Origin of the sequence: Halorubrum sp. AD140, from assembly GCF_034497445.1 — an archaeon.
Taxonomy (GTDB): domain Archaea; phylum Halobacteriota; class Halobacteria; order Halobacteriales; family Haloferacaceae; genus Halorubrum.
Map to the genome: position 1 here is coordinate 1 of NZ_JAXRUU010000011.1, position 55,437 is coordinate 55,437.

Below are 55,437 nucleotides of genomic sequence, written 5' to 3' on the forward strand. Positions count from 1 at the left end.
ACCTCGGCGTACCCCTCGACGGCTGTCATCGCCGCCTGCAGCTCGCGGAACGCGTCCGCGTCGAGCCCGCCGATCGTGAGCTCACCGGCCGTCAGTCCCTCGACGCCGCGCTCGACGCGCGACTCGAGGTACGCCGGGAGCCACGGCGCCGCGCCGAACTCGGCCGCGTGGGTCACCTCGTGAAAGGCGATCCACCGGCGGAACCGCGGGTAGTCGACGTCGAGCGACGCCGCCACGGCGACGATGTTCGGGTGGACGAAGTAGAGGCCGTGCTCGGCGTCCGGCTCGTCGGCGAGCAGCAGGGGGTCGTACTGCCCGAGCACGTTCCGCGCGAGGAAGCCGAGCGCGAACGCCATCGTGCCGGTGTTGGCGATCCGCGAGACGTCCCGGGAGAACGCGGCGACCGGGGCGGTGGGACCGTTCAGGCCGCCGGGACCGGCCCCCGTCTGCCCGGGCGCGGCCGCCTCGATCGGCGCCATCACGTTCCGAAACGTGTCGACGCTCGCGTCGATCCAGTGGTGGCGGTTCTGCACCTCGATCGCGTCGGGCACGTCGAACGCGATCCCCGCGACCTCGCCCAGCCGCGTGCGGGCGTCCCGGACGTCGGCGGCGTACCCCGCTCGCTCGTCGGCCGTGAGAGCGAGCGAGCCGGGGTCCGTGCTCGCCTTCGCGGCCGCCGCTGCCCGGTCCCAGTCGACGACGCCGGCACCGGACGCCTCGGAGACCGTGCGCAGGCTTCGGAGAATGTCCATGTGAGAGCGACGAGCGCCCGCCTCAAATCGCTTGTGTCGGTTTCGGCGGCGAGCGCTCGTGTCGGTTCGGCGGCGAGCGCACGCCTCGCGTCGATTCGGTCCGCGCCGGTCGATCAGCCGTCGCCGTCGACGCCCGACGGGGCCTCGTCGCCGCTCCGGAGCTTCGCGACGCCGACCGCCACCGCGGCGAGCGCGGCGAGCGCGAGCACGACTCCGGCGACCAATCGCGCCGAACGGCCGTCGGCGTCCTCGTCGGTGTCCACTTCTCCTTCCAATTCGGAGACCGTCACCGGCTCGTCGGTCGCACCGAACAGTTCGAACGGGCCGATCTCGATGTCGCCGTCGCCGAGGTGGACCTCCAGTAGGGTGATTGACGAGTCCGTCATATCTCGTCGTTCGCGCGGCAACGATATAGGCGTGGCGGCAGCGATCTCCGTAGGCGTGGCGGCGTGGTCGTCGCGGGAGGGCCTCGCCGCGCAGAACCGGCGGTGGCTCGTCCCGCGGACGGATCGGCGAGTTCTTGCCCGCCGCCGCGTCAGTTCCGGCCATGCACGAGAGCGGCCGGACGTTTCTCGACGATCTGCTCGCGACCGCCAGTCCCTCCGGATTCGAGACCCCGAGCCAGCGCGTCTGGACCGACCACGTCCGCGCGTTCGCGGACGACGTCTCCGTCGACGCGTACGGTAACGCCGTCGCGGTCCACGAGGGAGACCCCGACGCGCCCGCGATCGCGCTCACGGGCCATGCCGACGAGATCGGTTTCATCGTCCGCGACGTGCTCGACGACGGCTTCCTCCGGATCGCGCGGATCGGCGGCGCCGACCGCACGGTCTCGAAGGGGCAGCACGTCACGATCCACGGCGACGAGCCCGTCCAGGGCGTGATCGGCCAGACCGCGATCCACCTGCGAGACCCGTCGGAAGACGAGTACGAGGAGGTCGCGAACCAGTTCGTCGACATCGGTGCAACCGACGCCGACGAGGCCCGCGAGTACGTCGAAGTGGGCGACCCGGTCACGTTCTCGACCGACTGCGAGGAACTGGTCGGCGGCCGGATCGCCGCCCGCGGGATCGACAACCGGACGGGCGCGTGGGCGGCCGCCGAGGGACTCCGCCGCGCGGCGGCCGCCGAGGTCGACGCCACCGTCTACGCCGTCTCCACCGTCCAGGAGGAGGTCGGCCTTCAGGGCGCCCGGATGGTCGGCGTCGACCTCGACGACGTGGACGCGTTCGTCGCCGTCGACGTCACCCACGCCACCGACAGTCCCGACGTCGACACCGAACGCCGCGGCCCGGTCGAGCTCGGAGCGGGACCGGTGATCACCCGCGGGAGCACGAACCACCCCGCCCTCGTGGCACTCGCGCGCGACGCCGCGGATGCGGCCGCAATCGACGTCCAACTGCAGGCGGCCGGTACGCGTACCGGCACCGACGCCGACGCGTTCTACACGTCGCGCGGCGGTGTCCCGTCGCTGAACGTCTCGATCCCGAACCGGTACATGCACACGCCCGTGGAGGTCGTCGACCTGAACGACGTTGCTGCGGTCGCCGATCTGCTCGCCGCTATCGCCGACGGGGCGACAGAGGCGGCTCCGTTCGCCGTCGACGTCTGAGAGACGTCTCGCCCCGCCGTCGAGGAACTCGAGCCACGGTAAACCGGGTCACGGCGCGGTCGAAACGGAACTGTTTTACAATATCCTTTCGTATCCGAAATTGCGTCAAGTGGACGTGCGCTCTGGTAGTGTAGTCCGGCCAATCATATTGCCCTCTCGAGGCAATGACCGGGGTTCAAATCCCCGCCGGAGCATCCTTTTGCTGTCGTCGCCTTGCGATTTCGAGCCCGTGGACCGATCAACAACCCATGTGGCTTCACGAGTAACCGCCGGGGACGGCATCCATCGGTGCGTTCATTGTGACATAAGCGGCGTCGATGAGACGTACACCTACTGTCCGAACTGCGGGGCAATCGCCTGCACCAGCCACACCGAAACGGAGTGGTTGGAAGGCGAGCCGGTCAGTACGGGCTGTGCGGTGACCGAACGATTCGCGCTGAAGACGAAGGACCTCTACGACGACCAGAACCTTGAGGCGTTCCGTGAGGAGTACACCGCCATGCCGATCCACGAGAAGGCGATGGAGAACAAACTGCTAGCGGGAGGCAGTGTGATCGCGCCGCTTCTGGTTGTCATTGGCCTGCTCGCGGTCGTCGGTGTCGTTTAAAAACAACGGCATTCTCACGCCGGTTCTGCGAGTGCGTTGTCCAGCGCCCCTTGGAACTGCCAGCCGGCCTGCTCGAAGGCTTCCTCGGTCGGGCCATCCCACCGTGGGAACTGCGTTGTGACTGTTCGCCGTCGCTGCCGGGGTACACGCTTCTCGAAGAACAGCCTGGACTCGGAGAGACCCAAATTCTATGTAGTCACCCAGATGATTCTCAGGAGAACGAATACATGAGTGCTGTCTTACTCTCCTTCTCTTCGAGCGGTGGATGGCCGCTGCAGCTACTTCCTGTGCAGCTTCCGGTCTCGCTTGACGTGGTCGTCGTACTGGCGATCATCGTCATCGTCTTCGTCCTCTTCGTTACCCAGCCGGTTCCAATCGACGCCACCGCGGTCGGTCTCATGGTCGCACTTGCCCTCCTCGGTGAGTGGACCGGCGTGTCGCCGGAGTAGGCAGTCTCAGGCTTCTCGAACCCGGCGACGCTCACCGTACTGGCGATGTTCGTCCTGAGCGAAGGCGTCCGACGAACCGGGGTTATTCAGATCCTCACGCGGAAACTGATTGTGTTCGCCGGGGACAACGAGTTCCGGCAGCTACTCGCCACGGTCACTCTCTCCGGGCCGCCGGGCGGGGTCGTCAGCAACGTCTCAGTCGTCGCCGTGTTGATACCAGCGATAATGAACCTCGCTCGGCAAACGAAGACTTCTCCCTCGAAGCTCCTGATACCACTGTCGTTCGCCTCGATGCTCGGCGGCATGCTCACCGTCGTCGGGACGATAACGAACCTCCTGGCGAGCGAGGTGTGGGTCCAGGTGGGCGGTCCCGACGCACAGCCGTTCGCGCTGCTCGAGTTCACGCACCTGGGCGCCATCGTCTTGCTCGTGGGAATCGTGTACCTGTTAACTATCGGTCGATACCTCACTCCAGCGCGGATCGAGCCGGCGGGGTCGCCCACCGACGCGTTCGGCATGACCGACTACCTCACCGACGTCGTCGTCATGGAGGACTCGCCGGTCGTCGGCTCCCGGGTCGGGGAACTGGGCGAGGAGGACCTCGACCTCGATGTGTTCCAGATCGTTCGTGGGGACCGGACACTTTCCCACGGACTCGGGTCGGAACGAATCCAGTCCGGCGATGTCCTCTCCGTCAGGGCTGACCAGGAAACCCTCCAGGAGATCATCGAACAGGGACACCTGCAGCTGTTACCGGAGGTCATGGAGGCGGCCACGGAGGACGATGCGCCCCTCCCGCCCGGCTTCTCACCACAGCGTCACGGCTGGGAGTCGCTCGACGCAGAGCAAAGCGGCTCTTCCACCGAGGACGAAGCGTCGAGCGAAGACACGGAGGAGGACGGCGACGAGACGGCCGAGGAGACCTCCGACGAGGAGAGCGAACTCACCGAAGTCGTGCTATTGCCCGGGCCCTGGTCGAGTCGGCGCAGCGGAGTTGCAGACTTCGAGCGCGACCACGACGTGAGAGTGCTGGCGATTCGGCGCGGCAACGAAGTGATCCGCAAGCGCTTCCGAGAGGTGCGATTGCGGGCCGGTGACGTCATCCTGGTGCAGGCGTCCGACCAAGTGCTCGATCGCATCGCGAGGGACACGAACGTGGCCATCTCAGGCGAGGACAGGTGGGAGGAGTTCGACCGGTCGAAGATTCCCATCGCGCTGGGGATCCTCGTCGGCGCCCTGGGACTCGCGGCACTCGACGTCCTCACGCTCATGGTGAGTGCACTGACGGGCGTCGCGGCGATGTTCTTCACGGGCATCCTCACGCCCGAGGACGCATACGAAGCCATCGACTGGGAAGTCATCTTCATGGTGGCGGGCGTCATCCCGCTGGGTATCGCGGTCGAGGCCTCTGGCACAGCAGACGTCATCGCCGACCTCGTCGTCTCCGCAGGCGTCCTCCTACCCGCGATTGCGGTCCTGAGGCTGTTCTACCTGGGGACCGCACTCATCACGGAGATGGTCAGCAACTCCGCCAGCGTCGTGTTGCTCCTGCCGATCGGGGTCGAGGTTGCCGGCCAACTCGGTGCCAACCCCTTCGCGTTCGCAATGGCCGTGACCTTCGCCGCCAACACACCGCTACTGACCCCTGTCGGCTACCAGACGAACCTCATGGTCTACGGCCCCGGCGGGTACAAGTTCACGGATTTCGCACGGGTCGGCGCACCCTTACAACTGATACTAACTGTCGTGACGACTGCTGGCATCACATTTTTCTGGGGGCTGTGACTGCGCCGAACCGGCGCTGTACTTTCGCCCCGCAGCTGCTTTCTTACCCAGGATGGAGTTCGACGAGCCGACTGAGTGGACGGTCACAGGGCGGGGTCACTCCGGATTCCCTCGCTTGGACGTCCCGCCCGACGAGGCTTTCGAGCGAGCAAATTGACGGTTCCACGGGTCTTTGAGCGTCCACTCACTCGATGAGGCCTTTGATGTACCCGATGGCGAACAGTCTACCCATATCCGTATACCCAGCCATCGTCTCCTCCCGGTCCTCTTCCCCGATCATACGAGGAACGTGATCCGGACGAATTGGGCCTTCAAACTCTATGTCTTGATACGCCTCGATAGCAGCTTTCATGTCGGTCGGCCCCTCGTCGTGCCACGTCTCTACGAATTTCTCGCTGTTTCCTTCCACGTCACGGAAATGGACGAAATGAATTCGATCCCCGAACTCTCGAATCGTCTCGGGGATCGCTGCTTGCATTGCAGAGAAATTCCCCTGACAGAAGGTGATTCCGTGGTGAGGGCTGTCGTGCAGTGCGAGAATCCGCCGATACTCCTCGACGGAGGTGACGATACGGGGGACGCCCCGAATCGGAGACGTCGGTGGATCATCGGGATGGAGTGCGAGGTTCACACCAGCCTCCTCCGCGACCGGGACGACCTCATCGAGGAAGTATCGAAGGTTCTCCCACAACTCCTCCTCAGTGACGTCGGCTGCCTCGTGTACAGGGGCGCGCTCCATCCACTCGTGATCGTACCCGATACATTGCGAATCGCCTCGTCCCGGAATCGAGTCGGAAGTTCGGATGACGCCGAGTGGGTTCTCCGTCCACACCCAACAGTAGGTGTCGATACCGAGCCGACCCATATTTCGGAGCAACTCTTTGACGACCTCTATCTCCGCGTCTCGTCCCCGTTTGCCGAGGACCGTCTTCTCCATCGGCGGCCGGTCCTCGACCACGTCGAGCGAGAACCCGTGGTCCGCAAACCGGGTTTTAGTGAGCATGAGACGTTCGTACTCCCACCACTCATCCATGCCCCAGAACCGCACGACCGCGGTATCGATTCCCAGCTGTTTCGCCATCGTCCAACGGCGATCCGGTCTCGGCGGCAGCATTACAGTCGGATTCATCTCCTCTAGCTCACGCGCTCCGCTTACATCGGTATTCCGGAGGTCTGAGACGGCAGATTCTGACGCGCCGTGTACTCGAATCCCCGCCGAAGCACGAGGTGATTTGCGTCGAGTCTACAACGAGTCCCGGTCCGCTCGCACCGTCGAACGTGAGCGATGGCCCATCAGTCGGAAGCGAGCCGAAGCCGGCGTTAGAACGGTGCGTTCGGACTCTCAGAGACAGCCGGGTTATCGTCGTGCGTTTCGGCCCTCCCGATCAGTACCCTGAACTCGCCGGGATCACGCTCGCGGTACTCCCAGTAGAACTCCGGGCTGGCGTCGAACTGGTGGTACAGCGGCTTCGGGTCGTGGTCGTTTACCAGCACGAACCCCTCGCTGGGTCCGAGGCGATCGAACGTCTCGAGCAACACCTCGTGTCGCCGCTGCGGTATCAGGTCACGCACGTCGAACGGCCCAACTTCCCGTTCCCGCTCTCCAACTCCCCGTCACCGAGCGGTCCCTGATTGGACACCCGAACCTCGCAAGACGAGTGATCTCGCAGATCGATTTCGGTACCCATCTCTCGGATCGATCGCGGTCGCGAAGAGGGAAATGTCTCTCAGCCGAACCCGTTCGGAACACGCAGTCTACGAGACGGGAGCTGCGGACGCCGGCACCACTGGTTATGCGAACGGGAGCCGTAGTCGGGCGCATGACCGACCCGAACGAGGACGATGGGGACCCGACGGCGCGTGACCAGCGGGAGATCGGACGGGAGGTGGTCGAACAGCGCGCAGGTCTGGGCTCGGTGATGGCGCACGCCTACCGCGGCGAACTGGACCAGGCGACGACGTGGCGGCAGCGTCTCGATCAAGCGACCGCTTGGCCGGTGACGGTCATCGCCGCGGTTCTGACGGGGACGTTTTTCAGCGAGGACAACCCGCATTCCGTTCTTCTGGTCGGGGTCGTGGTTGGCGTCGTCACCACGTTCGTCGGAGCGACTCTCGGACTCGCATTTTGGCCCCGAGAGCGACACGCCGAGGGGGAGTTCCGTGAAGGCGATCCGGAGGCGTGGACGGAGGACGACACCGACGATGAGTGACGACGGAGAGCCGGCACCTGACGACCGGACCGCTCCCGACGCAACCCGCTCGGACGGGACCGAACGGTGGGTCATCCTCAATCCGACGAGCGGAACGGCAGACCACGTCGACGACGTTCGCCGGTTAGCACGGGAACGGAACTACGCGATCCGGGAAACGACGCACGAAGAACACGCGGTACAGCTCGCGGCGGACGCCGCCGCGAGCGACGTCGACCGACTGGCTGTCGCGGGTGGCGACGGGACGCTCCACGAGGTCGTTCGTGGCCTCGCTGAGTCGTCGGCCCTCGGGACGGTGACCCTCGGCGCAATCCCGACGGGAACGGAGAACATCTTCGCGACCACCATCGGGGTGGCGAGCGTCGAGGACGGGTTCGACCTGCTCGAGAACGGTGAGCGACGGCGAATCGACGTCGGGTTCGCCGGAGAAGAGCCGTTCGTCGTCTCGTGTATCGCCGGCTTACCGGCCGAGGTCAGCGTCGCGGCGTCGAGCGAGCTGAAAGAGCGGTTCGGATCGCTGGCGTTCGTCGTCGCCGGTCTACGGGAGCTCACGGAGTTCGGGGGACTGCACGTCGATATCACTGCCGTCTCCAACGGCGAGGAAACGACCTGGTCGGGAGAGGCGCTGTGCGTGCTCGTCGGGAACGTCCGGCGGTTCGTCAATCGTGGCGGCCCGGCCGACGTCGAAGACGGGCTTTTCGACGCCGTCGTCATCGAGCAGATGCCCGCGAAAGACGTTCTGGCCGAAGCGACCGCCCATCGGGTGTTCGGCCGCGACACCGACCACGTGATCCACGTTCAGACGAGCCAACTGGAGATTCGAGGGACCGACAGCGAGCCGATCACGTTCAGTCTCGACGGCGAGGTGACCGAAGCCGACGAGCTCGTGTTGTACGCGGACCCGCGGTCACTCACTGTCTGCGTGGGGCCGACGTACGAGGACGCGGGCCCGGAGTAGTCCGTCGGAGTCCTCACCGGGAGGCGCGTTCGCACCCGCCGTGTCCGACGCCGAGTCCGTAGCGTCCAGATGGTCCGGCGAACACTTTTGTCTCGCGGTTCCGTCGTTCGAAGGACGATGGGGCTATTCAACGCGCTCGGGCGACGGGTAGAGGAGTTCAAACAGACCGCCGAGAACGCGGCCGAGCGCGCCGAGACGGTCCAGTGTCCCGCGTGTGACGAGCGGTTCGACAGTACACACGAGCGATGTCCGGAGTGCGGGGAGGAGACGGGCGAGTCGACAGAGTCGGGGGAGTAGTCGTCTCGTTGTCTCGACCAATCTGCGACCGGTTCTTCACTGCGTCTGTCCGAAACGGTTTCAACAGAGCCAAGCAACGGGGTTCGCAACTGCCGGTATGACCACGACAGACGGAGGCGTGCGTGATGCCTCTCGCATCGGATCGGTAGCGGCGATCCACGTCACCCCGGAGACCGGCGGGCGTCCCGTGCCGCGCGACTCGGTCGAGGCGGTCGCCGGCCGCGGGCTCAAGGGCGACCGGTACTACGAGGGCGAGGGGATCTACAACGAACAGGAGGACCTCGAACCGAGCGACGTGACGCTCATCGAGGCGGAAGCGCTCGCTGCGGCGCGCGAGGAGTACGGGGTCGATCTCGGGTCGGGGGCGCATCGACGAAACGTCACGACCCGTGGGGTGGCGCTCAACCACCTCGTCGGCGAGCGGTTTCGCATCGGCGACATCGTCGTCGAGGGGCTCGGACTCTGTGAGCCGTGTGGGTACATGCAGTCGCTTGCCGACCAGCCCGACGCTGCAGAGGCGCTGACACACCGCGGCGGGCTCGACGCTCGCATCGTCGAATCGGGGACGATACGCGTCGAAGACGACGTCATCTGGTGAACCGTCTCGGGACCCGCTTCGAGCCGCTCGACCCGCTTCGGTCGTGGGCCGAACGGAACGCGCAGAGGGCTGACAGTCCAGCCGGATAACGGGCGATCGGCATCGCCGTAGGGGGCCTATTCGTGCCGAAGCGTCCCGAATCGCACCCCCGGACACCTTGCCGATTCGCGTTTTCCATCGGCCGTGACGCCGTTTTCCGAACTGCTTGGATCGGGACCACAACGCCTAATAACTAGGTGATATTAGTGGGTAATATGTCGTTCGACGGATTCAGCGACGCGACGGACGCACAGGTCACGAACGCGATCGCGCAGTCGTGGGGCGAGGAGTTCCTCGACTACACCGACACCGACGTCATCGTCGTCGGCGGCGGCCCCTCCGGCCTCGTCGCGGCGAGGGAGCTCGCCCAGCGCGACGTGGACGTGATGGTCGTCGAGAAGAACAACTACCTCGGCGGCGGGTTCTGGCTCGGCGGCTTCCTGATGAACAAGCTCACGGTCCGCGAGCCCGCCGACGCCGTCCTCGACGAACTCGGCGTCCCTCACGAGGAATCGGAGACCGAGGGTCTCCACCTCGCCGACGGCCCGCACGCCTGCTCCGCGCTCATCAAGGCGGCCTGCGACGCCGGCGCGAAGATACAGAACATGACCGAGTTCACGGACGTCGTCGTCCGCGAGGACCACCGCGTCGCGGGGATCGTGATGAACTGGTCCCCGGTCCACGCGCTCCCGCGAGAGCTCACCTGCGTCGACCCCATCGCCGTCGAGTCCGATCTCGTCGTCGACGCGACGGGTCACGACGCCGTCGTCGTCTCCAAGCTCCAGGAGCGCGGCGCCGTCGACGCCCCGGGGATCGAACACGTCGAGTCTCACGCCACCGGGATGGACGCAACTGACGACGGCGAGTACGGCGCGCCCGGACACGACTCGCCGGGACACGACTCGATGTGGGTCGCCGACAGCGAGGACAAGGTCGTCGAGTACACGGGGAAGGTTCACGACGGCCTCCTCACCGCGGGTCTTTCGACCGCGACCACGCACGGCCTCACGCGGATGGGTCCCACGTTCGGCGCGATGCTCCTCTCCGGAAAGCGCGCCGCGCAGGTCGCCCTCGACGAGCTGGACGTGAGCGCGCCGGCGGTCGAACTCCCCGGAAACGCGCCCGCGCCCGCCGACGACTGATCGCCGTGACGACGACCGAACACGGCGCGAGGTTCAGCGATCGCCTGCTCGACGCCGGGGCGGACGTCTGGGAGGCACAGAAGCGTCACCCCTTCGTCCGCGAACTCGCCGCCGGAACCCTCGACGAGGCGGCCTTCAGGACCTGGGTCGCGCAGGACTACCGCTACCTCCTCGACTACGCTCGCGTCTTCTCCATCGCGGGGGCGAAAGCGACCGACGAGACGGTGATGATGCATCTCCTGGACGTCGCCCACTCGATCGTCGACCACGAGATGGACCTCCACCGACGGTTCGCCGCCACGTACGGGCTCGCGCTCGACGACCTGCGATCGGTGGAGAAGTCGCCGACGTGCGTCGGGTACACGAACTTCCTCGTTCGGACCGCCTACGAGCGGTCGCTCGCGGAAACCGCTGCCGCGGTCTATCCCTGCGGACAGGGGTACCTCGACGTCGCGGAACACATGGCCGACCTCGCCGCGGAAGAACACCGATACACGCCCTTCATCGAGAAGTACACGAGCGACGAGTTCGTCGAGTCCGTCGATCGGATGCGGGAGCTGGTCGACCGGTTCGCCGAGGCCAACCCGGGGAAACGAGACGCGATGCGGTCGGCGTTCCTGACCAGCGCTCGGCTGGAGTACCGCTTCTGGGAGATGGCCTACACCCGGGAAGGGTGGGAGATCCCGGAGGTGACTCCCTGATGCGTCGTCCGGCGCCGGTCTCGCTCCCGGTCGCCCTCACGATCGCGGGGAGCGACTCGGGCGGCGGCGCCGGGATCCAGGCCGACCTGCGGACGATGAGCGCGCACGAGACCTTCCCGACGAGCGTCGTCACGAGCGTCACGGCCCAGCACACCCGTGGCGTCGAGCGGTCCACCGTCCTCGACGCGGCGGACGTCCGCGCCCAGTACGAGGCGGTCGCCGACGACTTCGACGTCCGCGCCGCGAAGACGGGGATGCTCGGGACGCCCGAGGTGGTCCGGACCGTCAGTGACTGCGTGTCGACGTCGGGCTTCCCCCTCGTCGTCGACCCCGTCATGGTCGCCACGTCCGGCGACCGGCTCCTCGACGCCGCGGGCGAGCGCGCCTACGAGGGGCTCGTCTCGGAGGCGACGCTCGTCACGCCGAACCGCGACGAAGCGGCCGTCCTCACCGGGATCGACCCGGCGGAGGATGCGACCGCGCGGAAGGCGGGGGACCGGCTGATCGAGATGGGCGCCGACGCCGCGCTCGTGACGGGCGGCCACGGCGACGACGACTCCGTTCGGGACGTTCTCGTGACGCCCGAGGGGGTCAGCGCGTTCGTCCACCCCCGGATCGACGCCGCGGCGACCCACGGGTCGGGGTGTTCGCTCTCGGCGGCGATCGCCGCCAACCTGGGCGCGGGAGCCGACCTCGAACGCGCGGTCGAGGACGCCATCGCGTTCGCGGCGCGGGCCGTCCGGTACCCGCTCGACGTCGGCCGGGGACCGGGCGCGGTCCACCACCTCGTCGACCTGCGGAACGAGGCCGCACGGGAGCGCACTGTCCGGGACGTCCGCGGCCTCGTCGAGCGGTTCGTCGCCGACGACGTGAGCGCCCTCGTTCCCGAGGTCGGGATGAACGTCGTCGGCGCGACGCCGTACGCCGAGTCGGTCTCCGAGACGGCGGCGGTCGAGGGGCGCATCACTCGCACGATGGACGGCGTCGAACCCAACCGCGGCGTCCGGTTCGGCGCGTCGAGTCACCTGGCCCGGTTCCTCCTCGCCGCCCGCGAGCACGCGCCGGCCCTTCGCTTCGCGACGAACTGCGGCCTCTCCGAGTCGAGTCGAGCCGCCCTGGAGACGCTCGAGGCCCCCGTGGCGTGGTTCGATCGGGCGGACGAACCGGCCGCGTCCTCGACGATGGACTGGGCGGCCGAACGCGCGTTCGAGGCGGCGGACGAGCCGCCGACCGCGATCGCGGACGAGGGGGCCGTCGGCAAAGAACCGATGATTCGCGTCGTCGGGGAGACGCCCGAGGAGGTCGCCGCCGTCGTCGATCATCTGCGTCCACCGGTCAACGATTCACGATGACCGCTCGGACCGGTCGCCGGCGTCGACGGCGCCTACCGGAATCTCTGCGGATACCGACACGCGCTCTCCACGGAAACTGGAGACCTCAGGTCGCCCGATTCGGACGCCGCAGGCTCCTCTGACGTGGTAGCTGAGCCAGCGGCTGACTCGAACCAGTACACGGTCCCGACGGAGACGAACTACCCACTAATGTGTAAATTTATAATGTAGTATGTCGGAGTACCGATCACACCTATGGATGATAAATTGACAGAATCGGACGGGCCTGCGAGGATCAGCCGCCGGACCGTCCTCGCATCCGGTAGCGTGATCGCGTCGACGACTGTCTTTGCCGGCTGTCTCAGCGGTGACGACGGCGGTGACGGCGAGGACGGCGGGGACGGGGGATCGACGACCCGAGTGGCGATCATCTCGAGTCCCGCCGGCTTCGACGACAACGCGTTCAACGACAACGCGGTTCAGGGGCTGGAGGAGGCGTCCGACGAGTTCGACCTCGAGTACTCGACCGTCGAGGAGACGGAGGAGTCCCAGTACGAGTCGGTCCAGGCCGACGTGGCCGAGAGCGACTACGACCTCATCATCTGTGTCGGCGACAACCACACCGACCCGCTGGAGACGAACGCGAGCGAGTATCCCGACCAGAACTGGATGCTCATCAACAACATCGTCGAGGGGGCCGACAACGTCTCCGGCTGGATCGAGATGAACAACGAGATGTCGTTCCTCGCTGGCGTCGCCGCGGGAGTGATGACCCAGGAGGACTTCGAGTACGAGGGGAGTTCCACCGACCCCGACGGCATGACGGTGGGGTTCGTCGGCGGCGAGGACATCCCGCTCATCAACGCCTTCGAGCAGTCGTACATCGAGGGCGTAGAGTGGGTCAACGAGGACGTCGAGGTCCTCACCGGCTACGGCGGGAGTTTCTCGGACACCGGCGCGACCAACGACGTGGCCGAGTCGCAGATCGACGACGGCGCAGACATCGTCTGGCACGCGGCGTCCGCGGCCGGCGGCGGCGTCTTCTCGGCGGCGCAGGACAACGACCGCTTCGCGCTCGGGGTCGACGTCGACCAGTCGGTGACCGAAGACCAGTACCAGGACGTGATTCTCGGGTCGGCGGTCAAGGCGCTCAACGAGGCCACCTACACGGTCTCCGAGGCGGTCGTCAACGGGAACTTCGACGAGTACGTCGGCGAGCAGAACCTCAGCGTCGAGCAGGGGAGCATCGACTTCATCGTCGGGCAGGCGTTCGAGGACGAACTCCCCGACGCGCTCACCCAGAACATCGAGGACGCCAAGACCGGCTTCGAGAACGACGAGATCGACCTGAGCTGCGGTCCGACCAGCTGCTGAGGGGAGTCCCGCTCCCGTCCGAATTTATCACACCACCATGAGAACACTATGACGCGTAACGAACCGGCGGTCCGTCTCGAAGGGATAACGAAGCGGTTCGGCGACGTCGTCGCGAACGACGAGGTCGACTTCACGCTCGAGAGCGGATCCATCCACGCCCTCCTCGGCGAGAACGGCTCGGGGAAGACCACGCTGATGAGCGTTCTATACGGGCTGTACGACCAGAACAGCGGGTCCATCTACGTGAACGGAGACGAGCGGACGTTCGAGTCGCCGCGGGACGCGATGGACGCGGGGATCGGGATGATCCACCAGCACTTCCAGCTCGTGAAGCCGATGACGGTGCTTCAGAACGTCGTTCTCGGCCACGAGCCGACGGAAAACGGGATCGTCGACGACGCGAGCGCCAGAGCCGAGATCGAAGCGATCTGTTCGCGGTACGGCTTCGACATCGACCGGTTCCTCGACACGCCCGTGGAGGACCTCGACCTCGGCGCCCAACAGCGCGTGGAGATCGTCAAGAGCCTCTACCGGGGCGCGGACGTGCTCGTGCTCGACGAGCCGACCGCGGTGCTCACCCCACAGGAGGTAGACGGGCTGATGGACGTAATGAACGATCTCCGGGCGGACGGTCGCTCGCTGATCTTCATCTCCCACAAACTGGACGAGGCGCTGGAGATCGCAGACGACATCACCGTCCTCCGAGATGGAAAGGCGGTCGGAACGGTTCCAGCGGCCGAGGCGACCCACCAGGACCTGGCACGGATGATGGTCGGTCGCGAGGTGCTGTTCGACCGACTCGAACGCGCGACGGCCACGGGAGACCCGGTCCTCGGCGTCGAGGGGCTTCACGTGCAAGGCGATCGCGGCCGAGAACAGGTCACGGACGTCGACTTCACGCTTCGAGAGGGAGAGATCCTCGGTATCGCAGGCGTGCAGGGCAACGGACAGAGCGAACTCATCGAGGGTATCACGGGGCTTCGGCGACCGTCCTCGGGCACCGTCCGGCTCCGCGGAACCGACATCACGGATCTGCGTCGCCGCGACCGGATCGAAGACGGGATCGCGTACATCCCCGAGGATCGACAGACGGCGGGGCTCGTCCAGGAGTACTCCCTCTATCGAAACGCCCTTCTCGGCAACCAGACGATCGACCCGTACGCGAAGAACGGGCTCATCGACTGGGAGGCGGTGCACGCCCACGCCGAGGACATCATCGAGGAGTACGACGTGCAGCCGCCGAATCCGGAGACGGACGCCGAGTCGCTGTCCGGGGGGAACCAACAGAAGTTCATCGTCGGACGCGAGATCGGTCACGACCCGGACGTCCTGGTGGCCTCACACCCGACCCGTGGCGTCGACATCGGGTCGATCGAGTTCATCCACAAGCGACTGATCGAACTCCGGAATCAGGGCGTCGGAGTCCTGGTCGTCTCCTCGAAGCTCGAAGAGATCCAGCAGCTCGCCGACCGGATCGCGGTGATGTACGAGGGCTCGTTCGTCGACGTCGTCGATCCCGAGGCCGTCACCGAGTCCGACCTCGGCCTCCTGATGGCGGGAGGGACGCTCGACGACGAGGTGACGTCCGACGAGGACGCCGACCCGGTCGACGCCGACGGAGGTGTCACGTCGTGAGTGGATCGGGGACGAGTCGGACCCGGAGCGCGCTCGACGCCGCCGCCGACCGGCTGCTCGACGCGACGGTCCTCGAACGCGTCGGGATCGCGACCGCGTCGACGGCGTTGGCGCTCGGTATCGGGCTCGCCATCGCGGCGATCGCGGGCTACGACTCGGTCCAGTTCGCTCGGCAACTCTTGGTCGGCGCGTTGGGGAGCGAACGCGCGATCGCCCGCACGCTGCGGGGCACGACGCTGTTCGTGTTGACTGGCGTCGCGGTCGCTGTCGCGTTCCGCGCCGGAGTGTTCAACATCGGCGTTCAGGGACAGTTCGTCATCGGGGGGTTCACGACCGTCGTTTCGATCCTCTGGCTGGCGTCCTTCGTGCCGGCCGGCACGGTCGGCGGAATCGTCCTGATGCTGTTCGGTACCGTCGCCGGCGTCGTCGCCGGCGGGCTCTACGGGGCGCTCCCCGGTGTGATGAAGGCGTACGGGGACGCGAACGAGATCATCACGACGATCATGTTGAACTTCATCGCCATCGGTCTCGTCGGGTGGCTCGTCTCGGGGCCGCTCGGAGACCCCGAGGCGACGGCGACGCGCACCAGGCGGCTCCCGGAGAACGTGGAGCTGCCGCAGTTCGTCTTCGGCGACCCCAACCTGTCCGTCGTCGGCGTTCTCGTCGTGCTCGGCGTCGTCGGAGTCACCGCCGCGGTAATGGCTCGAACGCAGTTCGGGTACGACATGGTGACGAGCGGACACCAGGACACCGCGGCGACGTACTCCGGGGTCGACGCGAAACGGATGGTCATCTCGACGATGGCGCTCTCCGGGATGATCGCGGGGCTGACGGGGGCGCTCTTCGTGATCATGATCCAGGGGTACTACACCGATCCGTCCGGCATCGGCAACTACGGGTTCGACGCGATCGCCGTGAGTCTGCTCGCCGCCAACAACCCGCTCGGGGTCGTCCCGGCGGGACTGCTGTTCGGCGGGCTCGAGTCCGCGGGGTCGCACGTGCAGATAAACAGCGACATTCCCGTCCAGCTGATCGACGGGATCGTGGGGCTCGTCGTCCTCTTCGTCGCCGTCCCGGAGCTGTTCCGGATGGTGGCTCACCGGACCGGACTCGGAGGTGACGGCGAATGACCACCAACCCCCTCGGTTCGAGACGGTTCCGGATCGGCGGCATCTCGATCGGGGTCGTGGCGGTGCTTGCAGCCGTTCTCGTGGCCGGGTTCGACGTGGACCTCTCCCGGCTCATCACGCGCGGGTTCGCGACCCGGTCGCTGGAGATGGCGACCCCGATCGCGCTCGCGGCGATCGGCGGGCTGTACGCCGAGAAAAGCGGCGTGTTCAACATCGGGCTCGAGGGGTTCATGATCATCGGCGCGTTCACCACGGCCGGAACGATGTTCGTCCTCGGCGGAACGTCGCCGACGCAGGTGGACGTCTGGACCGCCATCCTCGTCTCGATCGTCGTCTCGACGGTTCTCACCGCCCTCTTCGCCGTCTTGTTGATTCGATACAAGGCCGATCAGATCGTCGCCGGACTGGCCGTCTGGTTCGTCGGACTCGGCTTCGCCCCGTTCACGGCTGCGCTGCTCTGGGGAAGTCGGTCGAGTCCCGGGCTCGCCAGCATCGATCGGCTGGCGTTCGGTCAGTCGCCGTTGCTGTTTTTCACCGTCCTGTTCGTCGGGGCCGCCTGGGTGTTCCTCTACCGCACCCGGTACGGCTACTGGGTGCAGGCCGCCGGCGAAAATCCGGAGGCGCTCGACACCGCCGGCGTCAACGTCAATCGCGTCCGATACGCGACGGTGATCTTCTCCGGGGCGATGGCGGGGTTCGCCGGCGCCGTGCTGCTCGCTCACGCCGGGAACTTCGTCGGTACCGGTTCGACGATGGTCGACGGCCGCGGCTGGATCGCCATCGTCGCCTACCTGTTCGGCAACTACAATCCGGTCGGAGCCGCGGCCGCGGCGCTCCTCTTCGGCGCACTCGACATGCTGAACGTCCAGTTTCAGACGGTCGGCATCGACGTCCCGGCGCGGCTCATCAACCTGCTCCCGTACGCCGCGGTGCTCGTGGTGCTCACGGTGTGGGGGAAGACGCGGGTCCCGTCCGTCGTCGGCGACCCCTACGAGACCGAGGAGTAGCGGTCTCGGCACCGCGGGCTACGGGACCGTCGCGTCGGTGCGTGCGCGAGCGGACCGGTGGCGAACGCGCTCGGCACAACCGTGACAATTATCCACGTGTGGCTCGGCATCCGGATCATCCCCGATGTGTCCGGAGTGTCGCGCATGGAGCTGAGGAGAATCGGTGTCGACGTCGGCGGCACGTTCACCGACGTGGCGCTATCGCTCGACGGCGAGCTCGTGACCGCGAAGGTCCCGAGCACGGACGACCAGAGCGAGGGCGTGATAGCCGGGATCGAGAGTGCCTGCGAGGAGGCCGGGATCGGTCCCGAGAGCGTGACCGAGTTCGCGCACGCGATGACCGTCTCGGTCAACGCGCTCCTCGAAGAGGACGGCGCGAAGACCGCGCTCGTCACGACCGAGGGGTTCCGAGACGTCCTGGAGATCGGCCGCCAGGACCGGCCCTCGCTGTACGATCTCGACGCCGAGAAGCCGACGCCGCTGGTCCCGCGACGCCGTCGCTTCGAACTCTCCGAGCGGGCGACGACCGACGGGATCGAGCGGCCCGTCGACGAAGAGGCGGTGCGAGCGGTCGCCGAGCGGATCCGCGATGCGGACGTCGAGTCCGTCGCGGTCTCGCTCCTGCACGCCTACGCCCATCCCGAGAACGAGACCCGAGTCGCGGAGGTGCTGCGAGCGGAACTCGACGTGCCGGTGTCGGCCTCACACGAGGTCATCGCCGAGTTCCGCGAGTACGAACGGACGTCGACGACGGCCGTCGACGCGTACGTGCGGCCGGCGATCGATCGCTACGTCGGTCGCCTCACCGAGCGCGCGCGCGACCTCGGGATTCCACAGCCGCAGATCATGCAGGCCAACGGCGGCGTCACCGACACCGACACCGTCAGACGGAACGCCGTGACGACCGTCCTCTCGGGACCCGCCGCGGGCGTCGTCGGGGCGAGTGCGATGGCGGCCAACGGCGACGACGACACCGACGATGAACGAGACGGGCTGGTGACCTTCGACATGGGCGGGACCTCCAGCGACGTGAGCCTCGTCCGCGACGGTGAGGCAGCGCGGACGACGGAGGGCGTGATCAACGACCGCCCGATCAAGACGCCGATGGTCGACGTCGAGACCGTCGGCGCGGGAGGCGGGTCGATCGCGTGGGTCGACGCCGGCGGGGCACTTCGGGTCGGGCCGCGCTCGGCGGGGGCCGATCCCGGCCCCGCATGCTACGGGACGGGCGGCACGGAGCCCACGGTCACGGACGCGAGCCTCGTCTTGGGGTACATCGGCGCGAGCACCAGCCTCGGCGGCGAACTGTCGCTCGACGAGGGCGCCGCCCGCGACGCCCTCGCGGACCTCGCCGACGAGGCGGGGATGGCCGGCGCACGGGCGGCCGCCCGCGGCGTCTACCGCGTCGCGAACGCGAACATGACCCGCGCAATTCGGTCCGTGACCGTCGAGCGGGGACACGACCCGCGGAAGTTCGGTCTCGTCGCGTTCGGCGGCGCGGGACCGATGCACGCGGTTTCGATCGCTGACGGCCTCGACATCGATCGCGTGGTGATCCCGCGCGCCTCCGGCGTCCTGTCGGCGTACGGCCTGCTCGCGGCCGACGAGAAGCGCGACGCGGTCCGGACGTACCGGCGCTCGCTCGGCGAGGTCGACCCAGGCGACGTCGACGCCGTGTACGAGGAACTGTCCGAGGAGCTGTTGGCAGCGGTCAGCGACCGCAACGCGGCGACCGTGCGACCGTCCGCGGACCTCAGGTACGCCGGCCAGAGCTTCGAGCTCACCGTGAACCTCGATCGACCCTTCGACGCCGACGAGGCCGGTGAGCGGTTCGCGGCGGCACACGAGTCGGCGTACGGGTACCGGGCGGACGAGCCGGTCGAGCTGGTGAACTGCCGCGTGACGACGACCGTTCCCCGGAGCGCGCCGTCGATCGAGTACGATGGCGGCGACGGCTCACGGAAAGGGTCCCGCGAGGCGGCGTTCGTGCACGGCGTTCGCGAGACGCCCGTCTACGAGCGCCGGCGGTTGCCGGCGGGCGGCTCGATTTCGGGACCCGCGATCGTCGAGGGCGACGAGAGCACGATCGTCGTCCCGCCGGCGTGGGCCGTGCGGGTGCGCGACGACGGCGCGCTACTCGCCGAGGTGAGCGACGCGTGAGTGGCGAACGCGATCCGACGAACGGCAGCGGCTCGGAGCTCGATCCGGTGACCCTGGAGGTCCTCCGGAACCAACTGGAGAGCGTCGCCGCCGAGATGGGACACGTGCTCATCCGGGGGGCGTACTCCCCGAACATCAAGGAGCGACGCGACTGTTCGACGGCGATCTTCGACGCGTCGGGCCGCATGATCGCACAGGCCGAACACATCCCGGTCCACCTCGGCGCGATGCCCGACGCGGTCGACACCGTCCTTCGAAAGGACCCGCGACCGGGGGACGTGTTCGTCGTCAACGACCCGTTCGCGGGCGGAACCCACCTGCCGGACATCACGCTGGTCTCGACGATCGCCCCCGACGACGAGGTCATCGGGTACGCGGTGTCGCGGGCTCACCACGCCGACGTCGGCGGCAGTGCGCCGGGGAGCATGCCGCCGGGAGCGCGGGAGATCTACGAGGAGGGCCTCCGACTGCCGGCGGTCCGACTCGTCGACGGCGGCGATCCGAACGACGCGGTCCACGAGCTGATCCGAGCCAACGTCCGGACGCCGGACGAGCGGGAGGCGGACCTCCGGGCGCAGCGCGCCGCGAACGCGCGCGCCGAGGAGCGGGTCGGCGAGCTGCTCGCGGAACACGGGTCGACGCTGCTCGACGCGTTCGACGCCGTCGTCGAGTACTCCCGGGAGCGCGTCGAGGCCGAGCTCACGGCCCTTCCCGACGGCACGTATCGGGCGGGGGACGTGCTCGAAGGCGACGGGGTGACCGACGACGACATTCCGGTCGAGGTGGCCGTCACCCTCGACGGCGCGACGGTCGACGTCGACTTCGCCGGGACCGCGGACCAGGTCGAGGGCAACCTGAACGCGCCGCTCTCGGTCGCGAAGAGCGCGGTCTACTTCGTCGTCCGCGCGGTCACCGACCCGGAGATCCCGCCGAACCACGGCTGTTACGAGCCGGTGTCCGTGTCCGCCCCCGAGGGATCGCTGCTCAATCCGCGCCCTCCGGCCGCTGTCGTCGGCGGCAACGTCGAGACGAGCCAGCGCGTCACGGACGTCACGCTGGCTGCACTCGCCGAGGCGGTCCCGGACGTGGTCCCCGCCGGTGGGCAGGGGACGATGAATAACCTGATCATCGGCGACCGAACGGGGGCGTTCGCCTACTACGAGACCATCGGCGGCGGGTTCGGGGCCCGCCCCGGAAAAGACGGGATGGACGGCGTACAGGTCGGAATGACCAACACCCTCAACACGCCCGTCGAAGCGATGGAGACCGAGTACCCCCTCAGGGTCGACCGGTACGCGTTGCGCCCGTCGAGCGGTGGTGACGGTCGGTACCGCGGGGGACTGGGTCTCGAACGAACGGTCACCGTCGAGACCGACGCCACCGTGTCGCTGCTCACGGAGCGCCGCCGGACGGCTCCCGCCGGAATCGACGGCGGCGAGGACGGCGCGACCGGACGGAACCTCGTCGACGGCGAAGACGTCCCCGCGAAGGTCTCCGTCGACGTGGAGTCCGGGACGACCGTCTCGATCCGCACGCCCGGCGGCGGCGGACACGGCGACCCCGGAGCGCGCGACGCCGCGGCCAGAGAGCGCGACCGACGCGACGGGAAGGCGGACGACCGGTGAGCCGTCTCGGCGTCGCCCCTCAGGAGTCCTCGTCGGACGGGAGACGGTTCGACAACCGATCGAACCGGTCTTGGGCCTTCTCCGCACGCGCCGTCGTCCGTTCGGGGTCGTAGGCGGCCGAGTCGACGGCGCCGTCGCGGAGCACCACCGCGAGAACCGCGTCGGCGTGGCGGGCGTCCGCGGGCAGCCGCGCCGGATCGAGGAGGGCGTCTCCCACCTCCTCGCCGTCGCGTTCGAAGAACACCCTCGCCAGCCCGTCTTCGATCGCGTCAACGACCGCGGTGTACTCGCCGTCTTCGAGGTCGATGTCGGTCATCGGTAGGACTCCTCCAAGACTCGCTCGCCGTCGCTGGTAGTTACGATCACCGTATCGCCGTCGTTGTTCCAGATCGGCGCTTCCGACCCCCAGTACAGTTCGGCGTCGGTGTCGGTCCCGCTCCCGGTGTACAGCGTCACCGTCGCGTCCGGCGCGAGCGCGACGCCGTCGGGGAACGTGTACCGGTGACTCGCCTCGTCTTCGACGGTCCACCCCGACAGGTCGAGCGTCTCGTCGCCGGTGTTCTCGAAGACGACGTACTCGTCGGTGAGGTTCTCGCGGTCGTCGCCCGCGGCGTCCTCGTGGACCTCTGCGAGCGAGATCGTGCCGTCGGAGTCGCCGTCCGCGGGCGTCTCGTCCGCGTCGTCGCCGTCGTCGATCGCCCCCGTCCCGTTCCCGTCCAACCGGTCGCGCTCGGTCACCTCTCCGCCGGTTCCCGGCTCGACGGCGTCGCCGTCGCGGAGACTGAGCGGATCCGTCGGCGCCTCCCGTTGCGTCTGGACGGACACGGCTTTCCCGTCGCTCGCCAGCACCACGTTCCCGTGCGTGCCGGTCCAATACGTCGGGACAGATCGGTCTGCGAGCCGCTGGAGCGTCTCCGTATGCGGGTGACCGTACTGGGAGTCGTACGCGCTCGAGACGACGACGGCCCGCGGCCGGACCGTATCGAGGAACCGCTCGCCGGAGGAGCTCGCCGACCCGTGGTGCCCGGCCTGGAGGACCGTCGACCGCAGCTCGCTCCCGTACGTCTCGACGAGGTACGCCTCCTGGTCGTCTTCGGCGTCTCCGGACAGGAGGAACTGCGTCTCGCCGTGGGTGAGCTTCAGCACGATGCTGTTCTCGTTGCGGTCCTCGCTTTCGAGGTACGGCTCGGGCGGTCCGAGCACGTCGACGTCGACGTCGCCGAACCGCAATGCGTCCCCCTCGCGGGTTTCGTACAGCGACACGTCGTGGGCCTCGACGGCGTCCAGATACTCGCCGTACGTCTGCGTGCTCGCCGCGATCCCCGGGTCGTACACGGCGCCGATTCCGTCGGCTTCGGTCTCGTAGTACTCGATGACCGCGGCGTGTCCCCCGATGTGGTCGGCGTCGTTGTGCGAGGTCACCAGGTGATCGATCCGGCTGACGTCGTGGCGGCGGAGGTACGACAGGACGTGCTCGCCGTCGTCGTCGTAGTGACCGGTGTCGACGAGCATCGTCTCCCCGGCCGGACTGACGACGAGCGTGCTCACCGACTGCCCCACGTTGATGTAGTGGACTTCGACGGTGCCGAGTTCGGACGCGTCCGAGTCGTTCGCCGCGTCGGAGGCTCCCGACGTGGGGTCGCCGGGAATCGCCCCGACGCAGCCGGCGAGCACCACCACCGCCACGACGACGAGGAGTCGTCCTCGGCCCGCGACTGTTCTCATACCGTGTGACAGTATCCCAAGCGGTAAAGCTCCACCAGGTTCCGGCCGACCGTCGGAGCCGTTCCTATCGCGTCACGGTCCGACGGGTTCGGCTGAACGCTCTCGGGGGAGCCCAGCGGCGACCTCGAAGCGTGCTGAGGCGGTGCCGTGAACGCGGAGCGGCTATGCGGCGACCAGCTCGACGCCGGTGACCTCGAAGCGCGCGCCGTCGGCCCCCTCCGTGACGCGGATCCCCCAGTCGTGCGCGTCGACGACCTGCGTGACGATGCCCAGTCCGAAGCCGGTCCCGGATTCCGACGTCGAATATCCGACGTCGAACACCGCGTCCCGTTCGTCCGGCGGGATGCCCGGTCCGTCGTCCGCCACGTAGAATCCGTCCTCGACGTCGCCGACGGTCACCGTGACCCCGTCGCCGCCGTGTTCGACCGCGTTCCGGATGAGGTTCTCCAGCAGCTGTTTGAGCTGGCCCCTGTCGGCCCGGACGGTCCGCTGGGTGTTCGTCTCGAGCGTCGCCTCGGCGGTTTCGACGTTCTCCCAGCAGTTCGCGAGGAGCGTCGAGAGCTCGATCGGTTCCAGCTCCCGGACGCGGTCGCCCTCGCGGGCGAGCGCCAGGAGGTCCTCGATCAGGGTGTCCATCCGGTTGAGCGCCCGCTCGACCGCGTCCAGCTGCTCGCTCTCGCACTCATCTCGCGCGAGTTCGAGCCGCCCTCCCGCCACCTGTAGCGGGTTCCGCAGGTCGTGTGAGACGACGCTCGCGAACTCCTCCAAGCGGTCGTTCTGGCGGGTCAGTTCTCCCTCGCGTTCCCGCAGTCGCTCCCGCTGGTCGACCTGCTCGAGTGCTGCGGCGACGTTGCTCGCCAGGATCTCACCGAGCACGACGTCGTGTTGGTCGAACGCCTCGGACTCGTCCGAACAGGCGATCAGGACGCCGTACTCCCCGAGCGGGAGGTGGAACTCGCTTTGAACCGTCGAGTCAGGATTGTAGATGTCCGGGTCCTCGTGGACGTCGTCGAGGGCGAGCGTCTCGCCGCTCTCGTAGACGCGCCACGCGATGCCGTCTCCGCGCGCGAACGCCGGCGGGTCGCCGACGAGGTCACGGCCGGTCGCGGTCACCGCTACCGGCACGAGTGCCGACCGCTCGTCGTCGTAGAGGTGGATCGCGTTCGCGTCCAGCCCCAGGATGTCTCGGGCGGCTTCGACACCGATATCGGCAACCTCGTCGCGCGTCTCGGCGGTCATCAGCTCCCGCGTCGTCTCGTTGAGCGCCTCGAGGCGGTCTTCGCGCGTCTTCTGGCCGGTGACGTCGCGGTACACCCACAGGTGTCCGTCCGCGGCGGGGAGCTCGATCGGATGGTAACTCCGGGAGAACGTTCGACCGTCACGCAGCGCAAACTCGTCGTTCCGGACCGGATCCCCCTCGGCCACCAGTCGGTTCGTCCGCTCGACGAACTCGTCCGGGTCGGTGAACAGGTCGCTGACGCCTTGCGCCAGCCGGACACAGTCGGTGCCGCGAACGTCCGCCGGCGCGTCCGGGAGATCGAACAGTTCGATCAGCTGGTCGTTGACCGCCACGACGCTCCGCGCTTCGTCTTCGGCGAGGACGCCGACCGGAAGCGCCTCGAACAGCGTGGACAAGAGCGCGTTCGTCCGCTCGAGCTCCCGCTCGTACGCCTGCTGTTCGGTCACCTCGCGGTCGGAGATGATGAGCGAGACGACCTCCCCCTCGTCGTCGGTCACCGGCCGGATCACGCCCTGGATCGAGTACGGCTCACCCGACGGACGAACGAGGTCCGCGTCGAACTCGACGTACTCGCCGTCCGCGGCTCGATCGACCCACGTCTTGACCTCCTCTTGGAGGGCGTCGGAGTGGTCGAACCACGCCGTCGCCCAGAACGGCTCTCCCACCACCTCCTCACGCGTGATGTCGACGTAGTCTATCGCTGTCTCGTTGATGTCGAGAACGGTACCGTCCGTGTCGATCAGGCCCACGAGGATGTTCGGGTCGTCGAAGATCGCCTGGTACTGTCGCTCTTTGCGCTGCAGATCCAGCTCGCGTTCCTTGCGTTCGGTGACGTCGCGAGCGATGCCGAGGACCTGTCGATCGCCGCTCTCGCTCCCGCTCTCGATGAAGGCCGTGTCTCGGATCCAGCTGACGGCTCCCATCTCGGGATCCGTTCGGTATTCGAGTTCGCCGCGGTCGCGCTCGCCGCTCGTGAGGCGCCGATAGAAGCGGGTGAACTCGTCGCGGTCGTCCGGGTGGACGGCTTTCGCGAGGTGCTCCGTCCACGTCGGTGTGTCGTTCGGTTCGAGATCGAAGAAATCGCGGTACGCGCCGTACCGAACGACCTCGTCGGTGGAACAGTCGATCTCGAAGATGACCGAATCGGTCTGTTCGAGCGCGAGCTGCATGCGTTCGCGCGTCCGTTCGAGCTCGCACTCGCGCCGCCTGCGGTCGGTGACGTCGACGGCGACCCCGAGGACGGACCGCGTATCGACGTTCTCGAGGTCGTACGGGAGCAACCGCGCCTCGAACACGTGTCGCTCGCCGTCGGCGTCGCGGATTTCGAGCGCGGAGATGCGTTTCGCCGTGCCGGTTTCCACCACGGCCGCGATGGCCTCTCGAAGCCGCTCGGCCGACAGCTCGTCGAGCACGTCGGTGACGTGCGTGCCTTCGAGCGCGTCGACGGACCGGTCGTGGAACGCCGCCTGCGTCTCGTTGGCGAGCAGAAGCGTCCCCGTCTCGTCGACGACGTACAGGGGGTGAGGAAGCGAATCGACGATCTCTCGGAGGTGGGCTTCGCTCCGTTCGACCATCCGACGCGACTGATAGTGCTCGACGGCGTTGGTGACCCGGTTGGCCAGCACCGCGTACTGGTCGACGCCGGCCTCCTTCTGAAGGTAGTCGGTCACGCCCGCGGATATCGCCTCGCTGGCCACCTCCTCCGAGCCCTTGCCGGTGAACAGGATGAACGGGAGGTCCGGGTCGGCGTCGCGTACGGTCTCGAGAAACTCGACGCCGTTTCGGCCGGACATGTCGTAATCGGAGATGACACAGTCGAACGACCCGTCAGCGAGCCGGGCGAGCCCGTCGCTGGCGTTCGTCGACGTGACGACGCTGAACCGGTCGTCCTCCCGCCGAAGGAACGTCGCGGTCAACTCCGCGAGGTCGGAGTCGTCCTCGACGTGGAGCACGCGGATCGTCTCGTCTTCCCCGTCCGCTCGCGATCGGATCACTCGCGAGTCGCCTCGTCACCCCCCTCGTCGCTCTTCGAGACGAGGAGGTGGTCGCCATCGATCGTGACGGTGACCGGCTGGTCGGCGTCGAAGGGGAACTGCGAATCGGACACGACGTCGGCGGGAATCGTGACGTACAGCGTGGTCGCGTCTCCGCTACGGAATATGCGGCTGGAATGTGTGTCTGCCATGGTGATCGGTGATCGGAGAACAGGCGTCGTCCGACGGGTCTGATCTCCACTCCTCCGGGTGCGAGAGGGGCGAGACGATCGAACGCGGCACTGCTCCGGATACTCGTGTGTCTACACAGTACCGTGGCGGGTAAGTGTCTTCTGAGAGAACCGATACCACGACAGAGCCCGACCCACCATAGACGTATGTTCCCGCAGATCGTCACCGACGGGTATGGACACGCACGTACCGACCGCTCGCGCGCTCCGCGTCGGTGTCGCGGCCCTCGCGTGTCTCGCGCTCCTCGCCGGTTGCGTCGGTCCCTCGGAGCCCGCCGATCCGTCCGACGGCCCGACGACCGGGACGCCCGTGACCGACTACGAGACGTTCGTCTTCGATCTCGCGCCGTCCGCTGACCCCGTGATCGAGGGGGGGATCGCGACCGACGACGAGTCGGGCGAGCAGCACTACGTCACGGTGCTCACGGACGGGACCGAGACGGACCGGTTTGACGCCTCGCTGCTCCCGGCCGACGCCGCCGAGTTCGTCGACGCCGTCTCGTTCGAGCGCGAACTGCTGGTCGTGATCCAGGCGTTCCCGGCGTCCTCGGTGCCGGACTACCGCGTCGAGTCGATCGCCCGCGACGGTCCGACGCTGCACCTCTCGATCGACGACTCCAGCGACGGTGGGACCGACGACGTCACCGTCGAAACCGTGCTGGTTCGCCTTCCCGGCGACGCTCCCGACAACGTCGTCGTCACCACCGAAGAGGGGGAGAGGTTCGAACTCGGCGAGAGCGGGTAAACGGTAGCCCGTCGACCCCCAATGGTTTTGACTACGAACCCCGAAGGCTCTCTGGAATGGCCGAACGCGAGTACGTTCTCCGGGCCGATCTCTCGTCGGAAACCGTCGGCCGCGAGCGCGTCCCCGGGCCGTGGCGACGCCGGTTTCTCGGCGGGAAGGGCCTCGGCGCGCGCTACCTCTACGAGGAGCTCGACGCGGACACCGATCCGCTCGGCCCCGACAACCTGCTCGCCCTCTGTATCGGTCCCCTCTCCGGGTACCTTCCCGGCGAGACTCGCTACGCCGCAGTGACGAAATCGCCCCTGACGGGCGGGTTTCTGGACTCGTACGCCGGCGGTTCCTTCGCCGATCGCCTCGTCGGCTCGCTCGACGACTGTCTCGCCCTGCTCGTGACGGGCGAGGCCGACGAGCCGGTTCGCGTCGTCGTCGAGAACGGGGAGGGCCGCGTCGAACGCGCATACTCGTGGGGCGAGGACACCGTGGCGACCGCCGAGGCCCACCCCGACTCGGGTGTCGCCTGCATCGGTCCCGCCGGCGAGCGCGGTGTCGCCTACGCGACCGTCGCCTCCGACGCCGGCGACCACCACGCCGGCCGCGGCGGCGCGGGCGCGGTCATGGGCGCCAAGCGGCTCAAGGCCGTCGTCGCCCGGAACGACGCCCCCGAGACGCCTCCGGAACTCGCCGCCCTCCGGGAGCGCGACGAGCGCGAGTACGCCGAGGGCGAGACGGGTCGGTGGCAGGCCGCCGGCGAGACGCTCGAAAGCGTCGACTTCGCCAACGAGGTGGGCGCTCTCGCCACCGAGGGCTGGCAACGCGACCAGTTCGAGGCCGCCGAGGACATCGGCGTCGAGGCCGCCGCCGAGGCCGCCGACGGCCGGGAACACCCCGACAGGGCGGTGCCCGGCGGTTTCGAGGTCGAGACCGCCGAGGGGCGGTCGGTCCCCCGCGGCGCGACGCCGATGACCCTCGGCGCCGGCCTCGGCGTCGGGGAGTTCGACGCCGTCGCGGAGTTGGGCGGCCTGTGCGACCGCCTCGGAATCGACGTGATATCGGCGGGAAACGCCGTCGCGTGGGCGATCCGGGCCGCCGAGGCCGGCCGGATCGACTGCGACCTCTCGTTCGGCGACGCCGACGGCGCCCGACGGCTCATCGAGGCGATCGCGACCGGCGCTTCGGGGCCCTGTGAGTCCGGCGTCGCCGAGACGCTGGCCGACGGCGTCGTCGCGGCGACGGAGGCGTACGACACCGACGACGTCATCCCGACGGTCAAGTCCATGGAGCTGCCGGCGTACGACCCGCGGGCGGCGGTCGGGATGGCGCTGGCGTACGCGACGAGCGACCGAGGGGGCTGCCACCGGCGGGCGCGCCCGATCGAGTGGGAGGTCTTCGCCGAGGACGCCGGCGAGAGCGCGCGGATCGCGGCCGTGGTCACCGCGCAGAACACCCGCTCGGCGCTGTGGAGCTTCGTCGCCGACGACTTCGCGGGCGAGCCCCTGTGGGGGGACTTCGGCGCCGAGTGGTTCGACGCCCTCGGCTACGGCTACGAGACCGCCGACCTCCGCCTGGTCGGAGAGCGGGTCTGGAACCTCGTGCGCCTGTTCAACGCCCGCGAGGGCTTCGACCGGGACGCCGACGAACTCCCCGAGGCGTTCACCGAGCCGATTTCGGACGGCCCCGCCGCGGGCGGCCGAATCGACCCCGCGCAGTTCGACGCCCTGCTGGACGCCTACTACGACGCCCGCGGCTGGAGCCGCGAGGGGCTCCCGACCCGCGAGACGCTGGCCCGCCTCGACCTCGCCGCGGACGCCGAGACTCCCGTGGGCGAGGCGCCCGACCGCACCCCGAAACCCAACCCAGACGACAATGACTGACAGAATCGACCTCGACGACATCGACACCGACGATGACGAGGGATCGGAGGCCAACTACGGCGACTGGCTGTGGCGCGGTGAGGGCAGTCCCGACGAGGAGCCGGATCCGCCGACTTGGGCGACGGCCGAAGCCGACGCGGACGGTCCCGTCCCGCGGGTGCCGCGGGAAGACGAGGACAAGCCGGCCGGCGTGCCCGTCGACCGCGGCGGCTCCGGCGCGGGTGCGACGGTCGGCGACGCGCCCGACGACGCGAGGCCGATGGCCTCCGGTCCGCACGGCGGGGGTATCGACGACATGACCATGGCGCTGACGTACGGCGCGGTTTCGGCGTTGGCCGACCCGCAGCTCGTCGTCGTCTCGGCCCGCGAGTGGGTGGACTGGGTCGGCGTCGTCGGCGACGTCAGCGCGCCGGCCATCACGAAGCTCCAGCGCGAAAACGGCATCGACGCGGACTTCTTCAACGGCACCGGGACCGGCCCCGCCGAGCGGCTGACCGACATCGGCGAGACGTCGATGTTCTACGCCGAGCGGCTGGTCGTCGTCGGCATCGCGGAAGACGAGTGGATCGCCGAGGAGGCCGGCTGGGAGTTCGTTCCGCTGGAGACGGCCGCGGAGAAGGCGGGCTGGGACCTCGAGTAACCGCGCGGTCCCACGTCGGCCGGGGGATCGACGTCGGTCGACGCTCGGGGAAGTTTTTAGTCCGTGCCGCAGAATGACACGGCCATGGGGATTCGAACTGGAGCCCAGCAGAACACGCTGCTTCTCGCGGCGCTACTGCTGTTCGGTGGCTGGACCGCGCTCACGCTTCTCGACGTCGTCACCAGTGCCGGCCCGCTGACGCTCGGAAACTGGGTCGGTCAGCACGGCATCGGTGGTCTCGTCGGCGCTATAGCGCTGTTGTTCATCCTGGCGTTCACCGTCGGCGTGTTCGGCGAGCTGGGCGAGGCCGACCCGACCCCCGACGAGTGGCCCCCGCAGTAGATGGACGACGAGTGTTCCCGCCGCGGGCGCGACCGCTCGGTGCGCGAGGCATCGACCGGACGGACGTCGGGTTTCGACGGGGTGACGAGACCGTGAGCGGCCCCGTCGAGATCCCGCTCTCGGAGCGCTTCCGTCGGGGCGCAGACAGATGGGCCGAAGAGCGCGTCATGGCCGAGGACGCCGCGCTCGAAGCGAAGGCCGAGCAGGCCTTACTCGAGATCGAGCACCTCGCGACGGGCGCCGAGACGGTCGAGTTCGACGTCGACGAGGGGGCGATTCGCTACGAACCCAGCCCGGAGCTGTCGGCGTTTTTGGACGCCCAAGCCGACGAGACCGGCGTCGACCGCGAGACCGTGTTGCTCCTCTACGTCGACCTCTTCGCCGGGGCCTTCCTCTCGGAAGACAGCGTGGTCCCCGAGTGAGGGGAAACTATTTGTCCGGTCCCACGGATCGCCGGTGTATGCACAAGGACAGCAAGTGGCGTCCGGACACGGGGTGCCAGCAGTGTAACGAACACGAGACGTGGACGCACACTGCGCCACACGAGATCAACGACGGCCAGAAGGACCCCGAAGAGATGGACCTGGGGCTCACGGACGAAGCCGACGACGAATAGTCAGCTCATCTGACCGGCGATCTCTCCTTCGAAGGCGACGTAGCCCGACAGGAGGTGCGCCGCCGCCTCGTAGAACGGTTCGTCCGTGTTCGCTAAGACGTCGCGGACGCAGTCGTCGACCCACTCGGAGAGGTGCGTTTCGTGGAGGACCCGCTGGAAGCCGAAGGCCTCCTCGGCGCCCCGCCGTTGCCGCTGGATCAGGTGCCGGAGGAAGGCGAGTTCGACGGCGGCGTGGTCGGCTTCCTCGGGGTACTCCTCCGGCGGCGACCACCCGGCCGCCGAGTAGCTGGCCTCGACTTCGGCCAGGCCCTTCCCGCGGAAGTCGGTGTCGTCTCGGTAGTAGGTCTCGTGGGGGAGGACGGGGGGTCGCGGGCCGACGAAGAGGCGGGTGTACTCGCGCTCGAGATCGTCTCGGACCGCGGCGACGTCTCGGCCCTCGTTCTCCGCGGCGAACGCCCGCAGCTTCTCGAAGCCGGCGTCCAGTTCCTCGGAGACGCCCGCCTCGGGGAGCGTGACCGCCCCGTCAAGCAGGCGATCGAGGAGCTTCTCGGGCGGGTAATCCGCGAAGGCGTCCACGAGGAAACCCGCCAGTTCGAGGCGCGTCTCGTAGAGCGCCTCCTGGTCGAGACTCATCAGTCGCCCTCCATTTCGCCGCTCTTGTGCAGGAGCATGACCCGGCAGTCAGAACAGTAGTCGAAGACGTTCTCGTCGCCCGGAGTGAGGTCGGCGACGAGGCCGCCGACCTCCTCCTGAATCTTGCTGGCGGTGCCCTCGCTGGTAAAGGGCTTGCCGCAGTTGGCGCACTCGCGCATCTCGCCTTCGAAGGCCGTCCGCCACGCCTCGCCGTCGTTGTTCTCGGGCAGAGAAGACAGGTGCAGGCCCGCCTCGAGTTCGATGGCGTTCTCCATACAGCCCTCCTCGCAGGTCCCGCAGTTGACGCACTTCTCGTGGCTGAACTGGAGTTCGGGGCCCTCTCGGCGGAGCGCGTCGGTCGGACAGAGGTTCGAACACGTCGGCGTCAGCGTGCAGGCGTCCGAAACCTCGACGTTCGCGAAGTCCTTGAGCCCGCGAATCACGTCCCGTTCTGGCTCGACGTGCTCGAGGATGGCGCGGACGCTTTCGAGCGTCCAGTCGTGGCTGTTGAAGTCGGGGCTGGACTGCTGGCCCCCGCTCGGCTGCGTCATGGTTCCGCCGTCAGTCAATGCGGCACCGGTCGAAGCGCCTCCAGAACTCGCGGCTAGACGACCAGACGCCTCGTGTTCGCCGGCCGGAACCGGCGTCTCGTCCAGCCCCTCGATGAACGCGTCGACGGCTTCGACGAAGGCCTCGTGGTCGGCGAGGTCCGGAGCGAAGAACGCGACGCGTTTGCCGAGGCCGAGGTCTGTCGTGGCGCGGTTGAGGCGCTCGACCAGTTCGGCCTTCGGGTCCGGTCCGGAGTGGAGACACGAATCGCCACACCCGACGATGGCGACGCCGTCGGCGCCGGCCGCCAGCGCGTGGGCGACGTGGGCCTCGCCGACGGTGTCGGTGCACTCGACCCGGACGGGAAGAATGGGCGGGTACTCGATGTCGGCGCCGATCTGCGAGCGCCGGCCGTACTCGGCGATGGCCTCGGCGGCCCGCTCCGAGCAGACGAACGCGAGCACGGGCGTGGCGATGCCGTCAGATCCGCGGTCGAAGAGCCAGCCGCCCGAATCGTCGGTCGTCGGCCGAAGCAGGCTCTCGACCTGCCGGGCGATACGCTCGTTCGACGGCTTCCGGAGGGTGACGGCGCCGGTCGGACAGGAACTCGTACAGGCGCCGCAGTTCCGACAGGCCTCCTTGAGGAACTCGACGTCGTCGACGCGGGGCCGTTCGACGGCGCCGTGGGGACAGGCGTCGACGCAGGCGGTACAGCCCTGCTGACCGGACTCGCCGGACGCGCAGACGTCCATCTCCAGATCGAGGTGATCGGGGCCTTCGTAGCCGCCGAGCATGGAGTCGACCGCGGCGACGGTCGCGGCGTCGACGTGGGTGTAGAAGCCGATGCGACCGCCGCGGGTGTCGGCGTCGGCACCGGGGTAGACGACCTGATCGAACTCGAGTTCACGGGTGGTTCCGTCCATCTCGATGGCGTCGACGGGACAGCAGTCGGCCCACTCGCCGTCGGGGGCCTCGGGGTCGATGTCGACCGGCTTGCTCGTCACCATGCCGTCAGGACCCCGCCGAACGCACTCCATACAGGCGATGCAGTCCTCGGTGACGCGAGCGTCGAGCGTCAGCGTGAACTCGCCGAACCGGCCGGAGACGTCGGCCACGCGGCCGCGTTCGACGGCCACCTCATCGAGGTCGGCGGCACCGGCCAGCTCCGCGCCGTCGGCGATGAGCGTCACGTCGGCGCCGTCGGAGAGCGCAACGGCGGTCTCTGAGTCGCCCACGACGGCGACGCTGTCGCCGGCCTCGCGGGTGTGCGTCCGGGTCACCGACTCGTACTCGAGGCCGGCGTAGGCGGCGTTGAGCAGGCGAGCGGTCTTGTCGGTCGCCGCCGACTCGTCGTGGACCCAGCCGGCGCCTTCGCGCTGGTCGACGAACTCCACGGCGTCGGGGTGAAGGCCGTGGTCGGTCGCCATCTCTCGGAGGTCAGCCTGAACGCCGGAGTCGGGACAGGTGACGACGAGCTGGTCGAGATCGTGCTCGTCGATGACCGCCTCCATGGCGTCACGGCCCTCGCCGCAGAGCAGCCGAGAACTCGCCGCAACGTCGACGTCGGTGACGCCCTCGCGAGCGTCCTCGAGGTCGATATCACAGGTATCCGCACAGGAGCAGACGAAGGTCCCCGTGTTCATCGCGTCCGGCTAACGGGCGAAGTGATAAAGAACTTGTTGCGGGACCGGAGACATGGGGGCGTCTGCTCGACGTGAGGACCGCGAGACGGGGGATCGACCGCAGAATTTATGCGCGAACATATGTCATTGATATATTAATTTGCGACATACTTACTGTCGCGTTAGTAGCGGCATTATTCTCCCGTTTCACCCGGAAGTTTCTTTTATTTTCATGAGGATCCGATTGTCGTATGGTATCTGTGGACGCGCCGTACGTGAGGGGGGAACACCAGGACGCTACGTATGAGTGAGCCCGTAACACTTGACCTCGACAGGCGTTCGTTCATGAAGGCCTCCGCGCTGGCGGGCGCGGTGGCCTTCGGTGGCGGCGTGACTGGGCAGGTCGTCGGCCAAGAGGATGAACCGGACGGCGTCGGCGACGACGCGGAGACGGCCAAGGTAATCTGCAATTACTGCTCGATCGGATGCGGGTTCAAGGCGGTCAAGGACGGGAACGCGTTCGTCGGCCAAGAGCCGTGGCACGAGAACCCGCTGAACAACGGATCGCTGTGTTCGAAAGGGGCTGGCATTCTCGAGACCGAACACTCCGAACGCCGACTCAAACACCCGATGCGGAAGGAGAACGGCGAGTGGCGGAAGATCTCGTGGGACGAGGCCTACCAGCAGATAAGCGACACTTATGACGACGTCGTCGAGCGATACAGCCCCGAGAGCGTGATGCTTCTGGGCTCGGCTCACCACTCCAACGAGTCCGCCTACGCCTCCCGGAAGTTCTCCGCGTTCCTCGGGACCAACAACATCGATCACCAGGCGCGCATCTGCCACTCGACGACGGTCACCGGCCTCGCGAACACCTGGGGATACGGGGCGATGACCAACACGATCAACGACTACCGGAACTTCGATCTGCTCATCATCATCGGGCAGAACCCCGCGGAGGCCCACCCAGTCGTGATGCAGCATATCTTGGAGGGCCAAAAGCGCGGCGGCACCATCGTCTCCATCGACCCCCGATACACGAAGACCTCGGCTCACGCGGACCACTTCTACCGGATGCGTCCCGGGACGGACGTGGCTATCATGATGGGTCTCATCAAGTACGTCCGCGACCAGGACGAACTCGACGAGACGATGCTCGACGAGCGAACGATAGGCTGGCCCGATGTCGAGGCCGAGCTCGACGAGTACGACCTCGAGACTGCCGCCGACATCAGCTGGATCAGCGAGGAGAGCCTCCAGGAGATCGGCGACCTCATCATCGAGAACAAGCCGAACATCCAAATCGAGTGGGCGATGGGCGGTACCCAGCACAACAACGGGACTCAGAACATCCGCTCGTACGCACTGGCGTCGCTGGCGACGGGATCGGCGGCCCGCTCCGGCGGTGGGCTCCAGGTCATGCGCGGCCACGCCAACGTCCAGGGGGCGACCGACCTCGGCGTCGAATCGTCCATTCTGCCCGGCTACTACGGCGTCGGCGGGGCGGGGTCGTGGGACCACTGGACCAACGTCTGGTCACAGAGCCCGTGGACCTCGGGCAGCATCTCCGCACAGGAGCTCCACGACGACTACTTCGTCACGATGGACGACGAGACCTTCGAGAAGGTCAACGGCGATCCGCCGGACCCGGACCGCGACACGAGCTGGCCCGACACCGATGGCAACATGATGTTCCACGAGGGGCTGACCGTCGCTCGGTGGTACGAGGCTGCGCTCGACCAGGAAGACCGACTCAACGAGTCGGACCTCTATCAGCCGGATCCGGTGAAGATGGCGTTCTACTGGGGCCACTCGGCGAACTCGATCTCCGAGATGGACAAACAGCGGAAGGCGATGGAGGCGCTCGACCTCCTGGTGGTCGTCGACGTCTTCCCCTCGGTCGCCGGCACGCTTCCGAAGGAGGACAACGTCCTCCTGCTGCCGGCCTCCAGCCAGTACGAGCACGTCCGCACCCTGACGAACACGAACCGCTCGGTCCAGTGGTCCGAGCGCGTCTCGCCGCCGGCGCACAACTCCAAGCCCGACCTCCAGATCTTCATGGAGCTGGCGCACGAACTCGGCTTCGGCGAGCACTTCGATTGGGGCTCCGGCGACGAGATCTACAACGGCCGGTCGACCCACGAGGACGTCGTCCGCGAGATCAACCTGGGGACCCGGTCCATCGGCTACCAACAGCCTCCCGAGAAGCTCCAGCAACACGTCGAGTACGACTACCTGTTCGACACCGACACGCTGCGTGCGGACGCGCCGGGCACCCCCGTCGACGGCGACTACTGGTCGCTGCCGTGGCCCTACTGGGGCGGCGACCACCCGGGAACGCCCATCATCTGGACCTCGGAGCTCGATCCGCGGGACGGTGGACACGACTTCCGGCCGAACTGGGGGACGCAGGCGCCCACGCCCGACGAGTGGGAATCGATGGACGTCGACAAGCCCTACCCGCTGGCGGAGACCGTCTCGCAGGAGGGGGAAGCGGAGGGCCTCGACATGCTACGCGACGAATTCGAGCCCGACTGGTGGGACGACACCATCGAGGGCGTCCCGCAGTACCCGGCCTTCACGACGACGCTGCCGGACGACGTGACCAGTCCGTCCGACCAGTCCCTGCCACAGGAGTACGCGCTCAGAGAGGACAGGTCGGCCTTCGACGCCGCGCGCGAGCTCAATGAGAACTACGGCCAGAACCACGACCTGGAGTTCTGGCGGCAGTTCGACAACGAGCAGCCGGACCCGCCCACGGGGCGCGGGAAGGCGCGTGCGGTCGTGTGGAACTTCCTCGACACCGTTCCGGTCCACCGCGAACCGATCGAGAGCCCGCGGGCGGATCTCGTCGAGCAGTGGCCGGCCAACGGTCAGCAGACCAACTTCTGGCGGCTCGACCAGAACAACGCGACGACACAGGAAGAGGCGATGCAGTCGGTCGGGTCCGCGATGGAGGAGATGCCCGACGGTGCCCGGCAGCTGATCCTCACGTCCGGCCGCCAGGTCGAACACCAGGGCGGCGGCGCCGAGACTCGGAACAACCCGCTGACGGCGGACCTGCAACCGCACATGTACGCGGAGATTCATCCGGACGTCGCCGCGGAGATGGACCTTCGCGGCGGCGAGGACCACGTCATCATCCACCCGGCCGCCGAGAGCAAGAGCTCGATCTTGGTGAAAGCGAAGGTGACCGAGCGGCCGAACACCGAGGAGATCTTCCTCCCCTACCACTGGGGCGGCGTCTTCAGCGGTCAGAGTCAGGTCGACTCCTATCCCGAGGGAACGAAACCCCTCGCAATCGGCGATTCGGCCAACATCGTGACGTCCTCCGGCTTCGACGCGGAAACCCAGATGCAGGAGACGAAAGCCGGGATAGTCGTCATGGAGAAGGCGACGCAGGCGCGGGTGGACGAACTCGACATGGAGTTCATCGACTACCCGCAGGAGGAGGCCGGTATCGGCCGACAGAAGAGTTACGACACGCGGGATTGGGACATGACCGAGGGACTCGAGCAGAGCGTCGGTGACGACTAGCAATGTCTACACACAACGACAATCGAATGGGCGAGGGCGTGATGTCCACGGGCGACGGGATGCGGATCTTCCCCGACGTAGAGGCCTGTATCGACTGTGGCGCCTGCGTCGTCTCGTGTAAACGCACCTGGGACGTATCGAACAACGAACAGCGCATCCAGATTACGACCATGTTGGAGGGGCGTGAGGGTGCCGAAGGGTACAACAGCCGGCAGACGGCGGCCCTCGAAGAGGGGAAAAACCCCGGTGAGACGAGCCTGCCGATGCAGTGTTATCACTGCGAGAACGCTCCCTGCGTGTCGGTCTGCCCGACGAACGCCCTCCAGAAGGAAGACGACGGCTTCGTGACGGTCTCCGACGACCTCTGCGTGGGCTGTCAGTACTGCCTGTCCGGCTGCCCGTTCGGCGCCCCGCAGTTCCCGGACTCCGAGGGGACCATAAGCTCCGATGTCTTCGGGACCGGCGGCGTCATGGACAAGTGTACCGGCTGTCGGGAGCGACAGGAGGCCAAGAAGGGCCCGGCGTGTGCCGAGGAGTGTTCGACCGACGCCATCCTCGTCGGCTCGGCGGGCGACATCGCGGACGAGCTCGAAAAGCGCGGGAGCGGGTCGTTCTTCAACGACACCGCTCTTGAGATCATCTTCGGCGACGACGCCGACATGGTGAAGAACGCATGAGCAACCCCGACACGACCGACGGCAACGACGAGGCGGCGGCCGCTGCCGAGGTGCCAGTTGAATCGACCGACGGCGTCATCGCCGATCGAGTTATCTTCTGGGGCTGTGCGATCTTCGGGCTCGCGCTGGCGACCGGATCGGTGTGGTTCTTTAGCTCTCGGGGCGTCTGGCACGAGAGCCTACTGCGCGTCCACCCCACCCTCAGCGGCGGCGGCGTCGGTGCCGACTGGGAGGCCGGCGTCACGAACGCCGTGTTGACGCTCATGATCGATGTCGTCCACTTCGCGGACATCGTGATGGGTATCTTCATCCTCCTGTTGATGTTCGTCCACTGGACGGCGTTCCACCGGCTGGCAGACCGTATGCAGCCGCCGGAAGGCACCGACACCGAATCGGAACCGACCATCGCCGACGGCGGCGAGCCCCAGGGAGGTGACCGCGAGTGACGAACCTCGACCACGGGAAGTTCTCGCGGGTGACGACCGTCTTCCACTCGCTTCTGGCGCTAACGGTGTTCACGCTCTTCTTCACGGGGTATTCCATCGCCTTCAACGCCGAGCTGTGGTGGCTCATCGAGTTGATGGGTGGCAACACCGGCGTGCTCGCGGTCCATCGGGCCGCGGGCTTCGCGCTCATAGCACTGACCGGCTTCTGGGTGCCGTACATGCTCCTCAGCCGGACCAACGGCGGCGGCATCGGCACGCTCTTGCCGACGAAAGACGACGTTGAGGCGTTCGTCCAGGACGTTCAGTTTGCGTTTGGGCGCGCCGACGAGCGACACCCCAACGCACGGCAGTTCGCCGGCTACAAGGCCGACGAGGTGCCGCTTTTATCCTACATCGGCAAGGGCGTCGCGGCCATCTTCACCGTCGAGCTGGTCTTCCTGATGATTACGGGCCTGCTCATCTGGCAGAAGGCGTGGCTCATCAGCGTCTACAACACCCAGTCGGCCGCGATGGCCTTCGTCGCCTTCCACGGCCTGCTCGGGATCATCATGCTGATGGGGGTCATGTTCCACACCTTCGAGCACGGCTTCCATCCCGCCTTCTACCCCGTCGAGATGAAGGCGTTTCTGCCGAAGGACCAAACGCCGAACTTCCACGGCGACCCCGACGACCACGAGTCGACCGGCATTGAGCGACTTCGCCGCAAGAAATCCTGGCGGTGGGTCACCAACATCGTCGGTGTCGCGACGGTGGTCGGTATCGTCAGCGTGATGCTCGCCTCCGTCACCTACGGCGGCTACCCGGTGTCCAGCGAACTCGCCTTCAACGAGGGGAGTCTCCTCCGGACCATCGGCATCAACACCGGCTTCCTCGTGTTGTTCCTCGGCCTCACGCTCTCGATGTACGGGAACGTCCTCCGGTCTCGGTATCTGAAAGAAAAGCAGCAAGAAGAGCCTCGAGCGACCGCGGCAGACGGCGGCGAACCGAGCGACGACTGACGGACGCTTTTTTCAACCGTCTACGTCGTCGGGACGGGCCAACTTTCAAGCACCGAGCGGACTATGGCCGGATATGGCACTACTCACCGACGCACTGGCGGTCGTGATGGTCCTCTTCGCGGTCGTCGGTATGCTCGGGGTGGCGTACCAGGGCCGCAAGTACGAGATGGTCGAATGGACGGAGGGGGTCGTCGTCGCCCTCGGTGCGGCACTCGTCGTCGGCATGACCGTCACCACGTTCTTCTAAGGGAGAACGGTCGGATAGTTCCGACAGTCCCCTACAGCAGTTCCGCGGATTCAGCGGAGAGTTCGACGGTCACGTCGTTTCGGGTCTGTTCGGAGATCTGGTCGACGTTCCGGGTCAGCACCGTGAGGATGTCCTCGGGTTCGGGGTAGACGAGCATGTTGCCGTCGGCGTCCTCCATGACGAGCTGCGTGTCGGCGAGGTTGATCTGCTTCCCGTCGATCGAGGCGACGATGGCGGGGAGCGCCTCCGCACCACCGGTGTCGCCCTCCTCGACGTGGGTGATGTAGAGCGAATCGATGCCGATGAGGTCCTTGTACTCCCGGATGCGTTCGGCGCACGCGACCATGTCACGCGTGACAGCGGTCTTGTGCTCGTTACCGTGTTCGCCGTTGTAGCAGTGCTTGCACACCCGGAGTTCCATCCGCATACCCACCGGAAAGGCAAGGACGAAAATATACCTTGGCACAGCGGGCCGTTGATCCGAGAATCGGGTTTCCCGTCGAACGGTCCTTCACCTGCAACACACGCTCCACGGCGTTTCTGTCGCAATACAAGTGACAGTCAGTTCTTGAGGTGAATCTCGTCGTCGGTTATCCTGTCGATCCGTCGCGACTCGAGCTCGTAATTGTCGTCATCCGCGTCCCCCCACCCGAGCCGGGAACGGATGGAGTCCGCGATTCCCGGATCCGGGTCGACGTACGCCGTTCCGTTCTTCACTTCCGTGACCATCCCGATTTTCTTTCCCCTGGAGTTGACCACTCGCTTTCCCTCGTCATCGTCGGAGATCTTCGTTCGTACCATCGCAGAATCGAGAACGGAACTCGGGTGGATTGTTATGAGCGCTGTATGCGCGTGTCGAGTCGGTAACGCTCCGTTACCGCGGCTTCGGGACGCGACGACCGGCAGTTCGAACCGCGGAACCGACCGGTCGGTGTCGTTCGCCTCCGACGCCGTTCCGCATCCGTGTCCGCCGAGCCGCCACCCATCGCGGTGTCTCGCGCCGCGCGGGCAGGCCGCTTCCGCGGCGGCCCGGCGCTATTCGTCTCGCGAGTCTGGCGTGCGCCGCGTTCGCGGTCTCGAAGACGTGGCGACCGTGCCCCTCCGGAACGACCGTGGTCCCGTCAATCGCGCTACCGGACGACGCTCGTGTCCGTTCGCGTCAGGTGGACTCGGCGGCCTCCAGCCAATCGGTGACGGTCCCTTCGAGTGCCCCGGTCGTGCTCCCGAGGTTCAGCATCTGGTAGCCGTTCGCCGCTTTTTCGGTGACGTCGTCCATCCCGAACCCGAGCCCCGCGACGGGGACGCCCGCGTCGAGGGCCTTCGACCGAACCGTCTCGACGGCTTCCTGCACCGCCGGATGCTCGACTTCACCGGGGTGGCCGAGCGACACCGAGAGGTCGAACGGACCGATGAAGACGAATCCCAGTTCCGGGACGGCGAGGACGTCGTCCAGGTTCTCGATGCACGCCTCCGTCTCGATGGTCACGCCGACGAGGGTCTCTCCGTCTTCGGTGGCGACGTACTCGTCATCGAGGCCCCAGCGAGACGCCCGTGGCGAGGCCAGTCCCCGGTCACCGGGACCGCCGTCGTAGCGGAACCGAGCGGATCGGACCGCATCGCGGACTTCGTCGGCTGTTTTCACGCGTGGGAGGAACACGTTCCTCACGCCGAGGTCCAGCGCTTTCCGGACGAGCGTCGGGTCCGTATCGGGGACCCGGACGAGTAGCTCCACGTCCGTCCGTTCGGCCGCCCGGAGCAGGTCCTCCACCTGCGGTGCATCCCACGGGTCCGGTCCACCGTGTTCGAGGTCCAACCAGACGAAATCGACGCCGAGTTCGCCGTATAGCTCCACGAGCGTCGGACTGTACGCGTTATCGAGCACTCCGAGTGCGACGTCTCCGTCGTCCAGGGTCGCGACGAGGTCGTTGGCGGGTCGGGCAGGGCTCATGGCTGCTGGGTGCGTCGTCGTTCGTCGATGCGGTTTCGGTCCGTGTCGATCCGTGCTTCCGCGTGGTCGATCGCGGTCGCAACGCGCGTGACCCGCTCGGTGTTTCGGTTGTTCATCGCACGTAGAAGCATCAGGATACGCACACAAAAGACGCCGTGTTTTCACGGCGCTCGTATTTTGTGAGTAATCGAGAGACAGGCGGTAGCGGTGTCAGGAGGAGGGATCGCGTCCGGTCACCAGCCCCTGTGCCATGAGCCGGCGGGCGATCACGACGAGCCCGTTCCCGAAGCCTTCGCCGAAGATCGCCTGTTCCTCTTTCGTGTCCGGCATGATGGAACTCACGAGGATCGTCGAGCGGTCGATCAGCAGCAGGCGACCGATCGCGGTATCGTCTTCCGCGGCGTCCTCGCCGTGTAACCACTCTAACCCCGAGATGAACGTCGTGGCATCGGGGACGGCCGCTTGAATCTGTTCTTGGAGCGGTTCGGTCAGCGCGCCGACGAGCAGGTCGACGTCGCCCCCGATCTGCTTCAGCGTGGCGACGAGGTCCCGCGTCAACAGCGATTCGTCGCCGACGACGAGCACGACCTCCTCGGTCGCCGTCTCGATGAGTTCTTCCGTCCGGTTTTCGATCCCGTCGCGTCCGAACATCGCCCACACTTGCTGGACGGACTCCTCGTCGGCGTCTTCGACGATTTTGACCGTCTCGAGGGCGGCCTGCAGGCGATCGATGCGATCCTGGTACTGGTTGCGGAGGGTCTCGATCGCTTCGTCGAGGGAAACCGCGCGGAACCGCTGTGGGCTCGAATGCTGGATCTGTACTAATCCGTGCGCTTCCAGCACCCGGATCGCGTCGTACACTCGCGTTCGGGGAACGTCGGTCATCTCGCTGAGTTTCTTCGCCGTACCCGTCTCTACCCGCAATAGGCCGACGAAGCACCGTGCCTCGTACTCCTTCAATCCCAGTTGCTGGAGGAGCTCGATCGCCTCTTCCGCGTTTTCAGATGCGTTCACGGGCTACCAACTACCCGGTCTCAGCGGGGCGAGACTAATAGTTAGTATGGGGGTGCCACTCGCGGCATGGCGATATCGCCGGGACGTCGAAAAGTAGAGGCGTATTATCCGAGCCTCGGTGGAACCGATCGTCGGGAATCGGTCTCGGCAACCGAGGCTCGCGACGGTCCACCGACACGCAACCGTCGAAACGGGACGTTCGGTCAGTCACCCATCACCATCTCGGCGTCGACGATGCTGACACGCGGTTCCATCTCGTTGGCCTTGCTCAGCAGGGTCCAGACGGGCGAGCGGCGAGCCCCCGTCTCGAGAAGTTCGCGCTGTTCCTCGCTGATGTCACCGGAGACCTCGATCTCGACGTCGATGTTGTCGAACATCCGTTCCGCCTGGTCGAGGTCCGCAGCGTAGAGGACGACGCGCGGATCGAAATCGAGCCGAACCTTGGTCTCGAGGCCCTCGAGTTCGATGCCCTCGTGGAGGGCGGTGATTCCCACGGCGACGTTGAGACAGCCGGTGAGCGCGGCCAACGTGACCTCGACCGGTTCGGGACGGTCGGTCGGGGAGACGAATCCCGCGGCCTCCTCGACTTCCTTCCACGCGCCGAGCGGGAACGTGTACTCGCGCGTCTCGCGGTCGATCGTCTCGCCGCCGAGGCCGTACTCTTGAACCTTTGCGAGCGAACAGAGCGCCCGGTCTTCGGCCAGCCCTCGCGCCGACAGCTGCAACTGGACCTCGTCGGGGTTCTGGCTGGCGAACGTGACAAACTCTCCGAATTCTTCTAGGTCTACCCCGTGCTTGACGGACATGGCGAATTAATCGTACGTGTGATAACCTAATGAAGTTCATTTCTTAATAGTCGATACATTCCCGGAAAATCGTACCGGCCCTCCAAACGGGAATAATCGCAGCGGAGAGCTATCCGGTCCTCGACGGGCGTGAAACGGGGATCTGGGCTATCCGTCGCACGCAGCTGCGTGAAAAACCGCCGCTGTTGAAATGACGTGAATCTGGTAGAAACCCTCTGCTGAACGGACAGTATACTCACCGGACAGCGTGTCATCGCTCTTCGCGAACTCGCTCACCGCCTCCCCGCTCAGTCGCTCGTGACCGCGAACCGCGAGGCGTCGCCCTCGGCGGTCGGCGCGGTGAGGCGCGAGACGCCGACGGTGAGGACCGCGGACAGCGCCATGAGTCCGAGAGCCACGTCCCAGCCGCCGGCGACGGTGCGGGGGAGCGCCGGGACGAAATCGACGACCGCGGACAGCACCACCGCGAGGTACGCGAGCTGGGGGACGAGCACGCCGACGACCATTCCGGTTCGGGTCGTCTGGTCCCAGTACAGCGCGCAGATCACGGGGAGCGCGAGTAACGCGAACCCCGAGAACGCGGTGTTTCCGACCTCGATCAGGGTACCCGGACGGAACAGGCTCGCCACGAACGCGGAGAACGCGAAGGCGACCACGCCGAGGCGGGCGATCCACGCCTCGCGGCGCTCGGAGGCGTCGGCGTTGATCACGGGCCGGTAGAGGTCGCGGGTGAAGTACGACGACCCGGACAGCAGCATCGAGTCCGAGGAGGACATCATCGCGGCCATCGCCCCGGCGATCACCAGCGCCGCGAACCACGCGGGCGTGTACTCGTTCAACACGACCGGGAGCACGTTCGCCCCCTCCGGGACGTCGACCGGCATCCCGGCCGCCCACGCGCCGAGCATGAACGCGGGGAGGAAGAGGAGGAGGACTAACACGGGCCACAGCGCGAACGACCGCTTCAGCGTCTCGCCCGACTTCGCGACGAAGAAGCGCTGGTTGATCTGGGGGAACATCGTCACGCCGAACGCGATGGTGACCGCGGAGGAGACGATGAACCCCGGCGTGTACGTTCCGCCGCCGAAGCGGCCGAACTCGGGGCGGGCCTCGATCATCGCGCCGGTCGCCGCGCCGACGCCGCCGACGGCCGACACCACCCAGACGGCCGCGAGCCAGACGACGGAGAGCATGAACAGCCCCTGTATCGTGTCCGTCCAGGCGACGCCGCGCATCCCCGCGAGCACGACGTAGACGATCATGAACGCCGTGATCAGCGCCGCCCCGCCCCAGTAGGGAACGGCGCCGTCGGTGAGCCCCACGAGCGCCTCGCCCGCCCCCATCTGCTGGAGCATGACGTACGGGAACAGCCAGAGGAGACTCACGCCCGCGACGAGCGCCCGGAGGCCGAGCGAGCCGAAGCGGTCGCCGAGCATCTCCCCGAGCGTCACGTACCCGCGGCGGGTCCCGATCAGCCACTGCTTGTAGCCGACGACGTACCACAGCACCGCGAACAGTACGCCGTCGAGCGTCCCCATCACCACCAGCCACTCGGGGCCCGCGGCGTACGCGAGGTTCGGGCCGCCGAAGAAGGTGAACGCCGACAAAAGCGTCGCGAACGTGGTGAAAAGCAGGACGAGCGTCCCCAGCGACCGGTTCGCGAGGTAGTAGTCCTCCGCGGTCGTCTCCGAGACGCGGTAGGCGACGAGCCCGATCCCGAGCGCGAAGAGGAGGTACCCGACGATCACCCCGAGAGAGAGCGCGAGCGTCACGGCCGCTCACTCCCGACGACGCGATCTCTCTCGCCCCCGGTCGAGCGGTCGTCGCTCGACTCCGGACGCAGTCCCATTCCGCGCTCCCACGCGCCGCTCCGGACGAACTCGGCGAACAGAACCGCACACAGTCCGAGCCACGCCACGTGCCACCAGATCCACACCGGGAGACCGGCGACGACACGGTCGACGCCCCACAGCGGCCACGGCACCGCGAGGGCGACGAGCAGGGCGAACGTCGGTATCCACACGAGATCTCTCCGAGACCGAGCCATGTCGAGTTATATTGTATCTCTCCGCTTAAATCTTGTTCAAGTGATTCGATATCTATTTTTGCAGAAGATATCTCTTCATAACGCGACGTCGGAGGCGGGTGCGATAAGTATTTTCCGCGACGGACACAACAGTAGTCGGGCGGCGACCGCCGCTTGACCATCACAATTCATCCATCATGAAAGACACAGAAAAATACCTGATTCACGCCACCATCGCGGCGGACGGCGTCGTCGAGCGGAGCGACGTCGTCGGCGCGGTGTTCGGCCAGACCGAGGGGCTCCTCGGTGACGAGCTGGACCTCCGGGACCTCCAGGAGTCCTCCCGGGTCGGCCGGATCGACGTCGGGGTGCAGTCGGAGAACGGGCAGTCGTTCGGCGAGGTCACCGTGGCGTCGAGCCTCGACAAGGTCGAGACCGCGATCCTCGCGGCCGCGCTGGAGACGATCGACCGCATCGGCCCCTGCCAGGCCTCCGTGGAGGTGACGAGCATCGAGGACGTGCGGGCGGCGAAGCGCCGCGAGGTCGTCGAGCGCGCAAAGGAGCTGATCGCCGGCGGTTTCGAGGAGACGAGCCTCGCGAGCGACGACATCCTGGAGGAGGTTCGCGAAGCCGCTCGCGTCGAGGGCATCGTCGAGTACGAGGGACTGCCCGCCGGCCCGCGCGTCGGCGACTCCGACGCGGTCATCGTGGTCGAGGGGCGCGCCGACGTGCTCACGCTGCTCGAGTGCGGCATCAAGAACGCGGTCGCCGTCGAGGGGACGAACGTCCCGGACGCGGTCGCCGACCTCACCGCCGACCGGACCGTCACCGCCTTCCTCGACGGGGACCGCGGCGGCGAGCTGATACTCCGCGAGCTCGCGCAGGTCGGCGACGTCGACTACGTCGCGTTCGCCCCGCCCGGCGAGTCCGTCGAGGACCTCGATCGCAACGCCGTCTTCGAGGCGCTCCGCGGGAAGGTACCGTACAGCAGCCTCGCCGACGAGCCCAACCTCCGCGAGGCGGCCGCGGGCGACGAAGGCGACGGGGGACTCGGGAGCGCCGAGGGAAACGGGCGTCTCGACGGACGGGACGGCGGGGTCGGCGTCGATAGTAGTTCAGACGATTCGGCGTCCGAAACGCCCGACTCCGGAGCGACCGACTCCGACACGCCTGACGCCGACGAGTCGGGAAGCGGCGGGGTCGCTTCCGGGGGGACTGGCGGGGCGACCGAGGGCGGACTCGTGGAGGCTGTCGAGACGGGGTCGGCCCCCGCGACGGCAGAGGCCGAGTCGGCCTCGTCGACGACCGGGACCGAGTCGGGAGCAGAGACCGACGAGGCGGCGACCGAACCGTCCGACGACGCCTCACCCGACGACGTCCCCGTCGACGACGAGCCGCGGTCCATCGAGGAGCACGTGCAGGAGGTCGTTGACTCCGGGAGCGATCGCGCGCGCCTGCTCGGTGACGACCGGAGCGTTCTCGCGGAGGTCGACGCCGGAGACGCGTTCGAGGCAGTCGAGTCGGCCGAGTCAGCCCCTCACACCGTCGTCGTCGACGGGCCGATCGACCAGCGGCTGCTCGACGTGGCGGCCCAGCGCGGGGTCCGCGAGCTGCTGGGTCGCGAGGTGGGCGAGTTCGTGAAGCGGCCCGTGGGAACGCGCGTGCTCACGGTCGGCGACCTCCGCGCCGAGAGCTGAGGGCGGGCGACGGCCTCTCGGGCCCTCGCGACTCAGACCAGCCCGGCGACGCCGAGCAGCGCGAACAGCGCGTCGCCGTACGTCAGCGAGACGACCAGCCCGACCGCCATCGGGACGACGAACGGCATCCCCGGCGACACCAGCACGCGGTCCTTCCGAGCGACGACCGTCAGCCCGCCGCGGAGCGTCTCGGCGTCGGTGCCGTACGCCCCGTGATCGATCTCCGCGAGGAAGCGCTCCGCGGCCCACGGGTCCGCGGCGGCCGTCGCTCCGGCGTCGCGCGAGGGGGCGTCTCCGCCCTCGCGCTCCGGCTCGATAGCCGCCCCGCCGTCGGTTCGCGGGCCGACGCGAGTCCCGCCGTCGGTCGGGTCGAACGTCTCGCCGACGCTGTCCGGATCGCGGAGGCGGTCGGGGTCGGCGCGCACGTCGGCGAGCGTCAGCCCGCGCCACCGCAGGTACATCCGCAGCGCGTCCAGGTCCAGCCCGCTCCGGGTCTCGCCCCGGTCGTCCTCGAACAGGCGCCCGTGGCGGTCCGGCAGCGACTCGGTCGCCACCGGACGGGCGAGGAACGCGTTCGCCGAGAACTCGCCGCGACGGAGGTTGAGCCCGGCGAGTCCGAGGGGATACGCGAGCCCGAGCAGGACCGTGTTCGTGAGGACCGTGAGCGAGAACACGCCGATCTGGGTCTCCACGAGCGGGAGCGTGACGCCCGCAATCTCGTACGTCGGAAAGGTGGGAAACAGGACCGCGAGCGCGATCAGCGCCTTCGCGTCCGCCCCGCCGAACGCGCCGAGGTACCAGAACGCGTAGCCGAGGGGGGCGACGAACAGCAGGCTGACCGCGGCCTGCACCAGGAACAGCCGACCCTCGAACCCCGCGAGCGGCCACAGCGTCGCCGCCTCCCAGATCAGTAGCAGCGCGCCGAACGCGTACAGCGGCGGCCAGAGCCGATTCGGGAGGCGGCGGGTCCGGACGTCCCGCAGCGCCGCCCACGCGAAGACGGGGACGACGAGCAGTCGGAGGGCGTCCGGCAGCGTCGCGAACATGTCCCCACCGGCGCCCCGAGCGTAATTAGGCGTTCGGGTCCCGGTATCGCGAGCGATACTGGACCGCCGATCGCGAGCGATCGTCGCGTCCCGTGCGGTCGAGCCGGTCAGTCGGAGGGCTCGGCCGCCCGGTCGAAGACGGCGAGTACCGGATCGACATCGGTCAGCCGAGGCAGTCGTCGCTCGTCGTCTTCGAGTTCGATCACGACGCTCGCGGTTCCGAGCCGCTCGTCGAGCGGGTCGCGCTCGACGCGGAGCACCGTCTCGTCCCACGGCTCGACGCGCCACAGCGCGGCGTCGAAACGGCGGTCGTAGGCGACGAGGGCGTCCTCGCCGACGCGGTACTCGACGGCGCCGTACCGGAGCCAGTCGTCCAGCGCGAGGAGGAGTACAGACGTCGCGACGCCCCCGACGACGAGGAGTCCGACGGTCGCCCACGCGCCTCCGACGGCGAACAGGCCCGCGACGAACAGACACACGACGCCGGGGGCGACGGCGCCCGGATGCCGCGGGAGAGCGGCGATCCACCCGACGAGCCGCCCGCGACGGGCCGGCCGAACTCGCCGCGACGCGTCGGGGAGCGGGTCGTCGATCGGGTCGATCGCCGGCGGGTCGTGCGCCCATCCGATCTCCAGCGACGACGACTCGTCGACGGCGACGAGCCGGTCGCGGTACAGACCCGCGAGGTCGAACGCGAACTTCACGAGGACGACGGCGACGAGCAGCGGGAGCCCCACGGCGTCGGGAGCGACCGCCGACAGTTCGGCGTCGGGCCCCACGGTCGCCGCGCCGATCAGCGTGACGGCGACGACCCCCCCGACGAAGACGGTGCCGGCCCTGAAGAAGACGCCCCGGATCGCCGTCTGTGCGCTGTGTTCGCGGTACTCGCCCTCGTAGAAGTACTCCACCACGGTCGTCGCCGCCTCAGTCACGAAGATGCCCAGCGCGGCGAGCGCCACGGTCGAGGCCGCCGCGGACGCGAGGCCGCCGTCGGCGACGACGCCCGCGGTGACCGCGCCGGCGACGAGCCACACGAGCGCGAGGACCGGGACCGCGACGAGGAGGACGAGGAGCGTCGACAGGTGGACCCGGAGGTCAGTCCGGGGGAGCGGGAACGCGACGCGCTTGGCCGCCAGCGGACCGGTGATCAGGGTCTCAGGCTCGATGGCGGAGGGGCGCCCGGCGAACAGCGCGCGGACGACCGCCCAGAGGGTGGCGATACCGAGCTCCAGCCAGTAGAGCGTCACGAGCGCGGCGGCGCTCCAGCCGAGGACCACGACGCCGACCAGCGGGAGGAGGTTCGAGACGAGGAGACCGACCGCTCGCGGCCGCCGGCCGCGAGCGATCGATCGGAGGGGGATCGATCGGTCGGAAGCGGGCATGCGATCGCCACGTACCGACGGTCAGTACTTAAGCGACCGGGCGACGGGTCGGGCCGCTCACCGCTCCGTTCCCGCGTCGCGGTGGAGGTACAGGTACGCGAGCACCGGGAGGATCGTGAACGCGAGCGTCGCGACGGCCCAGAGGACTGCGAAGCGGTTCCCGCGCGCCTTCGCGTCGCGGTAGATCCACGCCGCGGCGGCGACGACGATCCCGTACACGACGAGCGTGAGCGGGAGCGACCACGGCAGAGAGACCCCGGAGAGGAGCGCCATGCCAGTCGGTTCGGCCGGCGATCGTTATAAGTCGCCGGGTAGGGCCCCGTCGCCCGTGAGGTCCGCGGACAGCACGAAGTCGGGTTCGGCCGCCACAGGGATCCGATTCGCGCCCGTGTCGCTCACGTGCTCGACCGTCTCGGGGATCAGCACTCGCGTGGCATCGGCGTCGACCGCGGCGGCGTCAGCGGCGATCGCGTTGTACAGCGCGCCGGCCGCGGCGACGTCGCGCCACGCGGCGACGCCGTACTCCGCCGTCCGATCGGGGCCGTCGTCACCCGCGCGCTCCGTCACGCGAGTCCGGACCGCGAACCCGGCGAGCGCGTCCGCGTCCGCCACCGCGAGGAGCCTCCCCTCGTCGGCCGCGGTCCGCAGCCGCTCGCGGGTGAGCACGGAGCACGCCCACGACTCGCCCTCGTCGAGCGCGAGTCCGCGGAGGTGGTCGCGAGCGCCGCTGTCGAGCCAGAACGCCCACGCGGCGTTCGGATCGGGATCCCCCACGGCGCGCACTCCGTCGGCGGCGGCGTCCGCGGCGTCCGCGGCCGGCTCCGGCTCCGCGAACCTGAACTCCGTCGCGGGCTCGAAGCCGACCGCGCGCGACTGGCCGAGCCCGGCGACGTTCCACGAGAACACCATGTTCCGACACACGGTCGCGCCGCGGTCGCGCGCCCAGCCGAGCGCGGCGGTCGCGAGGGCGGTCCCGACGCCGAACCCGCGGGCGGCGGGGTCGACGCGGATCCCCTGTCCCCACGCCTCCCACTCGCTGAGCAGGACGCCCTGGATGCAGCCGACCACGGCCTCGGGCTCCCCCGGGGCGGCCGCGCCCGATCCGTCGCCCTCGATCAGGGTGTCGCCCTCGGCGCGGTCGTCGCTCTCCGCTACCGCGTCGCGCCCGGCGACCGCCTCCGGCGGCAGCGTCGCGACGAGGGTGCAGCGGTCCGGGTCGTCCGAGTCGACCCACCCGGGGAACACGCGCGGGATGTAGTCCGCTTGGCGCTCGCCCCACGTGTCCCGGGTGAACGCCGCGACCGCGTCGACGTCGGCGGGGCGGGCCTCCCGGACGACGGGAGCGGGGTCGCCGGGACCGGGCTCCCGATCGGTCATCGCCAGGGCCGCGACTCCTCGGTGAGCTCGCCGGCGAGGTCGCGCCCCATCGCCTCGGCCGGGTCGCCGACGTTCGCCAGCGCCCACATCAGCTTCACCTTCGCGGTGCCGGGGAGGGTGTCGCCCGCCTCGACGACGCCGGCGTCGAGGAGGTCGCGGCCAGTGTCGTACACGCGGTCGCAGACGCGGCCGGCGAGACACTGGCTCGTCATCGCGACGACGGTTCCGTTCTCGACCAGCTCCTCGATCCGCGGGATGAGGTCGGTGTGGACGTGGCCGAGGCCGGTCCCCTCGATGACGACGCCGTCCTTGTCGTCGAGGTAGTCCCACGCGGCCGGGTCCATGCCGGGCGTGAACTTGGCCAGCTCCACGTCGGCGTCGAGGTCGGACGCCGGGTCGACGTCGGCGCCCTCCTCCCCCCGCGGGAGCGGCTCGCGGTTCCACTCGATCGCCGCGCCGGCCGCGTCGCCCGCTGCGCCCGCCTCCGCGGCGGCCTCGTAGTCGACGACCCCGAGCGGCCGGGCGCCGACCGTCTCGAAGGCGTCTCTGCGGGAGGTGTGGTTCTTCCGGACGCGGGTGCCGCGGTGGAGCGCGCAGGCGTCGTCGGACTGGGTCGCGTGCATGCAGACGAGCGTCTCGGCGTGGTCGGCCTTCGCGGCCTCGACCGCGCACACCGCGTTCATCACGTTGTCGGAGGAGGGCCGGTCGGCGGAGCGCTGGCTCCCGGTGAACACGATCGGGACCGGCACGTCGAGCATGAACGAGAGCGCGGACGCGGAGTACTGCATCGTGTCGGTGCCGTGCATCACGACCACGCCGTCGGCGCCGGCGTCGATCTCCTCGGCGACGGCCTCGGCGAGCTCCCGCCAGATGGCCGGCTCCATGTTCTCCGAGAGGATGTTGGCGACGACGCGCCCACGGTAGTTCGCGCGGCCGGCCAGGTCGGGGACCGCCCGGAGCACGTCCTCGGCGTCGAACTGGGCGGTGACCGCGCCGGTCCGGTAGTCGACGGTGGAGGCGATCGTCCCGCCGGTGGAGATGAGCGAGACCGTCGGCAGGTCCTCGTCGAAGGTGATCTCGGAGGCCTCGCCGCCGCCCGCGTCGGCCCCCTCGTCGACGTCGCGGGCGCCGGATTCGAGCACCTCCACGTCGGCGGCGTCGCGGTCGATACCGACGTTGTACCCCCCGTCGAGCTTGACGACGAGGTGGTCGCGAGTCGTCGAGGGGAGCAGTACGCCCTCGTTCGTGACGTCCCCGCGCTCGACGCGGACGCGATCTCCCGGTTGCATACGACCGGGTTCCCCTGCGGCGGACTTGAATCCAACCGTTCGGCCGCGGCGATCGCGCTCGGCCGCGACGACCGAAACAATAGTACTGTGAACGATAAGCAAGGTTCGAAACATTCATATAGAATCGCTACCCTATTACTAACTGCATCCGAGGTGGTCAGCAATGGCTCTCCCGCGACCAGCCAGCTCGTGGACGCAGGGGCTCGACTTCCCGAGCCGACTGTTCGAATCGAGTAGCAACGACTACGAACTGTACGAGGAGGACGACGAGTTCGTCCTCACGGTGGAGCTCCCCGGGTTCGATCCCGAGGAGCTCACCGCCTCGTGGGACGACGGCGTCCTCAACGTCGCCGGCGAACACGAGGACGAGGCCCGCGGCACGCGCCGGACCTACCACCGCCGGTTCCGGTTCCCGAAGACGATCGACGACGACGAGATCGAGGCGTCCTACCAGAACGGCATCCTGACCGTGCGTCTCCCCGTCGTCGACGCCGTGGCGACCGGCACCGAGATCGAGATCGAGGGCTGACCCCCCGCCCCGTCTCCGCGACGCCGAACGTCCGCCCGGCCGGACCCAGTACGTCTTTTACCCGTGCCCGCGACCGTTAGCGCATGGACCGCGACGAGTTCGCCGCCAGCATCGACCACACCGTGCTCGGCCCGGAGACGACGTGGGCCGACGTCGAGACCGTCCTCGGCGAGGCCGCCGCCCACGGGATGAACGCCTGCATCCCGCCCTGTTACGTCGCGGAGGCGGCCGACTACGAGGACGCGCCGGAGACGATCGCGACCGTCGTCGGGTTCCCCCACGGGCAGCACGCACCGGAGGCGAAGCGCGACGAGGCGGTCGCCGCGTGGAACGACGGCGCGGACGAGATCGACCTCGTGATCAACGTCGGTCGGCTGAAGGCCGGCGAAGACGACGTCGTCGCCGCCGAGGTCTCGAACGTCGTCGCGGCGGTGCCGGTCCCGGTGAAGGTCATCATCGAAACCGCGCTCCTGACGGACGCCGAGAAGCGCCGGGCCTGCGAGGCCGCCGTCGCCGCAGACGCCGACATGGTGAAGACCTCCACCGGCTTCGCCGACGGCGGCGCCACCGTCCCCGACGTGGCGCTGATGAGCGAGTACCTCCCTGTGAAGGCGTCCGGCGGCGTCGGCTCCTACGAGGAGGCGACCGCGATGCTCGACGCCGGCGCGGTGCGGATCGGCGCCTCCTCCGGCGTCGCCATCGTCGAGGGCTACCCGGCGTAGTCGGATCCCTCCGGCGTCGGTTAGGAGCGCGGTCGCGTTCTCACCAGGCTGGAATTCAGTGCCGTTCATTTGTCGCCGAAGCTCCTAGGTGACCCCATGAGTCACTCAAGCGGATCACCGCGAATTGACCTCGACGCGGCGTTCAAGGCGTTCGGCGCCGTCGGCATCCTCATCGCAGTCGTGTTGACCGTCGGCGTGCTGGCGGTGACCGACCCGTTCGGCGAGTACGTCTCCACGTCGCCGGCGGTGTACGGGAGCCTGCTCTCGGCGGTGCTGCTCCTCGCGGTGGGTTACGCTGCGTACGCGCTGCGCCGACGGTGACCGGCTAGAACGAGGACTCGTCGTCGGCGGCCGTCATCCGGACGCCCGCGCGGAGTCCGTCTGCTCGTACTTCTCTTCGAACTCCTGGATGAGCTGACCCATCTTCGCGTACCAGTCGTTGAGCATCCGCTGCATCTCGTCGGTGATCTTCTCCGGGTCGGTCGACGAGTACACGTGGTAGTACCCCCCCTGGTCGTAGTTGATCTGCTCTTTGGTGATGAAGCCGGTCTAGAGCAGCCGCTGGACGGCGCGGTACGCCGTCGAGCGCTCGCGGTCGACGGCCTCGGCGATCGCGTCGATCGTCAGCGGCTCGTCGCTCTCGACGAGCACGCCGAAACACTCCCGGTCGAGCGGCTTGAGCCCGTGGAAACACTCCAACAGCCCCTCACACTCCATGTCTCGTTGGAGCTGTTCTGACAGAGAATCTGGCATATTAGCCGCCGATACGGCGCGTACCGAAAAAAGACTTGTGTGCAGATAATACAATCTTGCGAGATGCTGTTACCTCGTCGGGAGGTATTTCCGGCCAGGCGCCGACCGGGCCTCCATGAGCGACGAGCCGATCGAGGACGCCGTCGAGCGGTTCCTCGACGAGACGGAGACCGCGCTGACCGACTACGACCGGGGGTACGCCGACGCCGACGCAACGCTGTCCGTGGTGCGGACCCGGATCGACGAGCTGGCCGCGGCGGTCGACGACGGAGAGCGAGGGTAGCCGCGAACGGTGGAGACGCCGGAAGCCGACCCCGGAACGTCGACGGCCCCCGCCACGCTCGCAGCGACGACCCGCCGTCGTTTATGAGGCCGCCGTCCATTGTCCGCGCATGGTCTCGGAGATCTTCGACCCCGACGCGTGGGAGCCGGTCACCGACGAGTTCGACGACGTCACGTATCACCGCGGCGTCGACTTCCCCGTCGTCCGGATCGCCTTCGACCGCCCCGAGGTCCGCAACGCGTTCCGTCCCGGCACCGTCGACGAGCTGTACGCCGCGCTCGATCACGCCCGCAAGCAGGCGGACGTCGGCTGCGTGCTCCTCACGGGCAACGGGCCCTCGGCGGAGGACGGCGGCTGGGCGTTCTGTTCCGGCGGCGACCAGTCGGTGCGGGGCGGCTCCGGCTACGAGTACCGCGACGACGACGAGGCCGGCGACGAGGACGACGATCTGGTCCGGGAGGCCCGGGCGGGTCGGCTCCACGTCCTCGAGGTCCAGCGGCTGATCCGGTTCATGCCCAAGCCCGTCGTGGCGGTCGTCCCCGGCTGGGCGGTCGGCGGCGGCCACTCGCTGCACGTCGTCTGCGACCTCACGCTCGCCAGCGAGGAGCACGCGAAGTTCCTCCAGACCGACCCCGACGTGGCCTCCTTCGACGGCGGGTTCGGCTCCGCGTACCTCGCGAAGCAGATCGGTCAGAAGAAGGCCCGCGAGGTGTTCTTCCGCGGGAAGACCTACTCCGCCGAGGAGGCGGCCGACATGGGCATGGTCAACGAGGCGGTTCCCCACGCGGAGCTAGAGGACGTCGCGCTGGAGTGGGCCGACGAGATGACAGCGAAGTCGCCGACCGCGATGCGCATGCTGAAGTACGCGTTCAACATGACCGACGACGGGATGGTCGGCCAGCAGGTGTTCGCGGGCGAGGCGACCCGCCTGGCGTACATGACCGACGAGGCCCGGGAGGGCAGAGACGCCTTCCTGGAGAAGCGCGAGCCGGAGTTCCGGGAGTACCCCTGGCACTACTGAATCGGTCTCCAACTCGGCTC

At 67.9% G+C, this 55,437-nt stretch carries 54 protein-coding genes, 1 tRNA gene and 4 pseudogenes; 36 read left to right on the forward strand and 23 right to left on the reverse strand.

The features are described from left to right. On the reverse strand, nt 1-752 hold a 752-nt coding region (locus U4E84_RS04420), incomplete at its 3' end, for a zinc-dependent metalloprotease (protein ID WP_322530887.1). Nucleotides 753-865: 113 nt separating this feature from the next. Then, on the reverse strand, nt 866-1,138 hold the full coding sequence (locus U4E84_RS04425; RefSeq protein ID WP_322530888.1) for a hypothetical protein: 273 nt from the start codon (nt 1,136-1,138) through the stop codon (nt 866-868). Between the two features lie 161 nt (nt 1,139-1,299). Here U4E84_RS04425 and U4E84_RS04430 point away from each other — a divergent pair, with 161 nt between their 5' ends. From U4E84_RS04430 to U4E84_RS04455, 6 genes and pseudogenes are all read left to right on the forward strand, one after another. Next, nucleotides 1,300-2,364, forward strand: coding sequence for a M20/M25/M40 family metallo-hydrolase (locus U4E84_RS04430; protein WP_322530889.1), 1,065 nt, complete (start codon nt 1,300-1,302; stop codon nt 2,362-2,364). A gap of 119 nt (nt 2,365-2,483) precedes the next feature. Continuing rightward, nucleotides 2,484-2,558: transfer RNA gene (locus U4E84_RS04435), tRNA-Glu, on the forward strand. A gap of 62 nt (nt 2,559-2,620) precedes the next feature. Continuing rightward, nucleotides 2,621-2,971 (forward strand): annotated as a pseudogene (locus U4E84_RS04440) (restriction endonuclease); the annotation flags it as partial. A gap of 227 nt (nt 2,972-3,198) precedes the next feature. Next, the gene (locus U4E84_RS04445; RefSeq protein ID WP_322530890.1) at nt 3,199-3,420 is read left to right on the forward strand and encodes a hypothetical protein; all 222 of its coding nucleotides are present in this window, start codon (nt 3,199-3,201) and stop codon (nt 3,418-3,420) included. 12 nt (nt 3,421-3,432) lie between these two features. Then, nucleotides 3,433-3,864, forward strand: a pseudogene (locus U4E84_RS18970) (SLC13 family permease); the annotation flags it as partial. A 72-nt stretch (nt 3,865-3,936) separates the two neighbouring features. Next, nucleotides 3,937-5,205 (forward strand): SLC13 family permease, encoded by a 1,269-nt coding sequence (locus U4E84_RS04455; RefSeq protein ID WP_345785498.1) that lies wholly within the window; start codon nt 3,937-3,939, stop codon nt 5,203-5,205. A 184-nt stretch (nt 5,206-5,389) separates the two neighbouring features. On the opposite strand, the gene U4E84_RS04460 is transcribed toward U4E84_RS04455, so the two are convergent. Then, nucleotides 5,390-6,334 carry a mannonate dehydratase gene (locus tag U4E84_RS04460; protein ID WP_345785497.1) on the reverse strand — a complete coding sequence of 315 codons (945 nt, stop codon included), beginning with the start codon at nt 6,332-6,334 and terminating at the stop codon, nt 5,390-5,392. 191 nt (nt 6,335-6,525) lie between these two features. Next, nucleotides 6,526-6,780, reverse strand: a pseudogene (locus U4E84_RS04465) (DUF2249 domain-containing protein); the annotation flags it as partial. Nucleotides 6,781-7,025: 245 nt separating this feature from the next. Between U4E84_RS04465 and U4E84_RS04470 the strand changes: the two are divergent. The 13 genes from U4E84_RS04470 (at nt 7,026) to U4E84_RS04530 (ending at nt 21,412) form a co-directional block, all read left to right on the forward strand. After that, a complete protein-coding gene (locus U4E84_RS04470) occupies nt 7,026-7,415 on the forward strand; it encodes a DUF2270 domain-containing protein (RefSeq protein ID WP_322530893.1) in 390 nt (129 codons plus the stop codon). Next, the gene (locus U4E84_RS04475) at nt 7,408-8,373 is read left to right on the forward strand and encodes a diacylglycerol kinase family protein (RefSeq protein ID WP_322530894.1); all 966 of its coding nucleotides are present in this window, start codon (nt 7,408-7,410) and stop codon (nt 8,371-8,373) included. The genes U4E84_RS04470 and U4E84_RS04475 overlap by 8 nt, the downstream gene beginning before the upstream one ends. Nucleotides 8,374-8,490: 117 nt before the next feature. Further along, complete coding sequence (locus U4E84_RS04480) at nt 8,491-8,670, forward strand: hypothetical protein (protein WP_322530895.1); 180 nt, start codon at nt 8,491-8,493, stop codon at nt 8,668-8,670. 97 nt (nt 8,671-8,767) lie between these two features. Beyond that, nucleotides 8,768-9,268, forward strand: coding sequence for an MOSC domain-containing protein (locus U4E84_RS04485; protein WP_322530896.1), 501 nt, complete (start codon nt 8,768-8,770; stop codon nt 9,266-9,268). Between the two features lie 254 nt (nt 9,269-9,522). Then, complete coding sequence (locus tag U4E84_RS04490; RefSeq protein ID WP_322530897.1) at nt 9,523-10,449, forward strand: sulfide-dependent adenosine diphosphate thiazole synthase; 927 nt, start codon at nt 9,523-9,525, stop codon at nt 10,447-10,449. Nucleotides 10,450-10,454: 5 nt separating this feature from the next. Then, complete coding sequence (gene tenA / locus U4E84_RS04495) at nt 10,455-11,150, forward strand: thiaminase II (protein ID WP_322530898.1); 696 nt, start codon at nt 10,455-10,457, stop codon at nt 11,148-11,150. After that, entirely contained in the window at nt 11,150-12,502 is a 1,353-nt protein-coding gene (gene thiD / locus U4E84_RS04500) for a bifunctional hydroxymethylpyrimidine kinase/phosphomethylpyrimidine kinase (RefSeq protein WP_322530899.1), read from the forward strand. Before tenA ends, thiD begins: the two co-directional genes overlap by 1 nt. 234 nt (nt 12,503-12,736) lie before the next feature. Beyond that, a complete protein-coding gene (locus U4E84_RS04505) occupies nt 12,737-13,855 on the forward strand; it encodes a BMP family ABC transporter substrate-binding protein (RefSeq protein ID WP_322530900.1) in 1,119 nt (372 codons plus the stop codon). A gap of 48 nt (nt 13,856-13,903) precedes the next feature. After that, complete coding sequence (locus tag U4E84_RS04510) at nt 13,904-15,490, forward strand: ABC transporter ATP-binding protein (RefSeq protein ID WP_322530901.1); 1,587 nt, start codon at nt 13,904-13,906, stop codon at nt 15,488-15,490. Nucleotides 15,491-15,543: 53 nt separating this feature from the next. Beyond that, on the forward strand, nt 15,544-16,620 hold the full coding sequence (locus U4E84_RS04515; RefSeq protein WP_322530948.1) for an ABC transporter permease: 1,077 nt from the start codon (nt 15,544-15,546) through the stop codon (nt 16,618-16,620). Further along, nucleotides 16,617-17,627: an ABC transporter permease gene (locus U4E84_RS04520; protein WP_322530902.1), complete on the forward strand. Its 1,011-nt coding sequence runs from the start codon at nt 16,617-16,619 to the stop codon at nt 17,625-17,627. Before U4E84_RS04515 ends, U4E84_RS04520 begins: the two co-directional genes overlap by 4 nt. A gap of 144 nt (nt 17,628-17,771) precedes the next feature. Continuing rightward, nucleotides 17,772-19,787, forward strand: a complete 2,016-nt coding sequence (locus U4E84_RS04525) for a hydantoinase/oxoprolinase family protein (protein WP_322530903.1) — start codon at nt 17,772-17,774, stop codon at nt 19,785-19,787. Continuing rightward, on the forward strand, nt 19,784-21,412 hold the full coding sequence (locus tag U4E84_RS04530; RefSeq protein WP_322530904.1) for a hydantoinase B/oxoprolinase family protein: 1,629 nt from the start codon (nt 19,784-19,786) through the stop codon (nt 21,410-21,412). The genes U4E84_RS04525 and U4E84_RS04530 overlap by 4 nt, the downstream gene beginning before the upstream one ends. Nucleotides 21,413-21,431: 19 nt before the next feature. Here the strand turns inward: U4E84_RS04530 and U4E84_RS04535 are convergent, their stop codons facing one another. The 4 genes from U4E84_RS04535 to U4E84_RS04550 form a co-directional block, all read right to left on the reverse strand. Beyond that, complete coding sequence (locus U4E84_RS04535; RefSeq protein ID WP_322530905.1) at nt 21,432-21,728, reverse strand: DUF3006 family protein; 297 nt, start codon at nt 21,726-21,728, stop codon at nt 21,432-21,434. Beyond that, nucleotides 21,725-23,137, reverse strand: a complete 1,413-nt coding sequence (locus U4E84_RS04540) for a lamin tail domain-containing protein (RefSeq protein ID WP_322530906.1) — start codon at nt 23,135-23,137, stop codon at nt 21,725-21,727. Before U4E84_RS04540 ends, U4E84_RS04535 begins: the two co-directional genes overlap by 4 nt. A gap of 162 nt (nt 23,138-23,299) precedes the next feature. Further along, entirely contained in the window at nt 23,300-26,371 is a 3,072-nt protein-coding gene (locus tag U4E84_RS04545) for a PAS domain-containing protein (RefSeq protein ID WP_322530907.1), read from the reverse strand. Beyond that, nucleotides 26,368-26,562 (reverse strand): hypothetical protein, encoded by a 195-nt coding sequence (locus U4E84_RS04550; RefSeq protein WP_322530908.1) that lies wholly within the window; start codon nt 26,560-26,562, stop codon nt 26,368-26,370. The genes U4E84_RS04545 and U4E84_RS04550 overlap by 4 nt, the downstream gene beginning before the upstream one ends. 214 nt (nt 26,563-26,776) lie before the next feature. Between U4E84_RS04550 and U4E84_RS04555 the strand changes: the two genes are divergently transcribed. From U4E84_RS04555 to U4E84_RS04580, 6 genes are all read left to right on the forward strand, one after another. After that, the gene (locus tag U4E84_RS04555; RefSeq protein ID WP_322530909.1) at nt 26,777-27,346 is read left to right on the forward strand and encodes a hypothetical protein; all 570 of its coding nucleotides are present in this window, start codon (nt 26,777-26,779) and stop codon (nt 27,344-27,346) included. 56 nt (nt 27,347-27,402) lie between these two features. After that, complete coding sequence (locus U4E84_RS04560) at nt 27,403-29,217, forward strand: aldehyde ferredoxin oxidoreductase C-terminal domain-containing protein (RefSeq protein ID WP_322530910.1); 1,815 nt, start codon at nt 27,403-27,405, stop codon at nt 29,215-29,217. After that, nucleotides 29,210-29,857 (forward strand): hypothetical protein, encoded by a 648-nt coding sequence (locus tag U4E84_RS04565; RefSeq protein WP_322530911.1) that lies wholly within the window; start codon nt 29,210-29,212, stop codon nt 29,855-29,857. The genes U4E84_RS04560 and U4E84_RS04565 overlap by 8 nt, the downstream gene beginning before the upstream one ends. 84 nt (nt 29,858-29,941) lie before the next feature. Next, nucleotides 29,942-30,199: a hypothetical protein gene (locus U4E84_RS04570; RefSeq protein WP_322530912.1), complete on the forward strand. Its 258-nt coding sequence runs from the start codon at nt 29,942-29,944 to the stop codon at nt 30,197-30,199. Nucleotides 30,200-30,291: 92 nt separating this feature from the next. After that, nucleotides 30,292-30,621, forward strand: coding sequence for a hypothetical protein (locus U4E84_RS04575; protein WP_322530913.1), 330 nt, complete (start codon nt 30,292-30,294; stop codon nt 30,619-30,621). Between the two features lie 38 nt (nt 30,622-30,659). Then, the gene (locus U4E84_RS04580) at nt 30,660-30,815 is read left to right on the forward strand and encodes a hypothetical protein (RefSeq protein WP_322530914.1); all 156 of its coding nucleotides are present in this window, start codon (nt 30,660-30,662) and stop codon (nt 30,813-30,815) included. Here U4E84_RS04580 and U4E84_RS04585 read toward each other — a convergent pair whose 3' ends face one another. Then, on the reverse strand, nt 30,816-31,448 hold the full coding sequence (locus U4E84_RS04585) for a molecular chaperone TorD family protein (RefSeq protein ID WP_322530915.1): 633 nt from the start codon (nt 31,446-31,448) through the stop codon (nt 30,816-30,818). Continuing rightward, on the reverse strand, nt 31,448-33,640 hold the full coding sequence (locus U4E84_RS04590) for a hydrogenase iron-sulfur subunit (protein WP_322530916.1): 2,193 nt from the start codon (nt 33,638-33,640) through the stop codon (nt 31,448-31,450). The genes U4E84_RS04585 and U4E84_RS04590 overlap by 1 nt, the downstream gene beginning before the upstream one ends. Before the next feature lie 282 nt (nt 33,641-33,922). Here U4E84_RS04590 and U4E84_RS04595 point away from each other — a divergent pair, with 282 nt between their 5' ends. From U4E84_RS04595 to U4E84_RS04615, 5 genes are all read left to right on the forward strand, one after another. Further along, nucleotides 33,923-37,156 carry a molybdopterin-dependent oxidoreductase gene (locus U4E84_RS04595; RefSeq protein ID WP_322530917.1) on the forward strand — a complete coding sequence of 1,078 codons (3,234 nt, stop codon included), beginning with the start codon at nt 33,923-33,925 and terminating at the stop codon, nt 37,154-37,156. A 2-nt stretch (nt 37,157-37,158) separates the two neighbouring features. Continuing rightward, the gene (locus U4E84_RS04600) at nt 37,159-37,833 is read left to right on the forward strand and encodes a 4Fe-4S dicluster domain-containing protein (RefSeq protein ID WP_322530918.1); all 675 of its coding nucleotides are present in this window, start codon (nt 37,159-37,161) and stop codon (nt 37,831-37,833) included. Continuing rightward, complete coding sequence (locus tag U4E84_RS04605) at nt 37,830-38,279, forward strand: hypothetical protein (protein ID WP_322530919.1); 450 nt, start codon at nt 37,830-37,832, stop codon at nt 38,277-38,279. Before U4E84_RS04600 ends, U4E84_RS04605 begins: the two co-directional genes overlap by 4 nt. After that, complete coding sequence (locus U4E84_RS04610) at nt 38,276-39,277, forward strand: cytochrome b/b6 domain-containing protein (protein WP_322530920.1); 1,002 nt, start codon at nt 38,276-38,278, stop codon at nt 39,275-39,277. Before U4E84_RS04605 ends, U4E84_RS04610 begins: the two co-directional genes overlap by 4 nt. Nucleotides 39,278-39,350: 73 nt before the next feature. Beyond that, entirely contained in the window at nt 39,351-39,524 is a 174-nt protein-coding gene (locus U4E84_RS04615; RefSeq protein ID WP_322530921.1) for a hypothetical protein, read from the forward strand. Between the two features lie 31 nt (nt 39,525-39,555). On the opposite strand, the gene U4E84_RS04620 is transcribed toward U4E84_RS04615, so the two are convergent. The 7 genes from U4E84_RS04620 to U4E84_RS04650 form a co-directional block, all read right to left on the reverse strand. Next, nucleotides 39,556-39,951 (reverse strand): hypothetical protein, encoded by a 396-nt coding sequence (locus U4E84_RS04620; RefSeq protein WP_322530922.1) that lies wholly within the window; start codon nt 39,949-39,951, stop codon nt 39,556-39,558. Between the two features lie 134 nt (nt 39,952-40,085). After that, the gene (locus U4E84_RS04625; RefSeq protein WP_322530923.1) at nt 40,086-40,325 is read right to left on the reverse strand and encodes a PRC-barrel domain containing protein; all 240 of its coding nucleotides are present in this window, start codon (nt 40,323-40,325) and stop codon (nt 40,086-40,088) included. A 358-nt stretch (nt 40,326-40,683) separates the two neighbouring features. After that, on the reverse strand, nt 40,684-41,472 hold the full coding sequence (locus U4E84_RS04630) for an aldolase/citrate lyase family protein (protein ID WP_322530924.1): 789 nt from the start codon (nt 41,470-41,472) through the stop codon (nt 40,684-40,686). 210 nt (nt 41,473-41,682) lie between these two features. Further along, a complete protein-coding gene (locus U4E84_RS04635; RefSeq protein ID WP_322530925.1) occupies nt 41,683-42,486 on the reverse strand; it encodes a helix-turn-helix domain-containing protein in 804 nt (267 codons plus the stop codon). A gap of 203 nt (nt 42,487-42,689) precedes the next feature. Then, nucleotides 42,690-43,292: an OsmC family protein gene (locus tag U4E84_RS04640; RefSeq protein ID WP_322530926.1), complete on the reverse strand. Its 603-nt coding sequence runs from the start codon at nt 43,290-43,292 to the stop codon at nt 42,690-42,692. Nucleotides 43,293-43,579: 287 nt separating this feature from the next. Continuing rightward, complete coding sequence (locus tag U4E84_RS04645) at nt 43,580-45,064, reverse strand: sodium:solute symporter family protein (RefSeq protein ID WP_322530927.1); 1,485 nt, start codon at nt 45,062-45,064, stop codon at nt 43,580-43,582. After that, nucleotides 45,061-45,339, reverse strand: coding sequence for a DUF3311 domain-containing protein (locus U4E84_RS04650; RefSeq protein ID WP_322530928.1), 279 nt, complete (start codon nt 45,337-45,339; stop codon nt 45,061-45,063). Before U4E84_RS04650 ends, U4E84_RS04645 begins: the two co-directional genes overlap by 4 nt. A 176-nt stretch (nt 45,340-45,515) precedes the next feature. Here U4E84_RS04650 and dnaG point away from each other — a divergent pair, with 176 nt between their 5' ends. Next, on the forward strand, nt 45,516-47,015 hold the full coding sequence (dnaG, locus tag U4E84_RS04655) for a DNA primase DnaG (RefSeq protein ID WP_322530929.1): 1,500 nt from the start codon (nt 45,516-45,518) through the stop codon (nt 47,013-47,015). A 32-nt stretch (nt 47,016-47,047) separates the two neighbouring features. On the opposite strand, the gene U4E84_RS04660 is transcribed toward dnaG, so the two are convergent. The 5 genes from U4E84_RS04660 to gatD form a co-directional block, all read right to left on the reverse strand. Further along, nucleotides 47,048-48,061 carry an A24 family peptidase gene (locus U4E84_RS04660; protein ID WP_322530930.1) on the reverse strand — a complete coding sequence of 338 codons (1,014 nt, stop codon included), beginning with the start codon at nt 48,059-48,061 and terminating at the stop codon, nt 47,048-47,050. A 107-nt stretch (nt 48,062-48,168) separates the two neighbouring features. Beyond that, complete coding sequence (locus U4E84_RS04665; RefSeq protein ID WP_322530931.1) at nt 48,169-49,443, reverse strand: DUF6498-containing protein; 1,275 nt, start codon at nt 49,441-49,443, stop codon at nt 48,169-48,171. 57 nt (nt 49,444-49,500) lie between these two features. After that, nucleotides 49,501-49,716: a hypothetical protein gene (locus U4E84_RS04670; protein ID WP_322530932.1), complete on the reverse strand. Its 216-nt coding sequence runs from the start codon at nt 49,714-49,716 to the stop codon at nt 49,501-49,503. A 24-nt stretch (nt 49,717-49,740) separates the two neighbouring features. Then, the gene (locus U4E84_RS04675; protein ID WP_322530933.1) at nt 49,741-50,820 is read right to left on the reverse strand and encodes a GNAT family N-acetyltransferase; all 1,080 of its coding nucleotides are present in this window, start codon (nt 50,818-50,820) and stop codon (nt 49,741-49,743) included. Further along, nucleotides 50,817-52,109: a Glu-tRNA(Gln) amidotransferase subunit GatD gene (gatD, locus tag U4E84_RS04680; protein ID WP_322530934.1), complete on the reverse strand. Its 1,293-nt coding sequence runs from the start codon at nt 52,107-52,109 to the stop codon at nt 50,817-50,819. The genes U4E84_RS04675 and gatD overlap by 4 nt, the downstream gene beginning before the upstream one ends. Before the next feature lie 163 nt (nt 52,110-52,272). On the opposite strand from gatD, the gene U4E84_RS04685 reads away from it, so the two are divergent. From U4E84_RS04685 to mprA, 3 genes are all read left to right on the forward strand, one after another. Beyond that, nucleotides 52,273-52,638 carry an Hsp20/alpha crystallin family protein gene (locus tag U4E84_RS04685; protein WP_322530935.1) on the forward strand — a complete coding sequence of 122 codons (366 nt, stop codon included), beginning with the start codon at nt 52,273-52,275 and terminating at the stop codon, nt 52,636-52,638. A gap of 83 nt (nt 52,639-52,721) precedes the next feature. Then, nucleotides 52,722-53,360: a deoxyribose-phosphate aldolase gene (deoC, locus tag U4E84_RS04690; RefSeq protein ID WP_322530936.1), complete on the forward strand. Its 639-nt coding sequence runs from the start codon at nt 52,722-52,724 to the stop codon at nt 53,358-53,360. A 96-nt stretch (nt 53,361-53,456) separates the two neighbouring features. Beyond that, nucleotides 53,457-53,681 carry an MprA protease, GlyGly-CTERM protein-sorting domain-containing form gene (gene mprA / locus U4E84_RS04695; RefSeq protein ID WP_322530937.1) on the forward strand — a complete coding sequence of 75 codons (225 nt, stop codon included), beginning with the start codon at nt 53,457-53,459 and terminating at the stop codon, nt 53,679-53,681. 33 nt (nt 53,682-53,714) lie between these two features. On the opposite strand, the pseudogene U4E84_RS04700 reads toward mprA, so the two are convergent. Continuing rightward, nucleotides 53,715-54,113, reverse strand: a pseudogene (locus U4E84_RS04700) (helix-turn-helix domain-containing protein). Between the two features lie 115 nt (nt 54,114-54,228). On the opposite strand from U4E84_RS04700, the gene U4E84_RS04705 reads away from it, so the two are divergent. Both U4E84_RS04705 and U4E84_RS04710 read left to right on the forward strand, forming a co-directional pair. Then, nucleotides 54,229-54,396, forward strand: a complete 168-nt coding sequence (locus U4E84_RS04705; protein WP_322530938.1) for a hypothetical protein — start codon at nt 54,229-54,231, stop codon at nt 54,394-54,396. A gap of 109 nt (nt 54,397-54,505) precedes the next feature. Then, a complete protein-coding gene (locus tag U4E84_RS04710) occupies nt 54,506-55,417 on the forward strand; it encodes a 1,4-dihydroxy-2-naphthoyl-CoA synthase (protein ID WP_322530939.1) in 912 nt (303 codons plus the stop codon). Nucleotides 55,418-55,437 lie beyond the last annotated feature (20 nt).

Bases quoted from the DNA above. Each gene is read 5' to 3' on its own strand.
- U4E84_RS04425 (WP_322530888.1), bottom strand. From the start codon at position 1,138: ATGACGGACTCGTCAATCACCCTACTGGAGGTCCACCTCGGCGACGGC.
- U4E84_RS04430 (WP_322530889.1), top strand. From the start codon at position 1,300: ATGCACGAGAGCGGCCGGACGTTTCTCGACGATCTGCTCGCGACCGCC.
- U4E84_RS04445 (WP_322530890.1), top strand. From the start codon at position 3,199: ATGAGTGCTGTCTTACTCTCCTTCTCTTCGAGCGGTGGATGGCCGCTG.
- U4E84_RS04455 (WP_345785498.1), top strand. From the start codon at position 3,937: ATGACCGACTACCTCACCGACGTCGTCGTCATGGAGGACTCGCCGGTC.
- U4E84_RS04460 (WP_345785497.1), bottom strand. From the start codon at position 6,334: ATGAATCCGACTGTAATGCTGCCGCCGAGACCGGATCGCCGTTGGACG.
- U4E84_RS04470 (WP_322530893.1), top strand. From the start codon at position 7,026: ATGACCGACCCGAACGAGGACGATGGGGACCCGACGGCGCGTGACCAG.
- U4E84_RS04475 (WP_322530894.1), top strand. From the start codon at position 7,408: ATGAGTGACGACGGAGAGCCGGCACCTGACGACCGGACCGCTCCCGAC.
- U4E84_RS04480 (WP_322530895.1), top strand. From the start codon at position 8,491: ATGGGGCTATTCAACGCGCTCGGGCGACGGGTAGAGGAGTTCAAACAG.
- U4E84_RS04485 (WP_322530896.1), top strand. From the start codon at position 8,768: ATGACCACGACAGACGGAGGCGTGCGTGATGCCTCTCGCATCGGATCG.
- U4E84_RS04490 (WP_322530897.1), top strand. From the start codon at position 9,523: ATGTCGTTCGACGGATTCAGCGACGCGACGGACGCACAGGTCACGAAC.
- thiD (WP_322530899.1), top strand. From the start codon at position 11,150: ATGCGTCGTCCGGCGCCGGTCTCGCTCCCGGTCGCCCTCACGATCGCG.
- U4E84_RS04505 (WP_322530900.1), top strand. From the start codon at position 12,737: ATGGATGATAAATTGACAGAATCGGACGGGCCTGCGAGGATCAGCCGC.
- U4E84_RS04510 (WP_322530901.1), top strand. From the start codon at position 13,904: ATGACGCGTAACGAACCGGCGGTCCGTCTCGAAGGGATAACGAAGCGG.
- U4E84_RS04520 (WP_322530902.1), top strand. From the start codon at position 16,617: ATGACCACCAACCCCCTCGGTTCGAGACGGTTCCGGATCGGCGGCATC.
- U4E84_RS04525 (WP_322530903.1), top strand. From the start codon at position 17,772: ATGGAGCTGAGGAGAATCGGTGTCGACGTCGGCGGCACGTTCACCGAC.
- U4E84_RS04535 (WP_322530905.1), bottom strand. From the start codon at position 21,728: ATGACCGACATCGACCTCGAAGACGGCGAGTACACCGCGGTCGTTGAC.
- U4E84_RS04540 (WP_322530906.1), bottom strand. From the start codon at position 23,137: ATGAGAACAGTCGCGGGCCGAGGACGACTCCTCGTCGTCGTGGCGGTG.
- U4E84_RS04550 (WP_322530908.1), bottom strand. From the start codon at position 26,562: ATGGCAGACACACATTCCAGCCGCATATTCCGTAGCGGAGACGCGACC.
- U4E84_RS04555 (WP_322530909.1), top strand. From the start codon at position 26,777: ATGGACACGCACGTACCGACCGCTCGCGCGCTCCGCGTCGGTGTCGCG.
- U4E84_RS04560 (WP_322530910.1), top strand. From the start codon at position 27,403: ATGGCCGAACGCGAGTACGTTCTCCGGGCCGATCTCTCGTCGGAAACC.
- U4E84_RS04565 (WP_322530911.1), top strand. From the start codon at position 29,210: ATGACTGACAGAATCGACCTCGACGACATCGACACCGACGATGACGAG.
- U4E84_RS04570 (WP_322530912.1), top strand. From the start codon at position 29,942: ATGGGGATTCGAACTGGAGCCCAGCAGAACACGCTGCTTCTCGCGGCG.
- U4E84_RS04580 (WP_322530914.1), top strand. From the start codon at position 30,660: ATGCACAAGGACAGCAAGTGGCGTCCGGACACGGGGTGCCAGCAGTGT.
- U4E84_RS04585 (WP_322530915.1), bottom strand. From the start codon at position 31,448: ATGAGTCTCGACCAGGAGGCGCTCTACGAGACGCGCCTCGAACTGGCG.
- U4E84_RS04590 (WP_322530916.1), bottom strand. From the start codon at position 33,640: ATGAACACGGGGACCTTCGTCTGCTCCTGTGCGGATACCTGTGATATC.
- U4E84_RS04595 (WP_322530917.1), top strand. From the start codon at position 33,923: ATGAGTGAGCCCGTAACACTTGACCTCGACAGGCGTTCGTTCATGAAG.
- U4E84_RS04600 (WP_322530918.1), top strand. From the start codon at position 37,159: ATGTCTACACACAACGACAATCGAATGGGCGAGGGCGTGATGTCCACG.
- U4E84_RS04605 (WP_322530919.1), top strand. From the start codon at position 37,830: ATGAGCAACCCCGACACGACCGACGGCAACGACGAGGCGGCGGCCGCT.
- U4E84_RS04615 (WP_322530921.1), top strand. From the start codon at position 39,351: ATGGCACTACTCACCGACGCACTGGCGGTCGTGATGGTCCTCTTCGCG.
- U4E84_RS04620 (WP_322530922.1), bottom strand. From the start codon at position 39,951: ATGCGGATGGAACTCCGGGTGTGCAAGCACTGCTACAACGGCGAACAC.
- U4E84_RS04625 (WP_322530923.1), bottom strand. From the start codon at position 40,325: ATGGTACGAACGAAGATCTCCGACGATGACGAGGGAAAGCGAGTGGTC.
- U4E84_RS04630 (WP_322530924.1), bottom strand. From the start codon at position 41,472: ATGAGCCCTGCCCGACCCGCCAACGACCTCGTCGCGACCCTGGACGAC.
- U4E84_RS04640 (WP_322530926.1), bottom strand. From the start codon at position 43,292: ATGTCCGTCAAGCACGGGGTAGACCTAGAAGAATTCGGAGAGTTTGTC.
- U4E84_RS04650 (WP_322530928.1), bottom strand. From the start codon at position 45,339: ATGGCTCGGTCTCGGAGAGATCTCGTGTGGATACCGACGTTCGCCCTG.
- dnaG (WP_322530929.1), top strand. From the start codon at position 45,516: ATGAAAGACACAGAAAAATACCTGATTCACGCCACCATCGCGGCGGAC.
- U4E84_RS04660 (WP_322530930.1), bottom strand. From the start codon at position 48,061: ATGTTCGCGACGCTGCCGGACGCCCTCCGACTGCTCGTCGTCCCCGTC.
- U4E84_RS04665 (WP_322530931.1), bottom strand. From the start codon at position 49,443: ATGCCCGCTTCCGACCGATCGATCCCCCTCCGATCGATCGCTCGCGGC.
- U4E84_RS04670 (WP_322530932.1), bottom strand. From the start codon at position 49,716: ATGGCGCTCCTCTCCGGGGTCTCTCTGCCGTGGTCGCTCCCGCTCACG.
- U4E84_RS04675 (WP_322530933.1), bottom strand. From the start codon at position 50,820: ATGACCGATCGGGAGCCCGGTCCCGGCGACCCCGCTCCCGTCGTCCGG.
- gatD (WP_322530934.1), bottom strand. From the start codon at position 52,109: ATGCAACCGGGAGATCGCGTCCGCGTCGAGCGCGGGGACGTCACGAAC.
- U4E84_RS04685 (WP_322530935.1), top strand. From the start codon at position 52,273: ATGGCTCTCCCGCGACCAGCCAGCTCGTGGACGCAGGGGCTCGACTTC.
- deoC (WP_322530936.1), top strand. From the start codon at position 52,722: ATGGACCGCGACGAGTTCGCCGCCAGCATCGACCACACCGTGCTCGGC.
- mprA (WP_322530937.1), top strand. From the start codon at position 53,457: ATGAGTCACTCAAGCGGATCACCGCGAATTGACCTCGACGCGGCGTTC.
- U4E84_RS04705 (WP_322530938.1), top strand. From the start codon at position 54,229: ATGAGCGACGAGCCGATCGAGGACGCCGTCGAGCGGTTCCTCGACGAG.
- U4E84_RS04710 (WP_322530939.1), top strand. From the start codon at position 54,506: ATGGTCTCGGAGATCTTCGACCCCGACGCGTGGGAGCCGGTCACCGAC.